49 protein-coding genes, 2 tRNA genes, 1 other RNA gene and 2 pseudogenes are annotated in these 45689 nt (G+C 43.3%); 24 read left to right on the top strand and 30 right to left on the bottom strand.

Annotated features, from left to right (window positions below; all coding sequences use genetic code 11):
- Nucleotides 1-255: 255 nt before the first annotated feature.
- The 14 genes from LPKJCM_RS05565 to LPKJCM_RS05500 form a co-directional block, all read right to left on the bottom strand.
- Nucleotides 256-672 (bottom strand): F0F1 ATP synthase subunit epsilon, encoded by a 417-nt coding sequence (locus LPKJCM_RS05565; RefSeq protein WP_057962997.1) that lies wholly within the window; start codon nt 670-672, stop codon nt 256-258.
- A gap of 13 nt (nt 673-685) precedes the next feature.
- Nucleotides 686-2122 (bottom strand): F0F1 ATP synthase subunit beta, encoded by a 1437-nt coding sequence (atpD, locus tag LPKJCM_RS05560; RefSeq protein ID WP_275667834.1) that lies wholly within the window; start codon nt 2120-2122, stop codon nt 686-688.
- A gap of 28 nt (nt 2123-2150) precedes the next feature.
- Complete coding sequence (locus LPKJCM_RS05555) at nt 2151-3056, bottom strand: F0F1 ATP synthase subunit gamma (protein ID WP_057962999.1); 906 nt, start codon at nt 3054-3056, stop codon at nt 2151-2153.
- A gap of 21 nt (nt 3057-3077) precedes the next feature.
- A complete protein-coding gene (atpA, locus tag LPKJCM_RS05550; protein WP_087069567.1) occupies nt 3078-4634 on the bottom strand; it encodes a F0F1 ATP synthase subunit alpha in 1557 nt (518 codons plus the stop codon).
- Between the two features lie 27 nt (nt 4635-4661).
- A complete protein-coding gene (locus LPKJCM_RS05545) occupies nt 4662-5204 on the bottom strand; it encodes a F0F1 ATP synthase subunit delta (protein ID WP_057962915.1) in 543 nt (180 codons plus the stop codon).
- A complete protein-coding gene (gene atpF / locus LPKJCM_RS05540; protein ID WP_057962914.1) occupies nt 5201-5710 on the bottom strand; it encodes a F0F1 ATP synthase subunit B in 510 nt (169 codons plus the stop codon). The genes LPKJCM_RS05545 and atpF overlap by 4 nt, the downstream gene beginning before the upstream one ends.
- 42 nt (nt 5711-5752) lie before the next feature.
- Nucleotides 5753-5965, bottom strand: a complete 213-nt coding sequence (atpE, locus tag LPKJCM_RS05535) for a F0F1 ATP synthase subunit C (protein WP_013727677.1) — start codon at nt 5963-5965, stop codon at nt 5753-5755.
- A 39-nt stretch (nt 5966-6004) separates the two neighbouring features.
- Entirely contained in the window at nt 6005-6715 is a 711-nt protein-coding gene (atpB, locus tag LPKJCM_RS05530) for a F0F1 ATP synthase subunit A (RefSeq protein WP_057962913.1), read from the bottom strand.
- Between the two features lie 333 nt (nt 6716-7048).
- Entirely contained in the window at nt 7049-7678 is a 630-nt protein-coding gene (upp, locus tag LPKJCM_RS05525) for a uracil phosphoribosyltransferase (RefSeq protein WP_013727675.1), read from the bottom strand.
- Between the two features lie 106 nt (nt 7679-7784).
- Entirely contained in the window at nt 7785-9035 is a 1251-nt protein-coding gene (gene glyA, locus LPKJCM_RS05520; RefSeq protein ID WP_057962912.1) for a serine hydroxymethyltransferase, read from the bottom strand.
- 27 nt (nt 9036-9062) lie between these two features.
- Entirely contained in the window at nt 9063-10085 is a 1023-nt protein-coding gene (locus LPKJCM_RS05515; RefSeq protein WP_057962911.1) for an L-threonylcarbamoyladenylate synthase, read from the bottom strand.
- Nucleotides 10086-10097: 12 nt separating this feature from the next.
- On the bottom strand, nt 10098-10946 hold the full coding sequence (gene prmC / locus LPKJCM_RS05510) for a peptide chain release factor N(5)-glutamine methyltransferase (protein ID WP_057962910.1): 849 nt from the start codon (nt 10944-10946) through the stop codon (nt 10098-10100).
- Nucleotides 10939-12021: a peptide chain release factor 1 gene (prfA, locus tag LPKJCM_RS05505; RefSeq protein WP_013727671.1), complete on the bottom strand. Its 1083-nt coding sequence runs from the start codon at nt 12019-12021 to the stop codon at nt 10939-10941. Before prfA ends, prmC begins: the two co-directional genes overlap by 8 nt.
- A 19-nt stretch (nt 12022-12040) precedes the next feature.
- The gene (locus LPKJCM_RS05500) at nt 12041-12613 is read right to left on the bottom strand and encodes a thymidine kinase (protein WP_174659013.1); all 573 of its coding nucleotides are present in this window, start codon (nt 12611-12613) and stop codon (nt 12041-12043) included.
- A 205-nt stretch (nt 12614-12818) separates the two neighbouring features.
- On the opposite strand from LPKJCM_RS05500, the gene LPKJCM_RS05495 reads away from it, so the two are divergent.
- Together LPKJCM_RS05495 and LPKJCM_RS05490 are read left to right on the top strand one after the other, a co-directional pair.
- The gene (locus LPKJCM_RS05495) at nt 12819-14165 is read left to right on the top strand and encodes a Mur ligase family protein (RefSeq protein ID WP_057962909.1); all 1347 of its coding nucleotides are present in this window, start codon (nt 12819-12821) and stop codon (nt 14163-14165) included.
- Nucleotides 14165-14869, top strand: coding sequence for a type 1 glutamine amidotransferase (locus LPKJCM_RS05490; protein WP_057962908.1), 705 nt, complete (start codon nt 14165-14167; stop codon nt 14867-14869). The genes LPKJCM_RS05495 and LPKJCM_RS05490 overlap by 1 nt, the downstream gene beginning before the upstream one ends.
- Before the next feature lie 237 nt (nt 14870-15106).
- On the opposite strand, the gene LPKJCM_RS05485 is transcribed toward LPKJCM_RS05490, so the two are convergent.
- Nucleotides 15107-16120, bottom strand: a complete 1014-nt coding sequence (locus LPKJCM_RS05485; RefSeq protein ID WP_057962921.1) for a serine hydrolase domain-containing protein — start codon at nt 16118-16120, stop codon at nt 15107-15109.
- A 156-nt stretch (nt 16121-16276) separates the two neighbouring features.
- Between LPKJCM_RS05485 and LPKJCM_RS05480 the strand changes: the two genes are divergently transcribed.
- Nucleotides 16277-16606, top strand: a complete 330-nt coding sequence (locus LPKJCM_RS05480; RefSeq protein ID WP_057962907.1) for a hypothetical protein — start codon at nt 16277-16279, stop codon at nt 16604-16606.
- Nucleotides 16607-16632: 26 nt separating this feature from the next.
- Nucleotides 16633-17256 (top strand): hypothetical protein, encoded by a 624-nt coding sequence (locus LPKJCM_RS05475; RefSeq protein ID WP_057962906.1) that lies wholly within the window; start codon nt 16633-16635, stop codon nt 17254-17256.
- Nucleotides 17257-17323: 67 nt separating this feature from the next.
- Here LPKJCM_RS05475 and LPKJCM_RS05470 read toward each other — a convergent pair whose 3' ends face one another.
- Together LPKJCM_RS05470 and LPKJCM_RS05465 are read right to left on the bottom strand one after the other, a co-directional pair.
- On the bottom strand, nt 17324-17674 hold the full coding sequence (locus LPKJCM_RS05470; protein ID WP_057962905.1) for an MmcQ/YjbR family DNA-binding protein: 351 nt from the start codon (nt 17672-17674) through the stop codon (nt 17324-17326).
- Between the two features lie 130 nt (nt 17675-17804).
- Nucleotides 17805-17876 (bottom strand) — tRNA-Gln (locus LPKJCM_RS05465).
- A gap of 121 nt (nt 17877-17997) precedes the next feature.
- On the opposite strand from LPKJCM_RS05465, the gene LPKJCM_RS05460 reads away from it, so the two are divergent.
- Nucleotides 17998-18071 (top strand) — tRNA-Glu (locus LPKJCM_RS05460).
- Between the two features lie 181 nt (nt 18072-18252).
- Complete coding sequence (locus LPKJCM_RS05455; RefSeq protein ID WP_057962904.1) at nt 18253-18486, top strand: hypothetical protein; 234 nt, start codon at nt 18253-18255, stop codon at nt 18484-18486.
- 67 nt (nt 18487-18553) lie between these two features.
- Here LPKJCM_RS05455 and LPKJCM_RS05450 read toward each other — a convergent pair whose 3' ends face one another.
- Genes LPKJCM_RS05450 through LPKJCM_RS05440 form a run of 3 tightly spaced genes read right to left on the bottom strand, consistent with a single transcriptional unit; the run spans nt 18554 to nt 21456 of the window.
- On the bottom strand, nt 18554-20017 hold the full coding sequence (locus LPKJCM_RS05450) for an ATP-binding protein (protein ID WP_057962903.1): 1464 nt from the start codon (nt 20015-20017) through the stop codon (nt 18554-18556).
- Complete coding sequence (locus tag LPKJCM_RS05445) at nt 20014-20742, bottom strand: response regulator transcription factor (protein WP_057962902.1); 729 nt, start codon at nt 20740-20742, stop codon at nt 20014-20016. Before LPKJCM_RS05445 ends, LPKJCM_RS05450 begins: the two co-directional genes overlap by 4 nt.
- Before the next feature lie 15 nt (nt 20743-20757).
- Entirely contained in the window at nt 20758-21456 is a 699-nt protein-coding gene (locus LPKJCM_RS05440; protein WP_057962901.1) for a C39 family peptidase, read from the bottom strand.
- Nucleotides 21457-21580: 124 nt separating this feature from the next.
- Between LPKJCM_RS05440 and LPKJCM_RS05435 the strand changes: the two genes are divergently transcribed.
- Both LPKJCM_RS05435 and ssrA read left to right on the top strand, forming a co-directional pair.
- Nucleotides 21581-22354, top strand: a complete 774-nt coding sequence (locus LPKJCM_RS05435; protein WP_057962900.1) for a Cof-type HAD-IIB family hydrolase — start codon at nt 21581-21583, stop codon at nt 22352-22354.
- Nucleotides 22355-22405: 51 nt separating this feature from the next.
- Nucleotides 22406-22772: a transfer-messenger RNA gene (ssrA, locus tag LPKJCM_RS05430) on the top strand.
- A 141-nt stretch (nt 22773-22913) separates the two neighbouring features.
- On the opposite strand, the gene LPKJCM_RS05425 is transcribed toward ssrA, so the two are convergent.
- Nucleotides 22914-24083 (bottom strand): MFS transporter, encoded by a 1170-nt coding sequence (locus tag LPKJCM_RS05425; protein WP_057962899.1) that lies wholly within the window; start codon nt 24081-24083, stop codon nt 22914-22916.
- A gap of 333 nt (nt 24084-24416) precedes the next feature.
- Between LPKJCM_RS05425 and LPKJCM_RS05420 the strand changes: the two genes are divergently transcribed.
- Nucleotides 24417-24899 carry a hypothetical protein gene (locus LPKJCM_RS05420; RefSeq protein WP_057962898.1) on the top strand — a complete coding sequence of 161 codons (483 nt, stop codon included), beginning with the start codon at nt 24417-24419 and terminating at the stop codon, nt 24897-24899.
- Nucleotides 24900-25094: 195 nt separating this feature from the next.
- A complete protein-coding gene (locus LPKJCM_RS05415; protein ID WP_057962897.1) occupies nt 25095-25592 on the top strand; it encodes a DUF5067 domain-containing protein in 498 nt (165 codons plus the stop codon).
- A gap of 91 nt (nt 25593-25683) precedes the next feature.
- Here the strand turns inward: LPKJCM_RS05415 and LPKJCM_RS05410 are convergent, their stop codons facing one another.
- The 4 genes from LPKJCM_RS05410 to spxB all read right to left on the bottom strand — a co-directional run bounded on the left by LPKJCM_RS05410 (nt 25684) and on the right by spxB (nt 31276).
- Nucleotides 25684-27516 (bottom strand): S53 family peptidase, encoded by a 1833-nt coding sequence (locus tag LPKJCM_RS05410; RefSeq protein WP_057962920.1) that lies wholly within the window; start codon nt 27514-27516, stop codon nt 25684-25686.
- A gap of 23 nt (nt 27517-27539) precedes the next feature.
- Nucleotides 27540-28190: a S8/S53 family peptidase gene (locus LPKJCM_RS13525; RefSeq protein WP_225364135.1), complete on the bottom strand. Its 651-nt coding sequence runs from the start codon at nt 28188-28190 to the stop codon at nt 27540-27542.
- On the bottom strand, nt 28153-29376 hold the full coding sequence (locus tag LPKJCM_RS05405) for a S53 family peptidase (protein WP_225364134.1): 1224 nt from the start codon (nt 29374-29376) through the stop codon (nt 28153-28155). The genes LPKJCM_RS13525 and LPKJCM_RS05405 overlap by 38 nt, the downstream gene beginning before the upstream one ends.
- Nucleotides 29377-29521: 145 nt before the next feature.
- Nucleotides 29522-31276: a pyruvate oxidase gene (spxB, locus tag LPKJCM_RS05400; protein ID WP_057962896.1), complete on the bottom strand. Its 1755-nt coding sequence runs from the start codon at nt 31274-31276 to the stop codon at nt 29522-29524.
- Nucleotides 31277-31610: 334 nt separating this feature from the next.
- Here spxB and LPKJCM_RS13520 point away from each other — a divergent pair, with 334 nt between their 5' ends.
- Entirely contained in the window at nt 31611-31934 is a 324-nt protein-coding gene (locus LPKJCM_RS13520) for a zinc ribbon domain-containing protein (protein ID WP_225364133.1), read from the top strand.
- An 85-nt stretch (nt 31935-32019) separates the two neighbouring features.
- The gene (locus LPKJCM_RS13515) at nt 32020-32310 is read left to right on the top strand and encodes a hypothetical protein (RefSeq protein WP_225364132.1); all 291 of its coding nucleotides are present in this window, start codon (nt 32020-32022) and stop codon (nt 32308-32310) included.
- Nucleotides 32311-32602: 292 nt separating this feature from the next.
- On the opposite strand, the gene LPKJCM_RS05390 is transcribed toward LPKJCM_RS13515, so the two are convergent.
- Complete coding sequence (locus tag LPKJCM_RS05390) at nt 32603-33004, bottom strand: pyridoxamine 5'-phosphate oxidase family protein (protein ID WP_057962895.1); 402 nt, start codon at nt 33002-33004, stop codon at nt 32603-32605.
- Nucleotides 33005-33062: 58 nt separating this feature from the next.
- The gene (locus tag LPKJCM_RS05385; protein ID WP_225364131.1) at nt 33063-33623 is read right to left on the bottom strand and encodes a VanZ family protein; all 561 of its coding nucleotides are present in this window, start codon (nt 33621-33623) and stop codon (nt 33063-33065) included.
- Between the two features lie 192 nt (nt 33624-33815).
- Here LPKJCM_RS05385 and LPKJCM_RS05380 point away from each other — a divergent pair, with 192 nt between their 5' ends.
- Together LPKJCM_RS05380 and LPKJCM_RS05375 are read left to right on the top strand one after the other, a co-directional pair.
- A complete protein-coding gene (locus LPKJCM_RS05380) occupies nt 33816-34034 on the top strand; it encodes a hypothetical protein (protein WP_057962894.1) in 219 nt (72 codons plus the stop codon).
- A 123-nt stretch (nt 34035-34157) separates the two neighbouring features.
- Nucleotides 34158-35192, top strand: coding sequence for a baeRF6 domain-containing protein (locus tag LPKJCM_RS05375; protein WP_057962893.1), 1035 nt, complete (start codon nt 34158-34160; stop codon nt 35190-35192).
- A 210-nt stretch (nt 35193-35402) separates the two neighbouring features.
- On the opposite strand, the gene LPKJCM_RS05370 is transcribed toward LPKJCM_RS05375, so the two are convergent.
- On the bottom strand, nt 35403-36206 hold the full coding sequence (locus LPKJCM_RS05370; protein ID WP_174659012.1) for a DUF4931 domain-containing protein: 804 nt from the start codon (nt 36204-36206) through the stop codon (nt 35403-35405).
- Nucleotides 36207-36319: 113 nt separating this feature from the next.
- Here LPKJCM_RS05370 and LPKJCM_RS14085 point away from each other — a divergent pair.
- The 6 genes and pseudogenes from LPKJCM_RS14085 (at nt 36320) to LPKJCM_RS05340 (ending at nt 42023) form a co-directional block, all read left to right on the top strand.
- Nucleotides 36320-36941: pseudogene (locus LPKJCM_RS14085) on the top strand (DUF3862 domain-containing protein).
- Nucleotides 36942-36981: 40 nt separating this feature from the next.
- Nucleotides 36982-37269 (top strand): putative quinol monooxygenase, encoded by a 288-nt coding sequence (locus LPKJCM_RS05360; protein WP_057962892.1) that lies wholly within the window; start codon nt 36982-36984, stop codon nt 37267-37269.
- 253 nt (nt 37270-37522) lie between these two features.
- Nucleotides 37523-37948, top strand: a complete 426-nt coding sequence (locus LPKJCM_RS05355; RefSeq protein ID WP_057962891.1) for an OsmC family protein — start codon at nt 37523-37525, stop codon at nt 37946-37948.
- Nucleotides 37949-38500: 552 nt separating this feature from the next.
- On the top strand, nt 38501-40009 hold the full coding sequence (gene ppcA, locus LPKJCM_RS05350) for a phosphoenolpyruvate carboxylase (RefSeq protein ID WP_057962890.1): 1509 nt from the start codon (nt 38501-38503) through the stop codon (nt 40007-40009).
- Between the two features lie 87 nt (nt 40010-40096).
- Nucleotides 40097-40516 carry a hypothetical protein gene (locus LPKJCM_RS05345; RefSeq protein ID WP_057962889.1) on the top strand — a complete coding sequence of 140 codons (420 nt, stop codon included), beginning with the start codon at nt 40097-40099 and terminating at the stop codon, nt 40514-40516.
- 67 nt (nt 40517-40583) lie between these two features.
- A complete protein-coding gene (locus LPKJCM_RS05340) occupies nt 40584-42023 on the top strand; it encodes a C69 family dipeptidase (RefSeq protein ID WP_057962888.1) in 1440 nt (479 codons plus the stop codon).
- A gap of 249 nt (nt 42024-42272) precedes the next feature.
- On the opposite strand, the gene LPKJCM_RS05335 is transcribed toward LPKJCM_RS05340, so the two are convergent.
- Nucleotides 42273-42731: a nitroreductase family protein gene (locus LPKJCM_RS05335; RefSeq protein ID WP_057962887.1), complete on the bottom strand. Its 459-nt coding sequence runs from the start codon at nt 42729-42731 to the stop codon at nt 42273-42275.
- Between the two features lie 136 nt (nt 42732-42867).
- Here LPKJCM_RS05335 and LPKJCM_RS05330 point away from each other — a divergent pair, with 136 nt between their 5' ends.
- The 4 genes from LPKJCM_RS05330 to LPKJCM_RS05315 all read left to right on the top strand — a co-directional run bounded on the left by LPKJCM_RS05330 (nt 42868) and on the right by LPKJCM_RS05315 (nt 45273).
- Nucleotides 42868-44010, top strand: coding sequence for an NADH-dependent flavin oxidoreductase (locus tag LPKJCM_RS05330; RefSeq protein WP_057962886.1), 1143 nt, complete (start codon nt 42868-42870; stop codon nt 44008-44010).
- A 124-nt stretch (nt 44011-44134) separates the two neighbouring features.
- On the top strand, nt 44135-44500 hold the full coding sequence (locus LPKJCM_RS05325; RefSeq protein ID WP_057962885.1) for a hypothetical protein: 366 nt from the start codon (nt 44135-44137) through the stop codon (nt 44498-44500).
- Nucleotides 44497-44811: a hypothetical protein gene (locus LPKJCM_RS05320; RefSeq protein WP_057962884.1), complete on the top strand. Its 315-nt coding sequence runs from the start codon at nt 44497-44499 to the stop codon at nt 44809-44811. Before LPKJCM_RS05325 ends, LPKJCM_RS05320 begins: the two co-directional genes overlap by 4 nt.
- A 15-nt stretch (nt 44812-44826) precedes the next feature.
- Complete coding sequence (locus LPKJCM_RS05315) at nt 44827-45273, top strand: hypothetical protein (protein ID WP_057962883.1); 447 nt, start codon at nt 44827-44829, stop codon at nt 45271-45273.
- Between the two features lie 280 nt (nt 45274-45553).
- Here the strand turns inward: LPKJCM_RS05315 and LPKJCM_RS12900 are convergent.
- Nucleotides 45554-45689: pseudogene (locus tag LPKJCM_RS12900) on the bottom strand (IS30 family transposase); the annotation flags it as partial.

Below are 45689 nucleotides of genomic sequence, written 5' to 3'. Positions count from 1 at the left end.
GCCAAAAAAGCCAATAACCACACGCCTTTGGCGTGATTATTAGCTTTCAAGTTTCAGCTGCATATAAAAGACAAAAGACCGTGAAAAAACGGAAACATAAATACATCATTCACAAATCACGATAAAGGCATTTTAACCTGGCCGAAGATGAATTTCAAGAATTAAGTTCGGCAAAACAAAAAAGCTGTCACCCAAATGGGCACAGCTTTTGGTCGATCATAATCAGTTTCCGGAAACCACAATCAGAAAACGTGTCTATTTCCCAGCAACATTAATTCGGTTAATTGCTCGGCGAAGTGCAACTTGAGCACGATCAAGAGCTGCCTTATCCTGTCGTTGACGGGCCTCAGCAATTCGTTGTTGCGCGTTCTTCTTTGCTTTTTGCGCACGGGCAATATCAATATCATTCTGTGTTTCGGCACTATCAGCCACAATTGTTGCAACATTGTTTGAGAATTCGATAAAACCACCGTTGACAGCAATATCGTCTTCCTTGTCGTCGTATTTAACTCTCGTCTCATCAACGTCAAGTGTTGCAATAATCGGAACGTGATTCGCCATGATTCCTAGTTGTCCCGACTGAGTTGAAACAACTATCATACTAGCAGTATGCTCGTAAACTTTTCCATCGGGAGTAACGATACTAACGGTAATAACTGAATTATCAGCCAATTAGAATCCCTCCTTAGTTTGCAGCACGCTGCTTCTCATTATCAGATTCCTGTTTCATAGCCTTGGCTTTTTCAACAACATCTTCGATTGGGCCGCAGTTACGGAACGCGTCTTCTGGAATGTCATCGTACTTACCTTCAAGAATTTCCTTAAAGCCTTTAACAGTATCTTGAACAGATACGTATTTACCAGGTAATCCGGTAAATTGCTCAGCAACTGAGAAGCTTTGAGATAAGAAGAATTGAATCCGACGAGCACGGTTAACAATCGTCTTTTCCTCGTCTGATAATTCATCCATACCAAGAATTGAAATGATATCTTGAAGTTCACGATAACGTTGGAGAACGTGTTGAACCTCAGTTGCAACTTGGTAATGCTCCTGACCAACAATTGCTGGATCAAGAGCCGACGAAGTTGAAACCAATGGATCAACGGCCGGATAAATCCCTTGTTGCGTCAATGAACGTTCCAAGTTAGTCGTCGCATCCAAATGGGCAAACGTTGTTGCTGGTGCAGGGTCGGTATAATCATCGGCAGGCACATAAACGGCCTGGATCGACGTAATGGCACCCTTCTTAGTTGAAGTAATTCGTTCCTGCAACTGACCCATTTCAGTCGCCAGTGTTGGCTGATAACCAACGGCTGACGGAATCCGGCCAAGCAAGGCAGAAACTTCAGAACCAGCCTGTGTGAATCGGAAGATATTATCAATGAACAACAAAACATCTTGGCCAGCTTCATCACGGAAGTATTCCGCAATCGTCAAGCCTGTCAGGGCAACACGCATACGCGCACCAGGAGGTTCATTCATCTGACCATAAACCATGGCCGTCTTTTCAAGAACCCCTGAACCCTTCATTTCGTAGTACATATCATTACCTTCACGAGTTCGTTCACCAACACCAGTGAACACAGAAATACCATTGTGTCCTTGGGCGATGTTATGAATTAACTCCTGAATTAAAACGGTCTTACCAACTCCGGCACCACCGAACAATCCAACTTTACCACCACGAGTGTATGGTTCCAACAAATCAATCACCTTAATCCCTGTTTCAAGGATTTCAGTTGATGGGTTTAATTGATCATACTTGGGAGCATCGCGGTGAATTGGCCAACGCTCTGCGTTAGGGCCAAATTCTGGGCCGCCGTCAATTGGATCTCCTAGAACATTGAATACTCGACCAAGAGTATCTTTACCAACCGGAACACTGATGGAAGATTCGGTGTTTTCAACGTCCATACCGCGACGAAGACCATCGGTTCCATCCATAGCAATTGTCCGAACAACACCGTCACCCAAATCAAGGGCAACTTCGACAATCAGATTCTTGTCTTCGCTGACGTGGATTGCTAGAGCAGTGTTAATTTCTGGTAATTTATCGTCCAAGGAGAATTCAACATCAACAACTGGTCCAATAACTTGTATAACTTTACCAGTAGAACTCATGTTAGTTAATTCCTCCATTCAATCTTTTCTATTGACTAAGAGCCTCTTGACCACCAGTAATTTCGGTAATTTCAGTGGTGATCGCAGCTTGCCGGGCACGGTTATACTGCAATTCCAATGAAGAAATCAGATCGTCGGCATTATCAGATGCTGACTTCATGGCAGTCGAACTTGAAGCGTGCTCGGAAGTCTTAGCATCAAGAATTGCGCCATAAACCAAGCTTTCAGAATATTGCGGTAAAACAACATCTAACACTTCTTTTTCAGAAGGCTCGACATCATATTCGGCACTCATCGGCTTCACTTCAATATCTTGGCTGGCAGCTGATGCAATCGCTTCATCATCAATCGGCAGCATTTTTTCAGCTCTGAATCGTGAAATCAGGCGGTTAACAAAGTGTTCATAACAAACGTACAATTCATCAAATTGGCCTTTGTCGTACATTGATGTCACCATCTTAACAATTTGACGAACTTCGTTGAATGTTGGCACATCGCTGACCCCTCGATATTCATAAGAAACGTTATCGCCACGCTTCTTATAAAAGTCGGATCCGGTCCCACCAATGGCAAGAATTTGATAGTCATTAGCTCCCGAATGCTTTTCAATGAACTCATTGGCTTCACGAATAACGTTACTATTATAACTACCAACCATCCCACGATCAGAGGTGATAATTAAATATGCACTTCTCTTAGTCTTAGACTGATCAGCTGAATGACCTGAGGATTTGTTTAGCCCATCTAAAATGTGAGATTGGGCTAAATGCAACACAACAGATTTGATTTGGCTTGCATATTCCGCATAACTAACCGTATGCTTTTGGATCTGGTTCAGTTTTGCCTGAGAAACCATTTCCATGGCATTGGTAATTTGTCGTGTCTTCTTAGTCGAAGTAATCCGATGTTTAACATCGTTTAGCGAAGCACCCATGTAATCTCACCCTCCTTAAAACTAGTCATTTGAAGCAGCTGATTGATCATCATTTGATTGTTGATCATCGTGCTTGCTTGGTTGGAAAGTTTGTTCAAAGTCTTTAATTGCGGCATCCATTTTACTTGTATCAGGCAATTGACCAGTCTTTGCGATATCATCCAACAAATCTTTATGATTCTGATCAAAGAAATCAAAAATCTCAGTTTGATATCTCAAAATATCATCAATCGCAACCTTATCCAAGAATCCATGGGTCAAGCAATAAAGAATGACAACCTGTTTTTCAACAGAGATTGGTGAATGAAGCGGCTGTTTCAAAACTTCAACCGTTCTAGCACCACGATTCAACTTGCTTTGAGTTGCTTCATCAAGGTCGGAGCCAAATTGCGCAAATGATTCCAATTCATGATAGGAAGCAAGGTCCAGACGCAAGGTACCAGAAACTTTCTTCATCGCCTTAACCTGGGCATCCCCACCAACACGAGAAACAGAAGTTCCGGCATCAACGGCTGGACGAACACCAGAATAGAAACTATCGGCATCCAAGAAGATCTGGCCATCGGTAATGGAAATAACGTTAGTTGGGATATAAGCTGAAACGTCCCCTGCTTGAGTCTCAACAATTGGCATCGCGGTCATTGAACCGCCACCCAACTTGTCACTTAACTTAGCAGCCCGTTCCAACAAACGTGAGTGGGTATAGAAAATATCACCAGGATAAGCTTCACGACCTGGAGGACGACGAAGAATAAGTGACAACTCACGATAAGCATCAGCCTGCTTTGATAAATCATCGTAGATAATCAAAACGTGTTGACCCTTGTGCATGAAGTACTCACCCATTGTTGCGCCGGCATAAGGGGCAATGTAAAGCAATGATGCAGGTTCGGATGGTCCAGCTGAAATAACAGTTGTGTAATCCATTGCACCATACTTTTCAAGGGTACTTACGGCAGTTCGAACGGTTGATTGTTTCTGTCCAATTGCAACGTAAATACATTTCATATTCTGACCCTTTTGGTTCAAAATCGTATCAATGGCAATTGATGTCTTACCAGTTTTACGGTCTCCAATGATCAACTCACGCTGACCTCTACCAATTGGAATCAATGAATCGATCGCTTTAATACCAGTTTGTAATGGTTCGAAAACAGATTGACGATCCATAACACCTGGGGCCTTATTTTCAATCGCCTTGTGATCGTCGGCTTTAATTGGGCCTTTACCATCGATTGGTTCACCAAGTGAATTAACAACTCGTCCAATCATCTCGTCGCCAACAGGAACTTCCATAATTCGGCCGGTTCTCTTTACAGAATCACCTTCACGAATATTCGTGTCGTCACCTAAAATCATGATACCAACATCATTGGTTTCCAGGTTTTGTACCATTCCATAAACGCCGTGGCCGAAGTCGAGCAACTCTCCAGACAACGCATTTTCGAGCCCATGAGCACGAGCAATACCATCACCAACATATGTAACGATACCTGTTTCTTGAACGTCGAGCTCGTTCTTATAGCCTTGTAATTGTTGCTTAATAAGAGCACTGATTTCCTCAGCTTTAATGCTCATAAGTTTCACCTCTTTAAATAGATATCGTTAATTCAACAATAATTCTTTAACTTTATTAATCCGAGTTTCAACACTACCATCAATAATCACATCGGAAGACCGAATAACGATCCCGCCGATCAAAGATTTATCAACTTTGGTATCAAAAATGGCTTTAACCGCACCTACTCGCTTTTCAAAGGCTTTTGCCAAACGATCGAGTTGATCATCATCAAGCGGTGTTGCAGAAACAACCTGTGCTCTGACAATCTTCTTATCATCTTCGTAAACCTTTTGGAATTGGTCAATGATCTCCAAAACCTGGGGGAAACGACGATAGCTGGCGACAACCTTTAAAAAGTTATTAATAAAGTCTGATGCATCTTTGGTGATAGGAGCCAAGAGAGATTGTTTTTCATCATCTGAAACTCGGATATCATCGAGAATTTCAATCAACTTTGGATTAGCAGCAAAAATTTTACGTAATTCAAGCAAATCAGCGTAACCAGCTTCAAGTTCATTGGAATCACTCAGAACTTCAAACATGGCTTTTGCGTATTTTTTTGAAGCGCTCATATCATCTAATGTCATTTCTGCTTACCCAACCCTTCAATGTAAGAGTCAACAAGTCCTTTTTGATCATCTTCGTTTAATTCTTTCGAAATAATCTTGGATGCAATTTCAATAGAAAGACTTGCCACATCTTTTCGTAATTTAGCCAAAGCTTCTTGTCGCTCTTGTTCAATGTCCTTTTCAGCAGAACTCTTAAGATTAGATGCTTCATTTCTAGCATCTTCAACAATCTGTTCTTGTTGTCTTTGTCCATTCTGTTTGGCAGTGTTAATAATGGTATTCGCGTCATCACGCGTTTTGTCTAATTCAGCCTGACGTTTTTGAGCCAGATCAGCTGCTTTAGTTCTTGATTCCTTAGCAGAATCAATATCATTAACAATCTTGTCTGAACGGTCTTGCATCATCTTCGTAATTGGCTTCCATGCAATGATCTTGACCAACCACATCAAAACAAGGAATGTGATCATGACAAACAGCATATCTCCGACGTAAAGCTGAGCTCCAACTACTGAATATGAAAACATCAATTGGCACCTCCTTCTTTGTGTATTTGACTAAACCGGTTATTACTTGTTCATAACCAGCAAAGCAACAACGAAGGCGATGATAGGCATAGCTTCAACCAAACCAACACCGATGAACATGTTACTACGCAGTTGTCCGGATAATTCTGGCTGACGTGCCATTCCTTCCAACATCTTAGAAATTAAAATACCATCACCAACAGCTCCACCGATAGCGGCACCGGCCATTGCAATACCTGCAGCAATTGCTCCCATAATTAAAAATCCTCCTTAATAGTCTCCAAAATATTTTTGCTAATCTTCAAGCTCGAGCTTTCGTGAAATGTATACGGATGATAACGTCACAAAAACATAGGCTTGGATACATCCGATAAAGACTGAGAAACCTGTCCAGGCCAATTCAAGGATGAACGAAACGACCCACATAACTGCTCCACCATGCGACATGCCAAGGATTATTCCAAGAAGCATTTCACCTGAAAGGATGTTCCCAAATAGTCGCAATCCTAACGTTAAGAAATTAGTGAACTCTTCGAATAAGTTAATTGGCAGGAAAAATACGAATGGCTTTAAATAATTCTGAAAATGTCCCTTGTAACCTAACTGCCGAATTCCAAGGAATTGTGCAAGTGTTAGAGTAATCAGAGCCAGAGTCATAGTAACAACCGGATCAGAAGTTGGACTTTTGACATATGTTACACCAGAAATGTCGATATGCAAGAAGAGTCCCTGCAAATTCGCAATAATGATAAACATAAACAGAGTAAAGCCCCATAAACCTAGTGTTCTACTTGTTTCACCGGAAATCGAGCTTCGGACAATACCGTTGGTAAAGTCCACCGCATATTCTAAAACGTTTTGTGCTTTGCCCGGTTTCAGTGTCAAGTGCCTTGATAAAGCATACACAAGAACCAAAACAACGCAGGCAGCCAGTAATATCGAGATTAAATTACCAACGTTAAACGTTAGTCCCAAGAATTCAAAAGTAGAAGCAGCTTCTCCCACAAAATCTCACCTCTTTCCTCCACATAATCACGCATGCAAATCAATCTGGTTTTGGTCCAGAAGACATTAATACCAAAGTGAAACATTGCGATGGTACCGAACACAGACCCGTGTTCAAATACCATTGAAATCATACCACCATTTATTACAAAATTCAAAACAATCTTGACAGGGAAACGTCGCGTGAGCAGTAGTGTTCAACGGCATGCACAATGAATAATCGCCGAGCGACTTTGCTGGCACTTAATTTAATGGATATCAAAATCAGAATGCATTTGTAAATAAAACAAAAAGCTGATAACAAAATTTTCATTTTGTCTCAGCTTTAACTGATTATTTGGTTCCAAACAACCGGTCACCTGCGTCACCAAGTCCAGGAACAATATAACCCTTGTCATTTAATTTTTCATCAAGGGCGGCCGTGTAAATGTCCACATCAGGATGGGCCTTTTGGAGAGCCTTAACCCCTTCAGGAGCAGCTACTAAACAAACAAATTTAATGTTCGATGCACCACGCTTCTTCAAGGCATCAATGGCCATGATTGAAGAACCACCGGTAGCAAGCATTGGATCAACGACAAAAATCTGACGCTGACCAATATCAGATGGCAGCTTCACAAAATATTCATGAGGTTCGAGGGTCTTTTCATCACGATACATCCCAATATGACCAACTTTGGCCGCTGGAATTAAATCCAGCATCCCGTCAACCATTCCGATGCCGGCCCGTAAGATTGGGACAATCGCAACTTTTTTACCAGAAATCTGTTTGGCGTGTGCAATGCCCTCTGGTGTCTCAATATCAACATCTTCCAAAGGCATGTCACGGGAGACTTCGAACGCCATCAAAGTGGCAATTTCGTTGACGATTTCCCGAAACTCTTTCGTGCCGCAATTCTTGTCCCTAATCATTGACAGCTTGTGTTGAATCAAGGGATGATCCATAACTTGAAACTTACCCATTATTTTCCAACTCCTTTTTGTATTCCGCAATAATTGTATCACATATCTGGTATCGGAAAGTATACAAAAAGGCTTGAAACCACAATTAGTTTCAAGCCAGTCGTTATTACTGATTAATAGGATGAGCGGCCGTTAGTTGTTCAACTTTAGCAGAAACGTCCTGTAAATTTTTGTCATCGTCGGGTTTGTGAATCACTTGTAAAATTAAATTGGCAACCGCTTTGGCGTCATCTTCCTTAAAGCCACGGGTGGTAATGGCTGGGGTTCCCAACCGCAACCCGCTGGTCTTTGAAGGTGGCAGTGGATCATTTGGAATGGATTCTTTATTAGTGGTGATATGCACAGTATCTAATAGGTTCTGCAGTTCTTTACCATTCAGTGAGGTCTGCGTTAAGTTGATCGTCATCAAATGATTATCGGTGCCGCCGGTGAGAACGGAAACCGTCTTGGAATTCTGGAAGACCGCCGCCATTGCTTTGGCGTTCTTGATAACCTGCTCGCCGTATGTTTTGAATGCCGGCTGCAAATCTTCATAAAAGGCCGCCGCTTTTCCAGCAATCACGTGTTCCAGTGGACCACCCTGGCTGCCTGGGAAGACAGCTGAATTCAACTTTTTGGCATACTTTTCTTTTGCCAAAATTAAGCCGCCACGAGGGCCACGCAACGTTTTGTGAGTCGTAGTGGTAACGACATCAGCAACCGGAACTGGACTTGGATGTAAGCCAGTCGCCACTAAGCCGGCAATATGGGCCATATCGACCATCAGATAAGCGCCAACGGAATCGGCGATGTCTCTGAATTTCTGCCAGTCAATGATTCGACTGTATGCGGATGCACCGGCAATAATTAATTTGGGTTGAACGATTTGAGCAATTCTGTCAACCTCATCATAATCAATCAACTGGGTCTTTGGATCAAGGCCGTATGAGAATGAATCGTATAATTTACCGGAAAAACTGACCTTAGCGCCGTGGCTTAAATGACCACCAGCATCCAGGCCCATTCCTAAAATCCGGTCACCGGGTTTTAGGAATGCGGCATAAACTTCTTGGTTCGCTTGTGAACCTGAGTGAGGCTGCACGTTAGCGTATTCGGCACCGAACAATTCTTTGGCACGATCGATTGCCAATTGTTCAACAACATCAATGTACTCACAGCCGCCGTAATACCTTCGGCCCGGGTAGCCTTCAGCGTACTTGTTAGTCAAAACAGATCCCTGAGCGGCACGAACAGCGTTTGATACGATATTTTCAGACGCGATCAGTTCGATATTATGCTCCTGACGGTTCTCTTCGTTGGCAATGGCATCCCAAAGTTCTGGATCCTGCTGTTTATAATCGTAGTTCAACTGCAACACCTCACTAATTTATTTGGTACAACCAAATTATAACTGCTTAAAATGCATTTGCCCAGCCGATTTATTCAACCGATTCATGTAAGCCTCACCAATTCCCTTTGGATCAATCCCTTGGGTAAAAATAATTTTATACACAGGGTGGTTATCAAAATCCCGTAACTCGGCAAACAAATCGTGTGCAGCGGTTTTGGCATCTTTGCCGAGTGAAATCACATTGACATTATCAGGCCAATTAATTGTCTTGATGACATCATCGAAAGCCATCACCCCAACTGGCTGTGGATGCTGCTTAATCCAGTTGGCCACAGCGTGCCAGTCATCATCAGGGTCAACAATGTACACCTGAGCGTTAGGTGCATAGTGCTTATACTTCATCCCAGGTGCCTTTGGGGTCTGCTTGGCGCCCACATGGTGCAGTTCATCAATGACCGGTCGATGAATGACGGCTTCAATCGCTTCTTTGGTGACTGCACCGGGCCGCAAAATAGACGGCGTTGCCACTGACATATCAAGGATTGTTGATTCAACGCCAACGGTGGTTGGTCCATCATCGACAATCGCGGCAATTTTCCCATTTAGATCATGGTAGACATGCTGGGCAGTCGTCGGGCTGGGCTTACCGGAAGTATTAGCTGAAGGCCCAACAATTGGCACACCAGCTTTTGAGATTAAATCTAGGGTCGTCTGATTTTTCGGGAACCTGAACGCTGCAGTATCCAACCCACCGGTAACCGATTTGGATAAGGCATTCGGCTTCAACTTAAAAATCATTGTCAAAGAGCCCGGCCAAAATTTAGCCATTAATGCCTTCGCATCGGCTGAAAATGGCTGAGCGTATTGTGCCACCATGGCGACGTCAGAAACCGTCACGATCAATGGATTATCACTGGGACGACCCTTAGCGGCATAGACTTTCTTAACCGCGACTTCATTGGTTGCGTTGGCTCCCAATCCATAAACGGTTTCGGTGGGAAATGCCACCAGTTCACCTTGGCGGATAAAATCGGCTGCTTGGTCCAGTTGCTGCTTTTTTAAAATTAAAGTTTCCATATTATATAGCCTTCATTTCTTTACTTGAATCATGCGCTGATGGCCCGAGGCATCGTGCTTAGCGATTACGTGGGCCGTTGGCATTGCTGCTTTAAAAATCGTCGTCACTGCTGCCTCTTGGTGAAATCCAATCTCCAGGTACAATCTTCCCGATGAAGTTAAGTGACTTGATGTCCCGGCAGCAATTTGTTTGTAAATCGCAAGTCCTTGATTCTCCGCGTATAGTGCCAAATCAGGTTCATGCGCAATCACTCGCCTGTCCATGTAGGGCTGCTCATCTTTGGCAATGTATGGCGGGTTTGACACAATGATGTCAAATGAATCATGGATGTCTTCAAAGACGTCGCTCAATGCAAACTGAATCCGTGTCTGATTAGCGGTGGCGTTTTGCCTAGCCACTTCAATGGCTGCTGAGGAAATGTCGCTGGCAACAATCTGCCAATGTGGTCTGAAGTGCTTAAGGGCAATCGCAATGGCGCCACTTCCAGTACCAATATCTAACACCTTGAGGTTGGCATCCGGGTTGTCGTTCAGAATCCAGTCAACCAGCTCCTCAGTTTCAACCCGGGGAATCAGTACAGCTGGGGTGACCTTCAACGACAAGCCGTAAAAATCAGCCTTGCCTGCGATATACTGTGGGGGAATCCCCTTTAACAATTGATGAATGGCATCCTGAAATACCTGCCATCGTTCGTTTGGCATGCGGGCTTGATAATGAATCAAAAGATCGGCAGCTGACAGGTCAAACAATTGCTCGAGAAGAAAATCCACGTCGTACATGTCAACGTCACCAGCGTCCTTGATACGAAAAGAGGCCCACTTTCGGGCTTCGAAGTAGGTCACGTTTTGTGGGTTATTCATTAGTCAGGTTCTCAAGTTTCTTGGCTTGATCTGAAACAATCAAGGCATCGATGATTTCGTCCAGTTCACCATTCATAATCCGGTCTAATTTGTTCAAGGTTAACCCGATTCGGTGATCAGTCACCCGATTTTGTGGATAATTGTAAGTCCTGATCCGCTCGGAACGATCGCCAGTCCCAATCGCTGACTTTCGCTCCGCATTGTATTGATCTTGTTCCTGCTGAGCATAATAATCATAAACCCGGGCCTTTAAAATCTTCATGGCCTTCTGGCGGTTCTGCTGTTGGGATCGCTCATCTTGCATAGCAACGACAATGCCAGTTGGCAAATGAGTCATCCGAACCGCCGAAGAAGTCTTGTTGATATGCTGACCGCCGGCGCCAGAAGAACGGTAGACGTCAACTCGGATATCCTTTGGATCAATATCGATGTCGACGTCTTCTTCTTCAGGCATCACGCCAACCGTGGCCGTGGAAGTGTGCACCCGGCCGGCAGATTCGGTGACCGGCACCCGTTGAACCCGATGGGCGCCGTTTTCATACTTAAGCTTTGAATATACCTTATCACCGGTAATCATCAAAACGATTTCTTTGAAACCACCAACCTCGGTTTCATTCTTATCAATGATTTCAACTTTCCAGCCTTGACGTTCCGCGTATTTCGAATACATACTGAATAAATCGGCAGCAAATAAGCTCCCCTCATCGCCACCAGCCGCACCATGGATTTCCATAATGATGTTTTTGTCATCATTTGGATCTTTTGGCAGCAGCATCACCTTCATTTGGTCTTCAAGTTTGTCCTTTTCATCAGTTAAGCTGGTGATTTCATCTTTAACCATTGCCTCAAGATCATCATCAATCTTTTCTCGGAGCATCTCTTTGTCATCGTCTAACTGCTTGCTGACTTTTTGGTACTTCTTAAAAGCGGCCACGGTGTCTCGAAGGTCCGCTTCTTCTTTTGATAATTTCATGAATTTTTGGGTGTCGGCAATCACTTCCGGATCACTAATTAACTCGTTTAATTCATCATATCGATCAACGACCGATTGTAATTTGTCGAAAATTTCGTCCATTTAATATTCCTCACTTTGGTTACTTAATAGGTGGATTGTAATAATGCTTTCTGCAGACCGGATAATAGGATTCATTGCCACCCATTTGAATTTGTTCACCTTCATACACCGGCTCACCGTTGTGAAAGCGCAGGTTCATAATGGCCTTCTTGCCGCAGAACCAGCAAATTGTCTTCATTTCTTCTATCTTATCAGCATATAGCAGCAGGTACTTGGAACCCTCAAATAAGTTGTTTTGAAAATCGTTCTTTAAGCCAAATGCCATCACCGGCACGTTCAACTCATCGACAATTCTTGCCAGTTCCATGACGTGCTTTTTCTTCAAGAACTGCGCCTCGTCAATTAAAATACAACTTGTATGGGGGTTTAATTCCTGTACCAGATCAAAGACGTTGGTGTCCTCGTGAATCGGCTCGGCTTTTCGTTCCAAGCCAATCCGCGATTCAATCATCCCGTGTTTTTCTCGTGTATCTAATGCACTGGTCATAATAATAACACTTTTATTTTGCTCTTCATAATTATGAGCAACCTTGATAATTTCGATTGTTTTGCCGCTATTCATTGCGCCATACCGATAAAATAGTTGAGCCAAAATATCCACCTTTTTCCTTAAGAGCTTCTCTTCCATTATACAGAAAAAGTTTTGAAAATCGATAATAATGAGAAAATTGCCTGGCTCCCTCATTATTGCTGAACCCCTAAAGTGTGAGCTTATATATGTTCAAACAGTTGAGCATATGCTACACTTAATGTTTGATTAGGTTCATTATGTACTTCATTTTAAGGGAGTAAATTTTATGTCATTAAAAAGTTCAATTGCGACAGCGGCCGGTAAGTCGTCTTACTGGTTTCTGCATACATTTTTTAAGGGTGGCAGTTCGCTTCCCGGCAAAATCACCAAACGGCTGGACCCAGAAATTCTGGCAACCCTTGGCCGTGACTATGATGTGATCGTCATAACTGGAACCAACGGAAAAACGCTGACGACCGCGCTGACGGTTCAAGTGCTCAAAGAAAAGTATGATAACATTTTGACCAACCCAACCGGCTCAAACATGGAGCAAGGCATCATCACCACCTTCCTTCACGCACCAAAGTCAAAGGGTAAGCGGCCACTGGCGGTCTTAGAAGTCGATGAAGCCAATGTCATCATGGTCACCAAATACATCAAGCCAAAAGCATTTGTCTTCACCAACATCTTCAGAGACCAAATGGATCGTTATGGCGAAATCTATACGACCTATAATAAAATATTGAACGGCGTAGCACTAGCTCCCAACGCAACCATCATTGCCAACGGCGACGCACCAATTTTCCACTCAAAACAACTGCCGAACCCGATTGTCTACTACGGTTTCGACAATCAAAAAGATGGTGACATCAAGGCAACTCCCAACACGGACGGCGTGCTCTGTCCCCAGTGTCAGCACGTCTTGCACTATCATTTCATCAGCTATTCAAATCTGGGCAAGTATTTCTGCCCCAACTGTGGGTTTGAACGGCCTGAATTGAACTTTGCGCTCAACACAATCAACGAGCTGACGCCAAAATCATCAACCTTTGAAATCGATGGTGAGCCGATTACAATTAACATTGGTGGCGTTTATAACATTTATAACGCGCTGGCTGCCTATTCGGTTGGCCGATTCATGGGGGTTTCTCCTGCACAAGTCAAAAAAGCCTTCGAAAAGGGCAAACGAATCTTTGGTCGACAAGAAGAAATTAACGTCGACGGCAAGCTGGTAACGCTGATTCTGGTTAAAAACCCGGTGGGGCTCAATCAGGTAATCGACATGATTTCCACTGATAAGGACCCGTTCACCTTCATTGGCTTACTTAATGCCAATTATGCTGACGGAATCGACACCAGCTGGATTTGGGACGGCGATTTTGAACGGCTGCCGAAGATGAACATTAAACAATTCATCACGGGCGGCGAACGGTACAAAGACATCACCTACCGACTCCAGGTTGCCGGCATCGACCCCAAAAAACACTTGGTTGAACCAGATTTGGACAAAGTTGTCGAAATGATTCCAAAAGCGCCAACCAAAAAGGTTTATATCCTCGCAACTTACACGGCTATGCTACACTTAAGAAAAGTATTTGCAGCTAAAGGCTTTATCAAGGGAGGTATGGATTAATGAGCTATTCTTTAAATGTCTGTCACCTGTACGGCGATTTGATGAACACTTACGGCGACCTCGGCAACATTTTGGTTCTCAAGTATCTGGCAAACAAAATGGGAGTTGAGCTGACTTCTGAAGTTGTCAGCCTAGATCAGCCCTTTGATCCCGCCAAATATGACATCGTCGTCTTTGGCGGTGGTCAAGATTTTGAGCAGTCAATTATCTCTAAAGATATTCAATCTAAAAAGCAGGCACTGGTCGACTTTATTGAAGATAACGGCTCAGTTGTTGCCATCTGTGGTGGCTATCAATTGCTCGGTCACTACTATATCGGCGCTAACGGTGAAAAGCTGATGGGCATCGGTGCCTTGGATCACTACACGGACAAGCAAAAAGACCACCGATTCATCGGCAACGTTGTGATTGAAAACGAAGAAACCGGTGAAAAGTACCACGGCTTCGAAAACCACCAGGGAATTACCTTCTTAGGTCAAGGCGAGCGCCCACTTGGAAAGGTGCTTGAAGGCCACGGCAATAACGGCCAGGATAAGACTGAGGGTGCGATTTACAAAAACGTTTACTGCACCTATTTCCACGGCCCGATTCTTGCCAGAAATAACGATATTGCTAAACATGTTTTGATGAACGCACTAAAGCGAAAATATCCTGACGCAGATTTGACACCAGAAGCTGATCTGAAAGTTGGGGCAACATTTTAACTAGACTGGGACAATCGGCGTTTAGATCCCAGAATTTAACGAAGAAATCCAATCATTCCCGGTTTTGGAATGGTTGGATTTCTTCGTTAAATGGCAGGGATCTGCCGTTTGCCACGTAGGCTAGGCAAGCGATGCTGGCCGTCGTCGCAGCTTTCAACAATGTAAAAGACCATGATTAAGGGCGTTATTACGAACGAAAGAATGACTAATGTCGCATCCTCTTTGGTGTAGAAACTATTAATTTTCAATCTCATTTTCCTTAACAAAGGTTCGAATCAATTGGCTTCGATAGGGTAAAAACAACGGATTGCTTGGATCAGGATGAACCCGGTTTGATAAAAAGACCAAGGCTTTATGTGAGTCCCGGTCGACCACGATCAAGGTTCCGGTATAACCGGTGTGGAGAATGTATGGATGACCGTTGTAATGACGTAAAATCCAGCCAAATGAGCGGTTCTTCATGTGCCCTGGCGTCTGGTCAACGAAGAGTTGATCGATCCAGTCAGCTGGGAGAAAATCCGGATATTTGACCTCGCCCAACAGCCACTTGGAAAAATGGATCAGATCGTCGAGTGATGCAAACAAGCCCGCTGAGCCACAGTCAGCACCAAGAATTTGAGCTTTAGGATCGTGAACAGTGCCGCGAATCAACCCTTTACTAGGAACTAACTCAGTGGGAACGACATTATTGATTTGATCCGGCGTAAATGTCGCCTGATTCAATTCTAACGGCCGTAACACAAATTCATTAATCAGCTGTTGAACCGGTTCACCCATCACACGTGTTGCAATCCAGCCTAAAAAGATGAAGTTGTAATCTTGATAATGAACCACTTTGCCGATATCTGAGCCGCTTTTTAAAGCTAACAAAGCAGACATCAATTCCGGCTTTGCTAACTGATTGCGGTTTGGAATATAGCCGACGATATCCGAGGTGTGAGTAAGCAAATGCCTGATGGTCACCTGTGGCGACTGCCACTGTGGAAAGTACTTGGTTAAAGAGTCAGTCAACGATATTTTACCAGAGACTAACAATCGTAAAATCAAATTAGTAGTACCAATCACTTTGGTCAGTGAGGCCAAGTCGTATAACTCGCCACTGTGCAGGGGCAGCCTGTCTGGCAGTAATTCCTGCTGACCAACCACATCGGTTTTTACGCCATCCCGATCAATAATGGCAAAGCTCACGCCGGGAACAATTCTCGCATCCACAAACTGGTGCATTTGATTGACCGTGTTTGGGTAATCCATGGGCAGCTTCCTTTCGCGTTTTGATGCATTCATTGTAACGCTAAATTCCAAGCGATTAAAGAAGCTGATAAGCCAGCCGATCGAAAACATTCTCTCCACCCTGCTCAGATTTGTTACAATAAGAACGTAAGACTTTTAAGATCGGAGGAAGTTCAAGTGGCAAGTAACTCAGACACAATTTACCACGTTTTATCGTACATTAAATCACATCCGGACAAAGTGTTCACCAAACCGGACGCATACGATAACGTCGTTGAGATGTACCTCGATGACACCGTCAAACTAGGCAATCCTGAAATCTACTTTCCAAAGCAAAAGCTCGAAGTTAACCGGATGTCTTCAGACTTTCTGTCAATGTACAGTGATTTGCTGGACTATTTCCATGATATGACGCAAGTTAAAGACGCAAATTATCATGAGTTGTGGATCACCACCTCACATTTGGCAGACCAACACAAATATTTGGTTGACCTGTCGTTTGAATAGCTATCCAAATAAAGGAGTTTTTTACTTTGATTAGCACAATGTTTGATGTTATCACCAAGCTGTCGTCATATGCGATGGTGATTTTTTTCGCCATGTTTGTCTACTTTAAGACCACTGGCAAGCACGGTAAATATCCGTATGGCAAGTATGCTTTGGTGTCATTGGTCTTGATGGCTGTTTTTGGGACGCTATTTTTTAATTCACCCAAGGGCAAAGAAGTCATCAAAAAAGGAAATGCGGAGCAGGCTGAACGGACTGAAAAGACCGTTAAGAAGCCGGCCAAAAAGTCGACTAAGAACACTGAAACTGCCGTAAAACAAAAGCTGAGCACCACCCGCACGCTCTTGTTCAAGCACCAAGTCAAGCTGCATAGTAGCCAGACTGCGTTCACAGTCGCCGTAACTGATAAGCGGGACACCACCGAATCTTTTAGGTTAACCACGATTGCGATTTTAAAGGCGATTAAAGATTCCCAATACAATCGTTATGACAAGTTCACCATTGTCTTCAATCGAAATGTTGGCAATCAACGAAAGCGCACCATTGTCAAAAGTATGTTTACCAAACAGACGCTGCGAAAGCTGAACCTAAACAAGCTTGAGACCAATCAGTTGAAGTCTAACGCCGATGATTATTATGAAATCAAATAAATCACTCGAAAAACGAGGCATCCCTCAAAGGAAAAAGTTTCCCTTTGGCGGTTGCCTCATTTTTTGATCATTTAGTTAACTGATAACTAGCATCGATTAAGTCACAGATTTGCTTTGAATCCACCTCGTTCAATCGGATGGATAACCAGTTTGTTTTGTTCATGTGATAAGCTGGCAGGATCCCCAAAGTGGCTTGTCGAAACTCAACTTCTTTAGGATCGAGTTTGACATCCATAATGTCTTCCTTGCCCTGCCCACTGAGTCCAAGCTGCATCTTTTCAACTTGCATCACCAAGCCAAACCATTTGCGGTTCTCGGGATGACGCAGTACGGCAAAACTGGGGTATTTTTTCCACAGATATTCAGGTTGAACACCATATTCTTTGACAACATAGGTTATGACATCTTGATAGTTCATGAATTCTCCTTCTAATGACTCAATTAATCCCAATTGAGCTATGCCTCAATCATATTGGAAAAAGTTGAAAAATAAAAATCCCGGAATCACAGGCTTTCGACAACCTATGACACCGAGATTTAACAAGCGATTGGGTATACTGGGGTCGAACCAGTAAATTACGGATTCAGAGTCCGTTGCCTTACCATTTGGCGAATACCCAATGAATATCACAACTAAATATATTAAAGATTTTTTCCGCTTTTGTCAACTTTATATTTAAATTTCATTTGTTGACAAATCTTTCTGATTTAGATACACTATTATAGTGAGTTTGATAGCATTGCCCGCTGGTCAAACTGGTTTAAGACGTCGCCCTCTCAAGGCGGAGTTACGGGTTCGAGCCCCGTGCGGGTGATAATCGTTGATCTAACAATAATCAGCAAGGGATTAGCCATTTAAGGCTAATCCTTTTTTTATTTGAAAATTAACTAGTCAGTTTTGCTGAATTGTCTAACAACAATTGTCGCCAAACTAAATTTAACGCAACTTTGTATCTTGGTGGTATCATAAATGCATCAAGATTAGGAGGCTTCACAATGGAATTAACCGCAACTGACTATGAAATTTTAAAAGCAATCTATACTGGCCGAGTCTCATCCGGTACCCCTATTAATCACTTTGTTGATTATTGTGACAACGTCATTGGTGGCAATCCCAAACCGCTGGTTAATGCAGGCTACATTGTGACCGATCACAACGAAATTAACGGGTTGACGGAGAAAGGGACTAAAGCTTACGAAGCCCACGCGGCCCAAGAATCAAGCAACTAACAGAAAAGTCATCATTTTGTATCTCTGAAAAGAGGCTCAGAGGCATACAAAATGATGACTTTTTGATTTATTGATTTTCCTGATCCTTTTCAGCAGCCGTCGCATCTGGAATGATAACGGTAAACGTCGTTCCTTCACCTAATTTAGATGACACAGAAATCTTGCCGCCATGAGACTTCACTAACTGATGGACAATCGCCAAGCCTAGCCCTGATTCACCATACTTACCAGTTCTTCGCGATGCATCAGCTTTATAATACCGTTCAAAAATATTTTTTTGCTGGTCCTCAGACATACCAATGCCAGTATCGGCAACTTTAATAATTGTTTCATTGTAACCCCGTTCACCGGTTACAGTAATGGTTCCCTGATCAGTAAACTGAATTGCATTAGTGACAATGTTGAAAACAATTTGGACAAATCGATCATAATCAGCATAAATCGTCAAAGCTTTAGGAGCATTCAAAACAAGTTTGTCACGAGATTCTTCTGCTTTGCTGTCTAATTGGTCAATGACATTTTCAAGGACCTTAGCAGCGTTAAACTGGTGCTTATCAAGCTGAATAGAGTTGGAGCGAATCTTTTCGTAATCCAGATTTTCATTCACCAGCCGAATCAGTCTTTGGGTTTCACTGCTCATTAAATCAATACTTTTTGCTCTTGATTCTTGGGGAATCACGTCGTACTTAATGCCTTCAAGAATTCCAGAGATTGTGGTGAGCGGCGTTCGCATTTCGTGGGCAGCGTTGGCTAGAAATTCCTGACGGCGTTCTTCTTGACGTTGAATTTCATTGTTGGCCTGCTGGAGGGACTGGGTCATGTGATTAAAGTCGACAATCAATTCGCCGATTTCATCCTTCCCACCAGGCTTCAAGCAAATTTTGTAATTGCCGTTTAAAACTTGGTTAGCGGCACTTCGAAGCTTACTAATCCGCCGGTTGAGCCTTCTGGCGATGAAATAGCTGATGAACATTGAAATCAGCAGTGCAACAAACAATGCCTTCAATAAATCGCGGTTAATCCGTTTAACATTGGAATTAACGTCTGAAATAAACGCTCCGACCGTCACAGCGGCCACTAGTTTTTTCTTATAATAATAAGGCTTGAGGACTTCAATCATTGCCGGACGGGTCTTGCCATTACTAAGCTTAAAATTTTTATTATTGACCTTCCGGACAATCTGGTTGCGTCGCAAGTGCTCCCAATCATGACGCGTAATTCTTGGAGCCACCCCATTATTTGGATAAATCACCTGATCTTTGGGACTAAAAACCGTAAAATGAACCGCTTGATTCTCCAACAAGGCTTCCGAGTTCTTCAGCTTCTCTTCGTTAAAAGTCACCTTAGCCTTATTCCTAGAGCTGATCGTCAGCGATTGTTGAATCAAACTATCGGAATACTTTTCCAGGTTATGCCATGTTTGATCATAGACGAACGTTTTCGACATTCGCCCAAATGAAAATCCCAGCAGTAAAATTGTACAGGCAATTACTAAAAAGAATGCTAATAATTGCTGATAAATCATTTTCATGATTTTTTGCCCACTTCACTATCATCAAATTTATAGCCAACACCCCAAACAGTTTGGATCACTTGAGTGCCAACCTTTTCAATTTTTTGACGCAATTTTTTAACATGCGCATCGACGGTTCGTTCATCACAGTAATACTCGTAATTCCAGACAGTTTCCAAAAGCTGTTCACGGGAGAATACTTGCCGTGGCTTTTGCGCCAACGTCTTTAAGAGTTCGAACTCTTTGGGCGTCAAATCAGAAATTCGTTTGTCATCCAAATACACTTCCCGGGTGCTGGAATTGAGCTTGAAGTGGTCAGTTTGAACATCAAAGACATTTTTGGCCTTTTCATCGGCAGATTCGGCTTCATTCTCCGTGTGTGCCCGCCGCTGTAGTGCTTTAATTCTGGCCACCAGCGTAATTGGTGAGAACGGCTTAGTGACATAGTCATCAGCCCCCATCTCAAACCCCAACACCTGATCACTATCTGAATCGCGAGCTGTCAGCATGATAATCGGGACCGTTTGTGATTGGGCGCGAATCTCTTTAGCAACTTCCATACCGTCTTTTTTAGGTAAATTAAGATCTAGGGTAATCATGTCCCAACCTTCAGGATCTTCGTTAAATTTATCCATCGCCTCAATGCCATCATAGGCAAAGGTGACGTCCCAGTCTTCCTTTTGGAAAAACATCTGCATCATTTCTGACACTGATTTATTATCTTCAATCATCAACAATTTCATTCTAAACCCCCGCCTTCAATAACTGATTGCTTCTAAGTTCCCGCGTTTCCAATGCTTTCTTAAATGATTTTGAGAAATCGACTCTAATTTACCGGTCCACGGATCGTTGTAGTAGTAGAGCTTGCGGTTGAAACCGGTCAATAAAATCAAGCTGGACTTTAAATTATCAAGACCGGCAACTTTGACTAAAATTGGCCGTCTGCGAAGAAGCTGCTTATCTAACTTGCGAAAATCAACCCCGTTTAGATCACGAATTGAGTGAGTCAATGAAATAATCAAATCACTTAAATCCATCAATGTTAGTGATTGCGCGTGCCACTTCTCAACTTCGTCTCGGATATCATTAACGTCTACCTTAATCCCAGCGCTGTTAAGCAACATCAAAATAGCCGTGCATTGATTATCAATATCGGATTGAGTTGGCTGCTTAAACGGTTCAACAGCCAACCGCCGAAATGTCTTCCGGATATTTCGCTTCGGTAGCCAGCCTTCAAGATCTCCGCACGTAAAGTGATACCAGACCAATTTATTAAAAAAACTAATTTCATCAATCAAAAAATCCTGTGCCTTGATGCTATCTGGTACTTTAATTTTATTTTTTGGATTAACATTTTTTTCGTTACCGTTTGCTAAGTACCAATGTTCGCCCGGAATCCTTCTCAGTCGAACAAAGAAACGGCTGGTTTTCTCATTCGCAATGGTTGTTTTTTCCAATCGTCTCACCTCATATATTACCCATTTTACCAATAATCAGAAGAACTTGCTTGAAAAGACGCAATATTGTTATGATAGAAAAGAATATGATTATAAAAAAGATAATGAAAAGGATGGCTTACTTATGTATAAAGGAATTGCATTCTTTGACCTTGACCATACTTTGTATAACGAACACACCAGAGTCGATGCCGAGGTGGCCGATGCGATGCACCAATTAAAAGCAAATAATATTCTTCCCGTGATCTCGACGGGTCGAAATCTGTTCGAAATTCCCGACACCATGAAAAAGACTGGGATTGACACCGTTGTTTACGCCAATGGCAGTTACGTCATTTTTGAAGGCAAGCCAGTTTATAAGGCCCTCCTTGATAAGTCAGTCGTCAAAACCTTTGTTGACTTTGCCAAATCTAATCATGAAGCAACCACTGTCATGAATAGTCAGGGTGCCAAAATTAACTTTATCAACGACATTGTTCGCGGCAATTATAACTTCATTAACTCACGGATGCCAAACCTGGGGGTGGATGATTTCATTGAACATCAAGAAGTCATCATGATGCTAATCAACACCAAGGGACCTGATGAAAGGTATATTGACCGCTTCGCCGATACGCTGACATTCTTCAGGAACACCCCGTTTAGCATGGACATTGTCCACAAGGGCAGTTCCAAGAAAAAAGGCATCCAAGAATTAATTGCCAACGCCAATCTATCTGGCATTCCAACCTATGCGTTTGGCGACGGGAATAATGACATCCCCATGCTTGATTTTGTCGATCACCCGGTTGTGATGGAAAATGGCCTTCCTCACGTCAAAGAATACGCCGAATTCATTACCACCAAGAATACTGATCACGGAATTGTCAACGGTCTGAAACATTTCGGCCTCCTTTAAGTCAAAATCCTTCTCAGTTTTCCTGGTCTATGATATGATGTAATTTGTACCGGGGTCGTTATGGATTCGACGGGTATAGGTTGAGTCTGGATTGCGTTTCGTGCAGCGCCACGTTAAACCGCCCAGTTTATTATAACTGCAAAAAATAATAACAATTCTTACGCTTTAGCTGCCTAATAAGCGCTTAACGTAGATCCTCCTAATCTCGCCCATGGGTTAGATCTGGGTCCTAAATTTAGTGGGCTCACGCAGTTTGCTCCCACCTGAAGCGGACTGAAGAGACTAATCAGGTTAGCCTGCTGTGGGTGCCTTGATTTATGGCGTTTCAGTAGGTGAAATTTAAATAATAGATCTATGAACGTAGATATCTAGGTGGCGATATGCTCGGACGCGGGTTCAACTCCCGCCGACTCCATCAAATATACCAAAAAGGTCAGTCATGACAGTGTGCAAAGGCATTGTCATAACTGACCTTTTTTATGATCACGTCAATTTGGTAACTCAAAGGAAGTCATAGAGAAATTGCCAAAATTATGAAAATGGCGATCCGTTTTGAAACCTAATCAAAACGCCTCCGGACGCGGTTCAAAACGATTAGGAGCACCAAGGCCACAACGGTGTAGATAGCACCACTGTACCCAAGAGACTTTAAACCCAAGTGATTGAATAAGACTCCACCGGTCGCAGATCCCACCGCGATTCCCACGTTATTGAAAATTGAAATCAAAGACGAAGCCAAGACCATCGACTGCGGATAATCCTTTTCTGCTACGGCAAGGTAGAAAATCTGCATCGGTGAATTCAACAGATACATCGTCAGGCCCATGATAATCAACGCGGCCAGCGCAGCCCAGGGCAAATCAAACAATAGCGAAATTGCCAACATCGTTACGGCTTGAATGACAAACACCGTGACCATGGATTTTAACCCATCGCGATTCGCGAGCCTGCCGCTATATTGATTACTGAATAAGGACGCCAGTCCAAATACAAAGAGAAATGGCGTCACAAAACTTGTTGGAAAATGAAGTCCAGACGTCACAATCGGCCGTAAATAGGTATATACGACGTAGACGCCGCCTAAATTAAGGATGGGCAAACAAATTCCTAATAGGATGCGTGGATCTTTGAAAAGGCTGAACTGTTCACCCAAGCTCTTCGCTTTTCCCTGTCGTAAGTTCCCCGGCAAGGACACCATGAACATGCCGGTGATTACGACCGAGATGAGTACAATTAACCAAAATGCCCAGCGCCAACCGATCTGATCACTAATCCAAGTCCCAATCGGCACGCCAAAAACCGAGGCGACACTATACCCGGAAAAGACCCAAGAAATCAGCCAGGCTCGTTTATCCCGGGGTGCAATGACCGCAGCAAAGGTAATCGCAATTGAAACGGTAATTCCCGCAACCACCGCATTTAGCACCCGGGACAACGATAAGATCAGAAAAGAATTGGCCACCGCTGTCATGATATTGGAAATGGTAAAAATACTCAGCAATAACAGCATTACCCGCTTAAGTCGATGCTCTCCGACCAGGATCGTCAAAATTGGTGTCACTAATGCATAGAAAATTGCAAACATTGTCACAAGAAAGCCAACGTTGGAAATCCCAACGTGAAAAGAATCAGCCAAATTATTGATAATCCCAACAATGATAAACTCGCTCATCCCTAAGATAAATCCAATTGATATGAGAATAAAGCTTTGAACTTTAAGTGATTTCATATGTTCCCCCGCGTCAAAAAAATTATATCAAAAACGAGTATACATTATCCGGCCCTGTGGATATACCCCAATCCAGTAATCAATTGAATTTGATGGTGTGGACACCTTTCGCGGATTTTCTTGCATCTTCCAACCCGACCATGCTATAATCATTTCTGGTGCCAAACCACGGTGAGTAAGTAACGATCGGCGCGTATGCGTTCAGAAGGTCGAAGCTGCTTGCCATTTTTTTGTTTACAGAATATTAAAGTTCATATGCCTACTCGCTTTTCGCATGGAAATATCATCAAAAATGTTATAATCGACTCGTATAATAGTCAGGGGGCGTACAACATGCAAAATCAAACACCATCACGCTTGCAGCAAAAACAGTCCAAGCAGGAACAGAAAAAATCCAAGCACACAAAGCTCATTGTTTGGTTGAGCATTCTGGTCATTGTCTTAGGTGGCTTTCTGTATGTCGGCCATCAGGTTCATGAGTTAACCGATGCTCAGCGACAGACCAACACCATTTTAGATAAACCCATTAAAAATACCGTTGTCAAAGTCGTTGAGCCCAAGCTGCCGACAGAAGTCCGACCACAGGTTGTCAAAATTATTCAAGAAGAGCCGCTCTATCGCCTACAACAGGCAGCTGACAACCCAACGACTTTCCAGCAAATTGCCGATAAGTATCAAGTGCCGGAAACGGATGTTGCACCTGCCAAGCAATACTGGTTCAGCCAGCAAAACGACGCTTTGAGGTCGGACATTTATCACGCGAAACTCATGCAGATTATGTCCGAGTTGCGGGCACTGGATAATTCGAGTCAGTAATATCCAGGGATTGTCTTGGGAAAACCCATTCAAAAATAATTCAATCAAATCATTTGGCAGAGCCCAATTAAGGCACTGCCTTTTTTCTACCCTAGTAACGCCCTCACCGATTGTGAGTTACATTCTTGGAAAAAAACATGTAAACTATTAATTAAATATCATTTCAATCAATACATAAGCATTGGAGCCTAGAAAATGAAAAAATTTTTAACGCTTATATTCACCTGTATCATCGCCATCTCACTATCAGGATGTAACATCGTCGGTCATCATCAAAGCTCGTCGGATGCCCAAAGTTTTCACAAAAATTTTCTTCAGGTTAAAAATTTCCAAGTAAAGATCACTAAAACGGCAGTTATTCCAGCTGGAGAAACGGGGAATGAATTCGGCAAAAAGCCGATTTTTGCGCTTTTGTATACCATTAAAAACACCAGCAACCAAAAAATCTCCCCAGTGGCTACCAGCTCTGTCTTACGAGCCTATCAACCCGCTCAATCTAAAAAGCAATTGGTTGCTGCCCCATTGCCTGATGAAAACTTGGCAGCCAAAAATAAAGTGGCGATCAAGAAAAATCATTCTGCAAAGGGCTCAATGGCCTGGAACTTGTATGATACCAAATCGCCAATTAAGATCCACGGGGTGCAATCCGGGACCAACCAAACCATTGGGGTTCAAACCTATCGGATTAAATAGGCTTAACGCCACCTTACACCTCTATGTACCAAAAGCAGGACTAGTAACATGCAAATTGCGTGTTACTAGTCCTGTTTTTTTGGAATAGATCTTATTCCTGAGCTTCAAATTTGTTAAAGAGTTTGTTGAAATCAACCGTCCCTAAGCCAGTTGCTTGGTTATAAACCTTTCCGGGCTGGCCGGTATAAAATAAATTCGTATTAGCCATTGTGGCATCATCCAAGACATGGAACGGTGTGTCTGGCTGAACGGCAAACTTGTACAACTGTGGGTTCCAAAAACCTGTAGATGTCTTCAAACCACTGTTGATGACTGCACTGGCCCCCGCCATTTGTGGTGCAACCATACTGGTGCCCCCTAGGGTTAACCAAATCCCTTGACGCTGTTTGCCAACCTTATAGGAGACATAATTAGCATACCCGGTATTCAAGTCGGCATTTCCAGAAACATCCGGTACATTTCGCCCTTGGTGGGTTCCAGAAATTGCACCGGGATTGGGATTGATCAAATAACCTTTTTGACCGGCATATTTTAAAACGTCGAACGCATTATACGTATTCACGCCCGAAACACCCTGCTGAAAGGCAGGCGTTGGATTCAACCGTGAAAAGCCGCCACCACCGCCCGCAAATACGGCCGGCTTCGTTAAACTCCCCTGAGAATAAGTGTCTCCCCAGGCGCGTTCCTTAGAAACGTTCACGACGACCCCGTTCATAATTTTTTGATAGGGCAAGGTTGTTCCCCCAACTTGAACCGCATATTCAGAGGTCGGTAGGCTCAGGTTTTGTTGGGAGTTGGTCTCCTCATAGGGACCATGATCCCCAATCGCATTGAAAATCGAAATTCCTTGCAGAGCCGCTTGTTCATAAACCAAGTTGATAGCATCGTTAAATTGAGAAATTGTTTCACTCAGGCCGCCTTGGCCAAACCCGGTTAACTCATCCCCAAATGACGTACTGGTAGTTAACTGCTTATCACGATTATCTGAAACCGCCTGCGCAAAATCATTTAAGTACTGAACATCTGGAATTGTGTCACCCTTTGTTACACCGATATAGGCATCCAACTGCGACTGATCCGCTACAGCGCCTGCCTGGGAAACGTCCAAAGTTGCTTCCATCAAAGACTCCAAATTATCAGTACTTTTAACGGTTGGTCCATTGGTTTTATCAGTTGTGTATATCTTGTGAATTCTGGCGGTATCCGCGCTCACCCCAATCGATTTCCAATATTGGGCGACGTCACTTCGGTTAAAGTCATCAGTCACAATGACCCCAATTCGTTGACCTTGGCCATGTAAATCCTTATCGTAAAGTTTATTCACACCATATCGATTAATGAACTTTTGCGTCCCGTACTTTTTCGCGAATTCGGTTGTGCTATTCGTTGCTGCCGGCTTATCGCCCTCAACCAAATTGCTTGATATTTTGGCGAACTGTTTGGCTGGTTTTTTGGTTGACTTCTTATTGTCGATATAGAGTCCCAGAACGGATGCCACCTGGCTCGATAATTTTTCCGGTAGTCTGGTCTTTGTAACAGCTTTTCGACTGTTGGATTTGGTCCGGAATGCTTTAAACGCCTTAACCAAATTGGTTTGTGAACCAGAAACTTTCATCACAAAGTTTCCGGGATAGGCCGCCGATTTTAGATGATATTTTCTAAAGTACTGATTAAAGTCTGAAATTTCCGAAGCCGTCCGTCCATACTTTTGTGCCACTTGATTCGGCGTCAGATATTGGTGATAAAACGGCGATGTCGGATCAACCGTTTTGTTCACATAGTCATTCATCTCAATTTGATCACGAGCATTGAAGACCACGCTGACTGTCGTGGGTACTTTAGTTTTGGCTGACGATGGCGAAGAGACTGCCATTACCGAAGCAAAACCGATCAAACTCAACATCAAATACTGCGATTTTTTCATCATCAAAACTCCCCTCAATCTACTTAACTTTGACGATTGAACTTATTAAATAACTTCTCGAAGTTCACCGTTCCCAAACCAGTTGCCTGATTATAAAGCTTCCCTGGTTGACCAGTGTAGTAAAGGTTGTTGTTATCCTTGGCACTGTTTAAAGTGGTGAACGGCGTATCAGGTTCAACGGCAAAACGGTAAATTTGTGGGTTCCAAAAACCAACTGGCTCAGACAAACCACTATTGATCACCGCATTGGCGGCTGCCATTTGCGGAGTTGCATAGCTGGTTCCACCAGCGACCATCCATGCCTGGTGATGAACTTTGCCCAGGTTAACTGAGATAAAGGTTGCGTAGCCGGTTCGACCATCGGAGTTGGCGGAAACATCCGGAACGTTTCGACCCGATCCGGTTCCAGTATTCACTTTTGGCGATGGGTTCAACGTATAACCCCGTTTGCCGGCGTACTTCAACAAATCAATTGCTCTAAATGTGTTGACCCCTGAAATACCGATCTGGTAAGCCGGAGTTGGATTCAATTTGGCAAATCCACCACCACTGCCTTGGAATATCTGGGGTTTGGCGGACGGTGTGGAGTACGTGTCACCCCAAGCCCGTTCTTTTGTCACATCAATCTTTTGGCCTTTAATAATTCGCGTATAGGGTAATGTTGTCCCCCCCAACCTGCACAACGTAAGACGAAGTCGGAATCGTTAAATTCTGCTTCTTACTTGGTGAGTTGTACGGGCCATGGTCACCACTAGCATTAAAGATCGTGATTCCCTGCAGTGCGGCCTGCTCAAATATCAAGTTAAAGGCGTCACTGTACTGCTTGGAAGTCTCACTCAAACCAGGAACAATTAACTTGTTCATTTCATTGCCAATGTTAAAACTGGTTGATAACTGCTTGTCGTGATTGTCACTGATTGCTTGGGAAAACGCATTTAAGAAGAGAACGTCGGCTTGAGTGGCGTCATCCTTTGAAATGCCCATGTACGCATCAATATTGGCATCTGGTGCGACTGAAGCAGCTTGTTGGACATCCAGCGTTGCTTCAGTTTGTGGCATTATATTGCTAACACTATCCTGATTGGTTGTTGCCTGCTCGGTTGTATAAATTTTGTGAATCCGACTGGTATCAGTATTCATGCCATTTTGAGCTAAGTATTTCTGAACGTCGCTCATGTGAAAGTCTGACAGAACGATCAAGCCCACTCGTTGACCTTGGCCAGTTAAATTCTGTCGGTACAGTTTATCCAAGCCGTAATGATCAGCGAATTTTAACGGACCGTACTTCTTGGCAAACTGCTTGCCCGAAGCGGCATCAACGGGTTGATCGGTCTTTTCAATATGGGTTTGCGGTTGAATCACTTTCTTGGATGGCGAACTTGATTTGTAAACCGGAATGTAAATTCCCACGACAGTTGCGACCTGACTCGATAGTGATTTTGGTAAACTGGTTTTTGCGGTAAAGTTCTTCAGATTTTTGCTCGAAGGCCGTACCTTTAATGCCTTGTTAACATTATTGGGGCTCCCAGTAACCTTTAAAACAAAATTTCCGGGATAAGCCGCTGTTTTCAAGCGATATTTTTGAAAATATTTTTTGAAAGCCGATACTTTGCTGGTGGGTTGACCATACTGGTCACTGACCTCGCCCGGCGTGAGATATTTATGGTAAAAGGGCGAACTCGGATCAACCGTTTCATTAATATAATTTTGCATGGCGGATTGATTACGGGCCTTTAACACGACGCTGACGGTTGTTGGCCTGGTCTTCGCTTTCGCCGGAGCCGATTGCGTTGGACCGCGGAGAACAAAGATAACAAGTAAGCTTAAAAATAAAGCTTTAATTCGATTAAATTTACTCATATGTAATACCCCCCCTCATTTGATTTTAATTATAGTTAATCTTCCAAAAAGTTGCACCAATAAACCACTTTCGGTTAATAAAAGCCTTTGAACATCCCGGAGAAATTAATCTTCTGAATGCCCAAAGGCTCTTACTTATGATTGTTTACTGAACACCATGTTGTTTCAGAAATTCACTTAACGGAACTAAGTCCTCAGCGTAGTAACGTTTCTTGAATTCATCAATCGTCTTTTGATCGAACTTATCCGGGTCAAGGGTTAACTTTTCAACCGGAATTGGACGCTCATTGGTGATTTTGACATCAATGAGAACCGGTTTGCCCGCCTCGGTGATTTTCAAAGCCTTGTCAAACGCCGTCTTCATCTGATCAACGGTGGTTACCGTAATCCCAGTCATTCCCTGAGCCTCGGCAACTTTGGCAAAATCAGTTTGTGGCAGACTAATGCCAAACCACTCATGACTGTCATCTTCTTGCTCATCCTCAATAAACCCGAGGGCTTCATTTGAGAAGACGACGTTAATCACCGGCAGCTTGTAACCAACTTGGGTACTCAAATCCTGCATCACCATCGCTGCAGCACCATCACCAGTGAGGTTGAACACTTGACGATCAGGGTAGCTCAACTTAGCGGCAATCGAGCCAGGTAAGCCGACACCTATGGTGGCAAACAGTCCAGAAGTAATCCAAGGCTGATGCCCATTCGTCTTAAGGAGTCGAACGGCATTTTGAGTCACATCGCCAACGTCAATTGAGAAAATGGCGTCATCTTCCGCAATTCGGTTAATCTCTTTAAATGCGGGTTCGAAACGTAACTTGCCTTCTATCCGGTTCATCATATGATCGTTATAGGCGTGCCAATTGGTGACGTTATCAACGTTAGCTGCGTACCAGTCCGATGGCGCTGCAGTTTGGCCCAAATCGATGAATTTCTGTAAGGTCTTCTTCGCGTCAGCAAGAATGGCCACATCAGTCTTGTGACGCTTGCCAAGTACCTGTGGGTTATTATCAATTTGGATAAATTTAACATCCGGTTTGAACATCGCTTCTGCAAACGGATAGTTGGACCCAACAAAGAGCATTAAGTCTGTCTGCTGCAAGGCTTCATTAGCCGGTTTTGAAGCAACTCGGGCAGCTGAACCAAGTAATGATTCAAAGTCATAAGGAATGATTTCCTTCCCCAGCGCAGTAGTAATCACTGGAATCTGAAACTTCTTGGCAAAGGCCATCACTTCATCGGCAGCACCATAAGTCCCTTGACCAACATACAGAATTGGTTTCTTGGCGTGGCTGATCAGTTCTAAAGCTTGTTTAACCTGTTCATCTGAGCCGGCACCCAACTCTGATTTAGCAAAATTGGCAGCGGAACTGTAATAGCCGTCTGCTGGGATTTCCTTGTTGGCCAGATCATTGGGAATGGTCACAATGGCTGGACCGTGTTGGGCAAAGGCCCGACGAATGGCTTCATCTAAAATGTGGGGCAGGCTTTGAGCCGTCATAACGGTTCGTGCATAGACCCCGGCATCTTTGAACCATGGATTTTCATCGAATTCCTGGAAGAAGTCTTGGTTCATCAATGCTTGCGGATTTTGGCCAACAATCAAAAGAACAGGTACTTTATCGGCCATTGCGTCATAAGCCCCTTGGTACAAATGAGTGGCGCCAGGTCCGGCTGAGCCAAAGGCGACCCCGATGTGTCCGGTTAATTTCGAGTCGGCAACGGCAGCTAGGGCTCCCACTTCTTCGTGACGAACGTGAACATAAGTGATTTTGTCCTTTTCCGCATCTAATGCGTACATCAAATTATTAATGGTCCCGCCTGGGATACCATAAATATGATTAACACCCCAACTCTCAAGTGTTCGTAATGCAGCAATCCCCGAATTAATTGTCTCAGCCATAATAAAAACCTCCTCGCCAAATAAGTAACTATTTACTGATTAACATCATATTAGTTTTGGACAATCGGAAATACAATTAAAACGACTTTTTGATTGAAAGCGGTTAATCAACTATTTTAACGGGAGCCTAAAGTTATTCAATAACAACCTTTTACCTACTCGATCAAAAAAGGATTGACGCAAGGATTGCTGTTTAGGTATAGTTAAATGGCACTTTCAACAATTAGGTGGGCGTTCTTTTACACTCAGAAACATCTAGTCATGCTTCTGAGTTATTTTTTGTCCAAAACTGATGACAAAAAAAGCTGAATACATAATTAGTGGGGGAATTATCATGAATCAAGAAACAAAGTTCTGTTTGAGTTGTGGCAAAGAAATTCCGATTGCTTCAGATTACTGCCCATACTGTGGCAAAAAGCAAGTCAGCTTAGAAAAGCAACAGTTACACACTTCAAAGCAACCGAAGACGATTGCCAGAGCTGAAAGGCACCTTTGGTACAAAAACTGGATGGTTTGGGCCATTATCACATTAGGGGTTGGCCTAGTAACCTGCATTGCGTTATTGAGTAACGCGAGAACAACGGTTGTGATGCAACCTGCAGCAAGCTCAAGGGCTAGTACCAGCGATGCAATAGCTAAGAAAAAAAGATCCAAATGAAATCTCATCAGATTCACTGACACATCCCTCTAAGGTAGGACAGTGGAAAGAAAGTCCAATTCTTGGGAAAGCAACTTTAATCGGATTGGGAGTAAAACCAAACACCACCATTAAGAATGGACCACTCTCCATTAAATTCAAACACGCAGAAGTCGACAAAATTCATGCAAATACCGAAGAACAGCTTGATCAGGCCCTGACTTCATTTAACAAAGATAGTATGTCTAAAGACTACACTCGGATGAAAATTGAGTACACCGTCACAAATCATTCCGCCAAACCAGTTGATTTTGGTGGAATAAAGCAAATCATATTTTCTAATGGGTATCAAATCAACTACGACGATGATGCAATGGCAGATACCGGTTCTACATAAGAGCTAGCACCAAATGCCAAGCGAGTAGAATACGATTTGGTATTATTATCTAAATCAACCACGACATTAACACCCAAGAGTATCAAAATTATCACCGACGAATCCGATGATTCAAAATCTTTAGACTCGGTTTCTGATGGATCCAGTTTCTCGGAAAGCATTAGTTATCAAGCCTGATTTATAATGCACACTATCAATATTTGACAAAATAGCAACCACTAAGGATGTCTAAATCATCCTTAATGGTTGCTATTTAGTAATTGCAAATTTAAAATTAGGTTTTGTTGCACACTTATTCTTCAAATATCTTCCCAGCCTTAGGACCAGGATCCAAAGCCCAAATTTTTTCAATCGTGATGATGCCGGCTCCCTTTGGAACTGGGAACTTAACTTCAGCCCATTTGGCAGCTTGATCGTAATAGTCCCCATCGGTGTACAGTTTTGCGGTGCCGCCAAACCGGAAGCCCTTTAACGCCTTGGCATTAGCAACCGCTACAATTGCCTTACCATTGTCATTAATGTTGGCTTGAGTTTGGCCACCAGTCATTTCGTTATAAATCAAATGTTCATCGTCCAAAACCCGCATGGAAATCTTAGGGCCAACATCTGGATTACCATCTGCATCCACAGTTGAAATATACGATAATTCTCCGGCAATCATGTCCTTCATTGCCTGATTTAATTTAGCCATCATAACATCTCCCCTTCAATAAAAGTACGTTTATTTTAGTGCTTGTTTATTCAAAGGGCAATCATTTACCCTTTTGGTGTGAAAGCGTTGTGATGACAAAATGACTAAATGCTTTCGCCAAGAAGGTTTTCATTAAGGCCTTCCACACGAGCCAGCCGATAATCACCCCCAGTGTATTGGTCAAGACATCATTGATATCAACCCATCTGGATAGGCCAACCGCCAAATCAAGAATCAACTGAAGGCCCTCAATTGTGACGCTGACTGCTAAACCGCTGACGAGAATTTGTCTGAAGTGAAACTTCGACAGCAGTAATCCCAAATAAACACCCATCGGCATCATCATTGCGACATTCTGATAGAAGTCAGCCGTGGTGCTCCAGAATGGCACCAGATTAATGGGTGCCGACCCAATCATCAAGGGCGATACGGTCTGTGGTCCAACAAATGCATAAGACGTTGGCGCCAGGGTCAAATAGCTGACCACCAGGACATAGATCACTGCAGAAACGATCGTGATCAGCTGATACAAGGACAGGCGTCTCAAGTTGCCGGATTGCATTTTCAGCCAAACCACTAAGCCTGTAATATTTAACAGGTACGGAAGCCATTTAATCATCATTATCACCTTTCTTTCACGTTGTTTTTAAACGACCTTCATTTGTTAAAGTCATTCTAGAAAGGTGCAGTTAATTGAAACTTAAATCTTAAGCAATCATCATCACCTTAAGACAAACGTAATGATCAGCATAGAGTTGCGATTCACTGCTCCCCATGCTATCTTTACCAATATCATTAATTTTGGAGGCACTTGATGGACATCATCTTAGCAGTTATCTGGATTCTACTTGCAACAGCAGTGTTTACGATCGTTGTTGGCGCATTTTACCTCATCTACAAAAACGCTCGGGGAGAACCCGCGCCTTATAAATGGCGGCATCTTTTCGTCGCACTTGCCGTTTTGAGCCTGCTATTTACATTATTTGGCGGCTTCATTTCAATTATTAGTCACTTACAATATGGAACACCCTGATGAAGGGTGTTTGTAATTTGCAAGCGCTTCACGGGACTTCCCCAGTTGAATTTGATATAATAGAAGTAAGTTATATAAATAAACAGTTATAGCTAATATAAACGTTGAAGGAGTGTCCGACTTATGGCAAATATTATTTCTGTTTCAGATTTGGCGAAGTTACCTGAATTACAAGCACCAGTGATTACTTTAAATCTTAACTTGCGTAAGCTGTCTTTTGACCAAAGTGAACAACTCCGGGTTAAGAACATGCTTAATAAAATTCAAAAAGAAATCGGCACGGGGATTAACCCATTTATTGCCGACGTTAACGATCTCAGGCGTGCGCAGCTGCCCTACGAGGGAATGACCGTGATTGCTGATCACCTTGGTAAAAATGTTTACCATTTGATCAGAACCAGTGTTGACGAACCGGATTATCGGATTGAGGATACCATTGACTTCCTGTTGTTGCTCAGCGAAGCCCCTAATCTTGATTACACATTAATCGAATTGAACCGTGATAACAGTCAGCTTTACCAGCTTGCCAACAAACGCGTCGCCCCACTTAATGTCAAGGACTTTCCTGCCACGGTGAAAGAAGCGTTGGGAGAAGAATTACGTGGCGGTGAACTGAACCTTAGCGCCCGTGGCGGCAATGCCCAATACCATGGTCATAATGAAACCACTCAAGAAAAGAAAATTGACCAGGAACGTTATTACCGAGTCATCATGGACTTTCTGAAGAGCAACCAAGAATTGGCAGGACATCAATTCGTCTTGATGGGTCTTTCTCAAAATATCAACTTATTTAAGAAGGTTAATAATGGGGTGCAATTAGCCGACTTTGAGGTGGATCAGTCGGTTCAAAATGACACCCCAACTGAGATCGCTGAATTGGTAAACACCGTCATTGAGACCCACAACCAACAGAACACAGCCGAAGCCATCACTAAGACATTTAAGGATCAACTATTCACCGACTTTCAAAATATTGAAAATCTGTTAAAGTCCGGGGAGATTCGTCACCTGTTCGTTGCCTCACGCAATGAAATCAAGGCGGCTGATCCCAAGGTTTACACTGAAATCAATCAAATGATTAAACAGGCATTAGCACGGGATACAAGCGTCACCGTGATTAACGATGACCCTTCAGTTCCTTTGATTAGTGCGGTTTAACAACAGAGTGGGACTTAAAGCGGTTAGTTTCCAGAATATAAGCCAGCAACCCCAATATCCCGAATTTGGATATTGGGGTTGCTGGCTTATATGGCCGGAAACTGCTTTAAGTCCCACGTTTTTGCAAGATAATATTCGAAGTGATGAAGGACGGGTGAGACGATAAATATTTTTGTCTCACCCTTTTACATATATGAGCGCCATACCTTTTCAAAGCCGCTCCCGGATATCGGCCACAATTTTTTCCAAACGGGCGTCGTTTTGTACCTGAGCAATTTTGTATCCAACAAAGTATGGCGAGGTGGCATAACGTGGCACGACTTTGCAGTAAAATTTATCGGCCATTTCATAGAAAAACAAGTTATATGATGATAGTCGACCACCCATATAATCATTCAAGAGATATTTAACAATTACCCGTACTGCATCGGCCAAATCGTTGATGTGCCCCACCCCATCAATTGCGATATTAATTTCCACAAACCCGATAATCGGTCGGGTGGACAATGTAATTTCACAATGATCATCATCGATTACCTCAACGCCGGTAAAGTTGTTGATGTCGACATTTTCATAGACATCGTAATCGTTGAGACCCACAATTTGAAAATGCGGGTGGCGCAAACTACCTCCAGACAGAGGCCCATAATTTTTGTACATAATCGTACTTTGATATTTGTTTGAAATAATCATTTGATGCCAGCACTTAAAAGCAAATGCAAATACCTCACGATTCTGTTCAACGGAATACGTCGATGGCCCACCAAGATGATCACTGGATTCAATGACAACGGTCTGAAGTGTATCTTCAAGGGTTCGAAATTTATTGACCAGCCAAATTCGATCTTGATCTTGGGCAAGGATATTCGTTAAATGGTCAACATCACAAAACGGACAGTACCCTTGAGGATGCCGAATATTTTCTGGCTTCCCTTTGGCAGCTTGATAATCAAATACTAACGGTTGATTTGCCAATTCGTTCACCTGACTTCCCTGAAAACTTTGTATGTCCATTATATTCGAAAAGTCAACGAGACGGTTAAAAAATCCACGACTAACAAAACAAATAAGTATATAATATTGTCAATTCAATCAACACTTAAGGATATATCGTCAGGGGGCATTCTATGGGAAAATCAACTACTGTGACAATCGCATTAATGAGCACGTTGTTACTATCAGCGTGTGGTAATTCCAATTCGGCTAAGAAGCAGGTCGACCATCATTTCGACAGTCAGAAAACCGCCGCTGAATATAAGCACGATCGAGAAGCCGAAGGGGTCAATCTAGCCAATTTCAATCGAATTAACATCGGCGATATTACTGATGCTGCCTATGGCTCTTCAGAAGACCAGGTACTTAAGCTCTTTGGGACGCCTTCTAACGTTAAGTCGGTCGCCGTCAACGGTGTCGACCCAATATAGCTGGAAAGATGTTTCTGCTACCTTCCCCGTTGCCAAAGTCAAGGTTCAGTTCCTAAACCACAAAGCGGTTGGAAAATCATATACCCCAGACGCCAAGCGCAAGCAGCGAATCATCCCCAAGTCAAAGATTGACAAATTAGGTCTTGGAACTACATATCAAGCTGCGGTAAACGCCCTGGGGACACCAAACGGGCAGTCGATTATCGGCCAGGGACCAATGTCAGCCAAATACTTACTCTACGTCACTGACAAAAACGGAACGGCTTATGATCTGACATTTACAGATGATAAATTAAACAATCACTTCAAAACTTCGATATACTAGGGGTGTACATTTGCAAACAACCTAATAGGAGGCTACAAAGATGAAAGTCATCAACGTTGAATTGTCAGTTAAACCAGGGATGCAATCGGATTATGAAGCATTTATCGATGAGTTGGTCACCGGTTCACGAGGCGAAGCAGGAAACGTCAGCTATGATCATTTCAAAAAACTGCATAGTGACACGGATTACGAAATTATTGAACATTGGCAGGACGATAAAGCCGTTGAATTTCATAACAACACACCCCACTTTCAGAAATTTTTAGCAGGCGTCGGCGACTTTTTGACCAAAGATCCCGTCATCATTCGAATGGACTATAACGAATAATTGAGTCGCGTCGCGGCGGGGACAAAAATCATTGTCGTCTCACCTGTCCTTTTTGTTTTTAAATATTACCTTGCGGAAACGTGGGACATCAAGCAGCTTCCGGCCATATAAGTGGGCAATCCAAATATCCAAGCCCTGGATATTCGGATTGCCCACTTATATTCTGGAAGCTAACCGCTTGATGCCCCACTCTTTTAATTTCACTGAAAGCGCTTATAATAAAGGCAAAAGAAATGTAGGAGGTCTTACCAGAATGCAAGACGAAAGATGGACTAACCCATTGTATCAAACCGAAGCTGTTAACGATGAAGGTCTAAACGGCCACGCTTATGTACCTGATGGCATCAAAGTTGAAACCAGCAGCCCGCTGAATTCAAAACCCGGCACTAACCCGGAGCAACTACTGGGGATGTCTTTGGCCACCTGCCTGGAAGCAACCCTTCAAGCAGTCGAAAGAGAACACGGCGTCCCCCATACCGCTGAAGTCCACGTCAAAGTGGCTTACATTGGCGAACGGGCCGAGTACCAATTCTTAGTTCACGCTCAAATCATGGTCAAAGGTGTTGACTTTGAAACCGCAGATCAATTTGCACAAGAAGCTGAAAATCGTTGTCCAGTTTCAAAATTACTCAAGAACAGCGGCAACTACACTGCCGAAACAGTTACGAGCTTTGACTAACTTAAGGAGCTGGGGCAAAAATTTTTAGCGTCTCACCCGTACTTCATCATTTAAAATATTCCATAGCAGAAACGTGGGAATTAAAGCAGTTTTCGGCCATATAAGCAAGTGATCCAAATATCAAAGCCCGTGATATTTGGATTACTTGCTTATATTCTGGAAACTAACCGCTTTAAGTCCCACTGTATCAGCTCCACTGCTACTTTGCCGAAACGTGCAGCAATCGGCTGATCCCGGCCATGTAAGGCAATTCAGTAATCATTCCAAACCCGGGAATAATCACTGAATTGCCTTACATTCTGGGATCAAAACGCCTCTTGCTCCACTCTTGGAATAATGTTCTTAATCTGCCTTAAAAAGCTGGTAAAGTTGCCCAATAAGCTGTAATATTTAGTTGAAATAATTAATTAACTGTTTGAATTATTCATGAATATTCGGATATTTAATTGTTTTATGAATTTGCACCATTTGTTAATATTATTTTCATGTTCACATTTTTTCCTGTATAATCATTCTAAATGAACTTAATCAAATCTCAGGAGGCTTTCTTTTATGGATAGAAAAATCCCTAATATTATGGGTACTCAACATCCAGATAACGCAGGAGTTCCATTCTTCAAACACAACGACAATGCATTTGTTTCTGCATTTCGTGAAATTGATGAAGCTTACCAAAACTTTTCCAAACTCGACGCCGATGAATATATGTGGGACTGGGAAGGCAAACACGCCGATGCATCTGTTATCGACCGGTTGTACTCCGAGCACTATGAATATTTCCAAAAGCATCCCCTTGGCAAAGATAAGTTCCTCACTTTCCGACTGCCAAACATTTGGGAAGAAAAAGGTTACAGTTTAATGCAGGCAATGACCACTATCTTGTCAGCTGAAGACTTTGCTTATGATTTGGAATTCAAGGAACGACCGTTATTCGAAGCTATCTTGCCGATGACCCAGTCAGCCGACCAGTTAATTTCGATGGAAGATAAGTTTGCCAGTCTTTCCCATTACAAGTCAACTGAATTCAATACTGGGCACAAAGATTCTGATACCCTACAAATGATTCCATTATTCGAAGGATTCGAATCGCAATTGCACGCCCCACAAATTCTGAAAAAATACCTTGAAATGTATAAGAAGCATTTTGGCCGTGAATTAAGTTACATGCGGGTCTTCTTGGCGGGATCAGATTCCGCTCTTTCAAATGGTTTCTTAAACAGTATCATCGGGAATAAATTAGCCCTGACTGGCCTGGCCGAATTTGAACAGGAAAGCGGACTTCCCATCTATCCAATTGCCGGAACAGGAAGCACAATCTTCCGTGGCGGCTTATCACCAATGATGATTGACCGTTACCTTGAAGAATTCCCCGGTTTGAAGACGGCAACCATTCAGTCGGCTTTTCGTTACGATTACCCACTGGATGTTGTGGAACCGGCAATCATCAAATTGCGTGATGGCCTTCAAAAGAGCAAATTTGAAATCATCGATCATGACGATCAAGCCACTCTTTTGGAAATTGCTAAAAAAGCCGCTGCCGAGTATCACGAAACTTTGGATCCGTTGATTAACGATTTGCAGCCGGTATTTGATGCCTTTCCAAAACGCCGGGACCGTCACCAACACGTTGGAATCATTGGTTACTCACGTGACGTTGATGGCTACAAGATGCCTCGTGCGATCACATTTACCGGTGCACTTTATTCAGTTGGCGTACCACCGGAATTTCTTGGAACTGGCCGTATCTTGAACAAGCTGAGCGACAAAGAACTCAACACCTTAATGCAGTATTATCCAAACATCAAGCATGACTATGCCCACGTTGCCAAGTACTTCAGTAAGGACGCTTTGTCTGCTCTTCAAGCAAAGAATCCTGCCTGGAAAGCAGTTGATGAAGATATCGAAGCTGTAGAACGACTGTTTGACATCAAGGCCGGTCCACAAACGCCAGAACAGGAAAAGCATGCCCAATTAGCCGCTGATCTGGTTAAGATTTCCGATAAAGAAACTAAGACCACCTTAATCAGCCGTCAGGCAGTTTTGCGTAAATTCTTAGGATAATCACTAAAATTCCAGCGAGTCAGCTGGAATTTTTTTAACCAGACTTTTATACTAAAATTAGTTGAATTTTTGGAAGGAGATTTTTTGATGTTTAAGAAAAGTATCTTATTGGCGGTAACCGCACTAAGCTTTGGCGGTTTCGTCTCTATCACTCAGGCTCCCGTTTCAAACGCTGCTTCAATGCCTGGATCTTTGAGTTATCACAAGGCAAATTTTAACGCCAAGATCGGGACTAACTATCAGCCGTTCAAATTAACCAGCCATGTGCCCAACAGCAATTACAAACAAATTAAAACCACATCTTGGAAAAAGAGTGGTTTAAAGGCCGGCACCAAGATCCATGTTGATTTGTATGCCAGCCAAGGCCTGCAGTTCAACTGGTATCGAATTACAAAATTCTCAGCCAAGAAAGTCACTAAACACGCCAAGGTTCAAAAGTATTGGATTTACGGCCAAGCGCTGAACCTTCCAAAATCAGTCACCAATCAGTTGGCTCTAAGCTATTAAGATGCAACCTGTACCAACACCGCTTCTTAATCGATCCGATGTATTAAATTGAGAAGGAATGATTTGATTGAGTAAATTTCAAACGATTTCTAGCTGTACGGCTTTTTTAGCTGGAAAGAATGCTACAACTGACGGTTCAACAATGATTGCCAGAAACGAAGATGCCGGCGGTGGCGTTAATGCCAAGCGCTTTGTGGTCGTTAACCCGGCCGATCAGCCCAGCGAATACGTTTCGACCTTCAACCAATTTCGGGTCAAGCTTCCGGAAAATCCGCTTCGCTACACCGAAACGCCCAACGCTGACGTTAGCGATGGCCTTTGGGGTGAATCTGGGATTAACACCGCTAATGTTGCCATGAGTTCAACGGAAACCGAATTTACCAATACGACCATGCTGGGATTAGACCCATTAGTTCCTGATGGCATCGGTGAAGAGGCGATGCTGACGTGTGTGCTCCCTTACATTCACAATGCTCGTGAAGGCGTTAAACGCCTGGGAGATTTGGTCACCAAATTCGGGACGTGTGAAAGTAACGGGATTGCCTTTTCAGATTCCGATGAAGTCTGGTATTTTGAAACAGTTGGCGGCCATCACTGGGCAGCCGAACGAATTCCAGATGACGCCTATGCGGTTGCCCCTAACCAAACTGGCATTCAAGAAATCAACTTTGATGACCCCGACCACTACATGTACAGCAATGATTTAAAACTATTTGCCGATAAATATCACTTGAACAAGGCGCGTTCCGGTTTTAACTTCCGTGATATTTTTGGTGAGGACGTTGTCGCCGATCACTACTACAATACCCCGCGGGTTTGGTACGGTCAGAAATTGTTTAACCCGGAAATCCAGCAGGATCCGGAAAGCCGGACAATGCCATTTACCCGGGTTGCCGATCATTTGATTTCAGTCGAAGACATTGCCTTCTTCTTGAGCAGTCACTATCAAGGCACCGATTTTGACCCCTATGGGAAAACTGGTACGGAAGAATCACGGTTGCGCTACCGGCCAATCGGTATGAACCGAAACCAGGAAATGCACATCTTGCAAATTCGTCCTGACTTCCCAGCCGAACACGCGGCTATTCATTGGCTGGCTGAAGGAGTCAACGAGTTCAACGCCCCGGTACCTTTCTTTGCCAACTGCACCGATACACCTGATAACTTCAAGCACACGCCGTTGCGAACCACGACGGAGAGCTTCTATTGGCTGAATAAGTTAGTCGCGATGTTGGCAGATCCGTTCTTTGCCGAGCATGATCTTGACGCAATGACCGCGGTTTCTGAAAGCCGCAAATTCGGTTTTGCCAACGGCCGGGCCGCAGTGGCTACCGCAGATGCTGAATTTAAGAATATTGCAACAGATAAATTGCCTGAATGGCATAATCAGGTCAATGACAAGATTGCTCATGCCATTACCGAGAATGTGAAGGATTTGCTGCATCAGTTGCTATTGTTGCGGGCCGAGAAGATGGTTCCAACATTTGAAAAGGGTGGAGAATTGTAAACGGCTCACCAACAACAATTAGATCTATAAAAAATAGTCATCTTAACTGTTAAATCAAAAAAATGGCGTTTGGACAAAACTGATTATTTTGTCCAAGCGCCATTCGTACTTTAAAGATTAACTGGCCAAATAGTGATCCATTAAGCAGCATCCGGTCGTATAAGGGGCTTATCCAAATATCCCCACCCAGGATATTTGAATAAGCCCCTTATATTCTAGAAACTAACCGCTTATTGGATCACACTCTTTTTATTTAACCGTATTCGTCTTAATCCGATCCAACGGAATCTCCCGCGGTGCAAACGTATCGCTGGTCTGACCCAGAGTCAACGCAAAAGCCGGCTTAAAGCCATCCGGGATGACCTCACTCGGAATCGATCCCAGACTAGCCATATTATAATTGGCACCTAGTCCCTGATCTTCAGCGGCCAATTCCATGTTGTGAACGATCGCTCCGGCAGAAATCTCGTCAGCAGGACTATCTTCCTTGACTGAAACGACAACCACCGTTGGGGCCTCATAGATACCAGTCATCTTTGACAAAACAAACGGATCTTGAATCACCGTTAATCGATAATCATCATAGCGCCCCATCCCGACTGGACTGGCGTTAGCTACAACCAAAATTTCGTGCAGCTGATCATCAGATACTTGACCCGAATACTCCCTAATTGCTTTACGTGACTGAATCATTTTCAATGTTTCCATCAATTACCACTCCTCAAATTTTATCTTCAATTCCATTGTAACCGCTTTTTTAGGAAAATAAACCAATCAATTTCACCTGAAACATTTAGGCTTATTTGGTACACTCAAGGTATTAATCATTATCAGGAGGCTTCTTATGACAAATTACAACTTCTTACAACCAACACAATTAAGAAACGGCGTCACCATTAAAAATCGCATTGCAATGTCGCCAATGACCGAAATGTCCAGTTTTGAAGACGGTTCGATTACTGGAGACGAAATTGACTACTTCCGACTGCGTGCCGGCGGGCCTGGCATGATTATTACCGGCTGCGCCAACGTCAATGATTTGGGCAAAGGCTTCGAAGGCGAACTCAGCGTGGCTCACGAAAAGATGCTGCCAGGATTATCACGGCTTGCCAACGCCATCAAACTTAATCATACCAAAGCAATTCTTCAAATCTTCAGTGCCGGGAGAATGAGTAACTCACGGGTACTTCGCGGACATCAAACCGTTTCTGCCAGCGCCGTTGCTCCTGAACGTTTGGGAGCTGAAACACCACGGGCACTTTCGGGTGAAGAAATTGAACAGACCATTTCCGACTTCGCCAACGCCACTCAACTGGCCATCGACGCTGGTTTCGATGGCATCGAACTCCACGGTGCCAATACCTATCTAATTCAACAATTCTTCAGCCCCCATTCTAACCGCAGAACGGATCACTGGGGCGGCTCCTTGGAAAAGCGGATGAACTTCCCCTTGGCGGTTGTTGATGCTTGCGCAGAAGTCATCAAGCATTCTGATAACCCACATTTTATCCTGGGCTACCGGATTTCACCGGAGGAACTCGAAAAACCTGGTATCAGAATGGCCGACACCCTGGCCTTGGTGAAAGAACTCAATCAAAAGCCAATTGATTATCTGCACATGTCATTGGCAGATGCCTGGCAGGGATCGATTGTCGATCGCAACGACCAGCAGCCACTGATCGAAAAAGTCCAGGAAGTACTCGCAGATGATTTACCACTGATGGTAGTCGGGCATTTGGCATCCCCTGCCCAAGTTGCCAAGTTGATTGACGCCGGCGTTCAATTTGCCGCCATGGGCCGTGAGTTAATTCGCGAGCCCAAGTGGGTCCAAAAAGTTGAAGCCGGTGATGAAAAGGCAATTCGTTATACCTTCTCATTACGGGATTTAGACGAATTAAAGGTGACCCCACCCCTGCTTAATTTCTTACGGACCGCCTTTAAAAAGGGCTTTCCGATTTCGACGGATGAGAGGCAAATTCGAATTTAGAACTGTAACATTTTCCCAATCCCAAGGCTGGCAGTCATTTCAGCCTGGGGATTTATTTTTCTCACTTGTTCCCCTTGACGTTTAGAACGTACGTTCGTATATTAAACGTATGGGGGTGTTCAACATGATTCGAGACGTTCCACGTGACCAATGGCTCTACAACGACCGCGGCATGGTGAAGTGGCTGGGTTACTTTTTGAGTGACCATACCCAGGATATGGCTGACAAAAAAGTCGACGAAGTCCCGACTCACCGACTGCCGGAACAAGATCCGGAAGTCATCGACCGCGTTTTGCAGGATAGTTGGCAGAATTCCAAACAAATTACACTTCAATTAAATGATGACGGCTACTTAAACGTTTATAATATAAGTGGTATTGTGATTGGCACCAACGATCATTTTATCTATCTTCAAACTAATAAAATGGTTACAATCAATGTGAACGATATTCGCCACGCCAAACTCAAAGAAGGAAGTCAATCAATTTGAAACAGACCATGAGTGTTCCCTGCACCAATAATGAAATTACGATTATGGTTGATTCGATCAACTACCAGTACCTGGCACTGCGGCGGGCATCACTTGATGTTGCCCCACTTGACCAGGTGAACGTCACACTAACTAACGAGGACGTTGACGGTCATGCCTACTATGAAGTTGCCGGCTTTAGCGTCGCCAAAAAAGCTCAAGTGGAATCCGCTGTCCTGGTTCCAGGAGATTATTTGGTCTATCGCGCGATTCCAGGCAGCGAGCCCAGCATGGTGATCCAATTGGTTAACAAATTTGACCAAGCAAAATAATCGGAGATGACAGTCATGAAGAAAAGTAGACAACTGATCATAACGGTAATGGCCTCACTTGGCTTTCTGGGAGCAGCCACGGCCCCGACGCAAGCAGCAACCTGGCACAAAGGAACGCCAACAACGCTGCGCGGCCACTGGAAGGACAAAACCATTAACATTGGTCAATACTTTGGTATGAAGAAATTTTATAGTTACGAGTCTGTTCGGGTTCGCAAAAACAGTGTGGATGCCTACTTGACACAGTCGGCGGGTTGGCACATTACCGATACAAAATGGAAAGCGGTCGGTAAAAATGCGGACACCATCGTTGGCAGAAACGAACTAAACAAGCTGCATCAAGCCAGATTTACATTTAAGCAAGTGGGACACGGATATGTTCACGTCTATTATGATGGCACTAATATTGCTGACGAAACTCCGTTTTCACCGAACTTTTATCGGGTCTCTAAGAAAGCTTAATAAGATTGATGTAACCAATGTGTGCTTGATATAATAAATCATATTTAGGTAATCAGAAAAGAGGTTGTAATAATTGGAAAATGATAGATACGTGGAGTTACACCAACTTCCGAAGGTTACAAATAAATCAAAACTGTATTGCGCCCTTCCTGGAGAACAACAGATATATTATGGTCATGCAGTCTTCAATGATAAGGAACTATTCAAAGTCATTCAGGTTAGAAAAGGACATATTCGAAAAAAAGATTTAACATATGTATTAATGTGGTAGATTGCAAATTTAATCCGAATTTTTGGACAAATTTGTCAGCATAACCTGATACGGTGTTTGCCAGTCGAGTATTTTAAGCGGTCGCTGGTTAATTTGGAGTAACGTCGTCGTTAAATCTTGAGCACTAATGTGCTCAAAACGAGTC

Source organism: Lentilactobacillus parakefiri, from assembly GCF_002157585.1.
Classification (GTDB): Bacteria; Bacillota; Bacilli; order Lactobacillales; family Lactobacillaceae; genus Lentilactobacillus; species Lentilactobacillus parakefiri.
The sequence above is the reverse complement of the archived record's forward strand: the minus strand, read 5'-3'. Positions and strand labels throughout refer to the sequence as shown.

Excerpts from the sequence above, each read along its gene's own strand:
- LPKJCM_RS05425 (WP_057962899.1), bottom strand. The coding sequence starts at position 24,083 with ATGAAATCACTTAAAGTTCAAAGCTTTATTCTCATATCAATTGGATTT.
- LPKJCM_RS05380 (WP_057962894.1), top strand. The coding sequence starts at position 33,816 with ATGGACATCATCTTAGCAGTTATCTGGATTCTACTTGCAACAGCAGTG.
- atpA (WP_087069567.1), bottom strand. The coding sequence starts at position 4,634 with ATGAGCATTAAAGCTGAGGAAATCAGTGCTCTTATTAAGCAACAATTA.
- LPKJCM_RS05485 (WP_057962921.1), bottom strand. The coding sequence starts at position 16,120 with ATGGATTACCCAAACACGGTCAATCAAATGCACCAGTTTGTGGATGCG.
- atpF (WP_057962914.1), bottom strand. The coding sequence starts at position 5,710 with ATGTTTTCATATTCAGTAGTTGGAGCTCAGCTTTACGTCGGAGATATG.
- spxB (WP_057962896.1), bottom strand. The coding sequence starts at position 31,276 with ATGGCTGAGACAATTAATTCGGGGATTGCTGCATTACGAACACTTGAG.
- LPKJCM_RS05435 (WP_057962900.1), top strand. The coding sequence starts at position 21,581 with ATGTATAAAGGAATTGCATTCTTTGACCTTGACCATACTTTGTATAAC.
- prmC (WP_057962910.1), bottom strand. The coding sequence starts at position 10,946 with ATGAATAACCCACAAAACGTGACCTACTTCGAAGCCCGAAAGTGGGCC.
- LPKJCM_RS05405 (WP_225364134.1), bottom strand. The coding sequence starts at position 29,376 with ATGAGTAAATTTAATCGAATTAAAGCTTTATTTTTAAGCTTACTTGTT.
- atpD (WP_275667834.1), bottom strand. The coding sequence starts at position 2,122 with ATGAGTTCTACTGGTAAAGTTATACAAGTTATTGGACCAGTTGTTGAT.
- atpE (WP_013727677.1), bottom strand. The coding sequence starts at position 5,965 with ATGGGAGCAATTGCTGCAGGTATTGCAATGGCCGGTGCCGCTATCGGT.
- LPKJCM_RS05390 (WP_057962895.1), bottom strand. The coding sequence starts at position 33,004 with ATGATGGCTAAATTAAATCAGGCAATGAAGGACATGATTGCCGGAGAA.
- LPKJCM_RS05370 (WP_174659012.1), bottom strand. The coding sequence starts at position 36,206 with ATGGACATACAAAGTTTTCAGGGAAGTCAGGTGAACGAATTGGCAAAT.
- LPKJCM_RS05555 (WP_057962999.1), bottom strand. The coding sequence starts at position 3,056 with ATGGGTGCTTCGCTAAACGATGTTAAACATCGGATTACTTCGACTAAG.
- LPKJCM_RS05360 (WP_057962892.1), top strand. The coding sequence starts at position 36,982 with ATGAAAGTCATCAACGTTGAATTGTCAGTTAAACCAGGGATGCAATCG.
- LPKJCM_RS05385 (WP_225364131.1), bottom strand. The coding sequence starts at position 33,623 with ATGATGATTAAATGGCTTCCGTACCTGTTAAATATTACAGGCTTAGTG.
- prfA (WP_013727671.1), bottom strand. The coding sequence starts at position 12,021 with ATGGACGAAATTTTCGACAAATTACAATCGGTCGTTGATCGATATGAT.
- LPKJCM_RS05515 (WP_057962911.1), bottom strand. The coding sequence starts at position 10,085 with ATGGAAACTTTAATTTTAAAAAAGCAGCAACTGGACCAAGCAGCCGAT.
- LPKJCM_RS05545 (WP_057962915.1), bottom strand. The coding sequence starts at position 5,204 with ATGACATTAGATGATATGAGCGCTTCAAAAAAATACGCAAAAGCCATG.
- LPKJCM_RS05495 (WP_057962909.1), top strand. The coding sequence starts at position 12,819 with ATGTCATTAAAAAGTTCAATTGCGACAGCGGCCGGTAAGTCGTCTTAC.
- LPKJCM_RS05355 (WP_057962891.1), top strand. The coding sequence starts at position 37,523 with ATGCAAGACGAAAGATGGACTAACCCATTGTATCAAACCGAAGCTGTT.
- LPKJCM_RS05375 (WP_057962893.1), top strand. The coding sequence starts at position 34,158 with ATGGCAAATATTATTTCTGTTTCAGATTTGGCGAAGTTACCTGAATTA.
- LPKJCM_RS05420 (WP_057962898.1), top strand. The coding sequence starts at position 24,417 with ATGCAAAATCAAACACCATCACGCTTGCAGCAAAAACAGTCCAAGCAG.
- LPKJCM_RS05445 (WP_057962902.1), bottom strand. The coding sequence starts at position 20,742 with ATGAAATTGTTGATGATTGAAGATAATAAATCAGTGTCAGAAATGATG.
- LPKJCM_RS05315 (WP_057962883.1), top strand. The coding sequence starts at position 44,827 with ATGAAGAAAAGTAGACAACTGATCATAACGGTAATGGCCTCACTTGGC.
- LPKJCM_RS05325 (WP_057962885.1), top strand. The coding sequence starts at position 44,135 with ATGATTCGAGACGTTCCACGTGACCAATGGCTCTACAACGACCGCGGC.
- LPKJCM_RS05470 (WP_057962905.1), bottom strand. The coding sequence starts at position 17,674 with ATGAACTATCAAGATGTCATAACCTATGTTGTCAAAGAATATGGTGTT.
- LPKJCM_RS05490 (WP_057962908.1), top strand. The coding sequence starts at position 14,165 with ATGAGCTATTCTTTAAATGTCTGTCACCTGTACGGCGATTTGATGAAC.
- LPKJCM_RS05415 (WP_057962897.1), top strand. The coding sequence starts at position 25,095 with ATGAAAAAATTTTTAACGCTTATATTCACCTGTATCATCGCCATCTCA.
- LPKJCM_RS05330 (WP_057962886.1), top strand. The coding sequence starts at position 42,868 with ATGACAAATTACAACTTCTTACAACCAACACAATTAAGAAACGGCGTC.
- LPKJCM_RS05450 (WP_057962903.1), bottom strand. The coding sequence starts at position 20,017 with ATGAAAATGATTTATCAGCAATTATTAGCATTCTTTTTAGTAATTGCC.
- LPKJCM_RS13520 (WP_225364133.1), top strand. The coding sequence starts at position 31,611 with ATGAATCAAGAAACAAAGTTCTGTTTGAGTTGTGGCAAAGAAATTCCG.
- LPKJCM_RS05410 (WP_057962920.1), bottom strand. The coding sequence starts at position 27,516 with ATGAAAAAATCGCAGTATTTGATGTTGAGTTTGATCGGTTTTGCTTCG.
- upp (WP_013727675.1), bottom strand. The coding sequence starts at position 7,678 with ATGGGTAAGTTTCAAGTTATGGATCATCCCTTGATTCAACACAAGCTG.
- LPKJCM_RS05455 (WP_057962904.1), top strand. The coding sequence starts at position 18,253 with ATGGAATTAACCGCAACTGACTATGAAATTTTAAAAGCAATCTATACT.
- ppcA (WP_057962890.1), top strand. The coding sequence starts at position 38,501 with ATGGATAGAAAAATCCCTAATATTATGGGTACTCAACATCCAGATAAC.
- LPKJCM_RS05335 (WP_057962887.1), bottom strand. The coding sequence starts at position 42,731 with ATGGAAACATTGAAAATGATTCAGTCACGTAAAGCAATTAGGGAGTAT.
- LPKJCM_RS05345 (WP_057962889.1), top strand. The coding sequence starts at position 40,097 with ATGTTTAAGAAAAGTATCTTATTGGCGGTAACCGCACTAAGCTTTGGC.